Raw genomic sequence first — 56651 nt, forward strand, 5'->3', positions numbered from 1 at the left:
CGTGCGTCGCTGCGGGGCCAGCGACGCACGATCGTCGCCCGCTGCGGGGTCAGCGGGCGACACCTGGTGTCCCACTGAGGGGTCAGTGGGCACCGCGGCGGCGTCCATGGGGGGATGCCGCCACATGCGAGGCCCCGGCCGGAGCAGGAACGTCGCTCCGGCCGGGGCCTTCGTACGTCCACCGGCCCGCAGCCACGGGAGCCTCGCTCCTACTCGGAGGCCTGGCGCTCGGCCCACCACTCCAGCAGCGCGGCCTTGGCCGCCTCGTGCTCCAGGGGTCCCTGGTCGAGCCGTACCTCCAGGAGGTAGGCGTAGGCCTGTCCCACCTCGCGTCCCGGTGCCAGGTCGAGGATCTCCATGATCTGGTTGCCGTCGAGGTCGGGACGGATCGAGGCCAGCTCCTCGGCCTCCGAGAGGTCGGCGATCCGGGTCTCGAGGTCGTCGTAGGTGCGCCGCAACCGCTCGGCCTTGCGCTGGTTGCGCGTCGTGCAGTCAGCCCGGGTCAGCACGTGTAGGCGAGCCAGCTGGGCGCCGGCGTCGCGGACGTAGCGTCGTACGGCGGAGTCGGTCCACTCCCCCGAGCCGTAGCCGTGGAAGCGCAGGTGCAGCTCGACCAGCAGGCAGACCGCCTCGATCTCCTCGCGCGAGAAGCGCAGCGCCTTCATGCGCTTGGCAGTGATCTTGGCCCCGACGACGTCGTGGTGGTGGAAGGTGACCGTGCCGTCCGCGACGAAGCGGCGGGTCTTGGGCTTGCCGACGTCGTGCATCAGCGCGGCGAAGCGGGCCACGAAGTCGGGTCCGCCGCCCGGAAGGCGCGGCTCGAGGTCGATCGCCTGCTCGAGGACGGTGAGGGTGTGCTCGTAGACGTCCTTGTGTCGGTGGTGCTCGTCGCGCTCGAGGCGCAGCGCCGGCAGCTCGGGCAGGACGAGGTCGGCCAGCCCGGTCTCCACGAGCAGGGTGAGGCCCAGGCGCGGGTAGGGCGCACAGATCAGCTTGACCAGCTCGTCGCGCACGCGCTCGGCGGAGATGATGTTGATCCGCTCGGCCATGTCCGTCATCGCCGCGACGACCTCGGGCGCGACGTCGAAGCCGAGCTGGGCGGCGAACCGGGCGGCGCGCAGCATCCGCAACGGGTCGTCGCCGAAGGAGTCCTCGGGACGACCCGGGGTCCGCAGGATCCGGTGGGCCAGGTCGGCGATGCCACCGAAGGGATCCTCGAAGGCGCGGCCGGGCAGGCTCACCGCCATCGCGTTGACGGTGAAGTCGCGGCGACCCAGGTCGCCGGCGAGGTCGTCGCCGAAGGCGACCGTCGGGTTCCGCGAGGCCGGGTCGTAGCTCTCGGAGCGGTACGTCGTCACCTCGACCACCCACTCGCCGCGGCGCGCGCCGATGGTGCCGAAGTCGCGCCCCATGTCCCACAGCCCACCGTCGCCCCAGGCCCGCAGCAGCTTCTCGGTCTCCTCCGGCCGGGCCGAGGTGGTGAAGTCGAGGTCGTGATGGGAACGCCCCAGCATGGCGTCACGCACCGGCCCGCCGACCAGGTGCAGCTCGTGGCCGGCCTCGGCGAAGCGCTGACCCAGCTCGTCGAGCACGGGCGCCAGGCGGTCGAGCTCCCGCTCCACGCGGGCCTGGACCTCCACCATCGAGAGCTCCTCGCCCGGGGCAGGACTGACAGGGGAGACAGGACGTGAGGACGGCTCGGACACGGCGCGGAGTTTACGGCGCACCGGCGGATACCCTCTCTTCGTGGTCCGTCCCCGTCGATTCCTGCCCGCCCTCGTGCGGCGCACGGGTCCGGTGACCGCGGGCCTGGCAGTCGGCCTTCCGCTCTCCCTGGGCCTCGTGGGCGCTCCCGCCCAGGCAACCGCGTCGCCGGTCGGGGTGCCGTCGAGCCCCGCAGCCGCGGCTCCCGCTCCCGACACTGCTCCCCTGCGGGTGCGGATCGCCTCGTTGTCCAAGGCCACGCTGCCCGCCCGCGGCAACATCACGATTCGGGGCACTGTCACCAACCGGAGCGACGAGACCTGGACGACGATCAACCTCTACACGTTCGTCGGTGACGGGCTGGACCCGATGAGCTCCTCGGCCGAGCTGGCCGACGCCATGGACGTGCCCTTCGAAGCCCAGGTCGGCGAGCGCGTGCTCGAGGGTGATCGCGGCCTCGTCGAGACCCTGGAGCCCGGCGAGACCGCGCCGTACGTCGTCACGGTGCCGACCAGCGCCTTCGACTTCACCGGGGTCGCCGAGCGCAACGACGGCGACACCGCGGGCGTCTACTGGTTCGGCGTCCACGCACTGGGCCAGAGCGCCTCGACTCCCCGCGACGACTTCACCGACGGTCGCGCCCGTACCTTCCTGCCGTTCGTCCCACGCCGCACCGACCCCGTCCCCGCCACGCTCGTCGTCCCGCTCGTACGAGGCGTCCTCTACGACGCCGACGGCTCGCTGGCCGACGAGGACGGGTGGGAGCGGGTGCTGCGGCCGGGCGGTCGGCTGCGGGACCTGGTCGACCTCGCGGATCCCGCCGACGAGGCCGGCGTCCCCCTGACCTGGCTCGTCGACCCCGCGCTCCTCGACGCGATCGGACGCCTGGCCGCGGGCAACGCCCCCCGGTCGCTGGAGCCCACCCGTGCGCGTGACGCCGACCCGGCCGCCGAGGCCGTCCCCTCCGACGCCACCACCACCGATCCGGTGCCCGGGGCCACCTCGTCGGGTGACGACGAGTCCGAGCAGCCAGCGCCGTCGGGCGACGAGGACGCCGCCGAGGTGACCCCCGCCGTGCGGGCCGCCAGGTCCTGGCTCGCCGCGGCCGAGGACGCCTTCACCGGCGCGGAGGTGCTCACGCTCCCCTACGGCAACCTCGACGTGGGGGCGGCCCTCAGCGCCAGCCCCGCGCTGCTCGACCTGGCGCGCTCGCAGCAGAGCGCCGTCCTGGAGGCCCTGGGCATCGACGGCCGCCCCACGCTGGCCTCCCCGGACGGGTACGTCGACCCGGCCGAGGTCGGTGCCGCGAAGCCCGGAGACGCACTGCTGGTCAGCGACCGATACCTCCAGGCGCCGGCACCGGCGGTGGTCCGCCTCGACGGCCACGAGCTGGTCGTGACCTCCGACGGCGCGACCCAGGGCAGCCCCGGACCGGGACGCTCGCTGACCGCTGTCGGGCTGCGCCAGCGGCTCCTCGCCGAGGCGGCCGTGCGCGCCCGGCCCGTCCGCGAGGCCGGCAGCCCGCTCTCGCCGGCGGGTCAGCCCCTCACCGTCGTCCTGCCGACCGAGTGGGACCTCGGTACGGCGGACGAGTTCTTCGACGGGATCGAACCGTCCTGGATCTCCTTCACGGGGTTGAGCTCGGCCACCAGCAGCGCCTCCACGGGGGTGATCTCGGCGGCGGACCTCGTCGAGCCGGAGGCCACGAAGCGACGGCTCCAGCCGGAGACCTTCGCGGCCGTCCGCTCGCTGATCGACACCGGCGACACACTGCAGCGGGTGCTGGTCGACAACTCCACGGTCGGCGCCCGCGTGACCGAGGAGGCGCTCAGCGCGATCTCGTACTCGCTGCGCGGGCGACAGAAGGTCGCTCGGACGGCGCTCTCGCTCGCGCGCGGGTGGCTCGACGCCCGCTTGAGCGGCATCGAGATCATCGCCTCCTCGGGAGTCACCCTCTCGGGCGACTCGGGCACGTTCGTGGTCACGCTGAGGAACACCCTCGACGAACGGGTCGCGGTCAGCATCGCTGCCGTGACCGACCAGGGACTGGTCGTCGATCCCGTCGAGGCGCTCGAGCTCGGCCCGCAGAGTCGCACCAGCGTCCTGCTCAACGCGACAACCACCACCAGCCGGGTCCACAACGTGACCCTGATGGTGACCGACGTCGACGGCGCCCCGATCGGAGCCGGCGACCAGCTGCCGATTCGCTCGGTGCTGGTCAGCGACGTCATCTGGGTGATCATCGGCGTGGGCGTCGGCACGCTCTTCCTGGCCATCGCACTCCGGCTGCGTCGACGCATCCTGCGGTCCCGGCGCGCATGAATCGTCCTCCTGAGTCACCGGGCCCCGACGCCGGCTCCGCGACCCCCGGCCCGGCCGCGACCGTGAATGAGCAGTCGAGCGTGCTCTCCTCCAGCGCGGTGATGGCCGCCGGCACGCTGGTGTCACGGCTGAGTGGATTCGTCCGCTCCGCCCTGCTGGCGGCGGCGCTCGGCCTGAGCCTGCACGCCGACATCTTCACGATCGCCAACACGATCCCCAACATGCTCTACATCCTCCTGGCCGGCGGGGTCTTCAACGCGGTGCTCGTCCCCCAGCTCGTGCGGGCGATGCGCAGCGACCCCGACGGTGGCGAGGGGTACACCAACCGGATCGTCACCTTGGCGGGGCTGTTCCTCCTGGCGGTCACCATCGCCCTGGTCGCCTTCGCGCCGGCAGTGATGTCGCTCTACCTCGACAACGACTTCGACGACCCGGCGCTGGCAGAGCAGCTCGACTCGGTCATCGCCTTCGCGCGGCTGTGCCTGCCGCAGGTGTTCTTCTACGGCATGTTCGTCCTCGTCGGGCAGATCCTGAACTCCCGCGGTGTCTTCGGACCGATGATGTGGGCGCCGATCGCCAACAACGTGATCTCGGTGGCGACCCTCGGGATCTACCTCGTGGCGTTCGGCCCGGCCGGCGGCCCCGAGCTGGAGGCGGGCTACACCGGCACCCAGGAGCTCGTCCTCGGCCTGGGCTCGACCCTGGGCATCGCTGCTCAGCTCGCGATCCTGGTGCCCTACCTCAAGCGGGCGGGATTCACGTTTCGCCCTCGCTTCGACTTCCGCGACGCCGGGCTCGGCCAGACCTTCCGCCTGGGCCTGTGGACGGTGCTGTTCGTCATCGTCAACCAGATCGCCTACACCGTCGTCGTCCGTCTCGCCTCCGGTGGCGCCGCGGCGGGCGGGGACGGCACCGGCTACACCGTCTACTCCTCGGCGTTCCTGATCGTGATGGTCCCGCACTCCATCATCACCGTCTCGCTGGCGACCGCCATCCTGCCGCGGCTCTCCGCGCGCGCCGCCGACGGCGACCTCCGGGGTCTGGGCACGACCCTGGCGGCGTCGCTGCGGACCGCCCTGGCAGTCGTGGTGCCGGTGGCCGCGCTGCTCCCGCTGGTCGCCCTCGACGCGGCGCACGTCATCTGGGGGTACGGCGCCGCATCCGACGGCTACGAGCGGTACGCGCCCTCCCTGGCCCTCTTCGCGCCCGGCCTGGTCTTCTTCACCGTCCACTACCTGATGCTCCGCGGGTTCTACGCCCTCGAGCTGACCCGCACGGTCTTCTTCATCCAGTGCGCCGTGGCCGCGGTCAACGTGAGTGCGGCACTGCTGCTCGTCACTCAGGTCAGCCCCGAGGGCACCACCCCCGCCCTCGTCGTGGCCTACGGGACGTCGTACGCCGCCGGCGCCGTGATCTCCTACTCGGTCCTCTCACGGCGGCTCGGCGACCTCGGCGGTCGTCGTACCGTGCGCTTCCTGGCCCGCCTGCTGTGCGTGGTCGTCCTCTCGACGGGCGCGTCGGCCCTGGTCGCGTTCGGCTTCGGTGCCTGGGGCGGGGACTCCTCCTGGGCGGCCTCGCTGGGCCGCGCCGCGCTGGTGAGCGTCTTCGACGTGGTGGCCTTCGTCGGTCTGGCGCGGGCGTTCCGCCTGCGCGAGGTCACCTCGGTGATCTCGCAGGTCTCAGGTCGGCTGTCGTCCAGACGCGGGGCCTGAGCGCGTCCTACGATGGGTCGGAGCGCAATCGTCGCTGACCCGACCGAGCGAGGAGGGAGTCTGGTGCCGCACGCGACCCGGCCCGGGGACGTCCTCGCCGACCGCTACCGGCTCGTGGACCTCCTCAGCGAGAGCGGCGAGGGACGCTTCTGGCGTGCACACGACCGGATGCTGGAGCGGCACGTCGCCATCCACGTGATCCGGGCCGACGACCCTCGAGCCGAGGCGCTGATGGCGGCGGCGCGCCGGTCCGCCACCGTGCTGGACCCGCGCATCCTGCGCGTCCTCGACGCCGACGTCACCGCCAAGGTCTGCTACGTCGTCAACGAGTGGGGGTGGGGCACGTCCCTGGACATCGTCGCCGCCGGGACCGGCCCCCTCGGTCCGCGGCGCTCGGCCTGGCTGGTGGCCGAGGTCGCCGACGCCATCGCCACCGCCCACCGCGCCGGCGTCGCGCACGGCCGGCTCAACCCGGAGAACGTCCTGATCGACAGGACCGGGGGGGTGCGGATCATCGGGCTGTGCGTCGACGCCGCCCTGCACGGCGTCCCCGACGTCGACGTGCGCGACGACCTGACCGACCTCGCCGGTGTCCTCTACTGCGCCCTGACCGCTCGGTGGGGCGGCCAGTCGGGCTCGATCGTGACCCCGGCGCCGCGCGACCACGGCGAGGTGCTGCGCCCGCGCCGGGTCCGCGCCGGGATCCCGCGACCCCTGGACACCTTGTGCGAGGAGCTCCTGCACTCCCACCCCAACGCCCGGCACCGCGAGCCTGCCGGCATCCCCACCGACGCTCGCGGCATCGCCGACTACCTGGCCGACTTCGTGGGTGATCCCACCGGGATGGCGCACGCGTTGCTCTCGAGCACCCCGCCGGTGCTGCCCGACGAGGAGCTCGTGGTGCTCCCCCAGGTGCCCGAGCTGACGCCGCACGAGAGCGCGCGCACGGCCACGCCGTCGCGCGGCACTCCCGCGGCGGCAAGCGAACCCGACGACCCAGCCGACACCGGCGACACCGGCGACACCGACAGCAGCGGGGACACCGAGCGTCCGACCGAGGCGGGCATGCCGATCTTCGGTCCCGACGGCGACGACGTCTCCTGGCTCGAGCGTCGCAGCACCCCGGCTCCACCCCCGCCACCGTTCGAGTCGCCGCCGGAGCGCCCGCTCTTCGCACCCGAGCCCGTCGACGGGTCACCGGCGCGCCAAGCACGTGCTGGGACGCCGACCCCGACCCCGACCAACCCGGTCGCGAGCACTCCGCGCCAGCGCGACGGCTACTGGCCCTGGGACACCAACACCGGCACCAGCACCGGCACCGGCGTGGGGGCCGGGCTGGTCGACGGACGTGGCCTCAGCAGCAGCACCATCCTCCCGGTGGTCGAGGACGACCGGGTGCCCGGCCGTTCGTGGTTCCGCCTGGGCGCCATCCTGTCGGTCGTCGTGCTCCTCGTCGTGGCCGTGCTGGTGGCCATCAGCCTGAGCCAGGGCCCCTCCGAGACCGCCGACCCGGACGAGGCCGACGGGACGACCGTGCCGACCCGGGTCGAGTCCACGCCGGTGGCCGGGGTGACGGCGACGGCATTCGACCCGCTCGGGACCGACGGTCTCGAAAACGACGACGCTGCCGGCAATGCCGTGGACGGTGACACCGCCACCTCGTGGGCCACGCAGAGCTACAACGACCAGCTCGGCCCTCCCCCGGGCCTCAAGACGGGGGTCGGCCTCGTGCTGGACCTCGGCGGTGAGCGAGCCGTCACCGGCATCGACCTGGCCCTGGTCGGGTCCCCGACGGTCGTCTCCCTCTACCTCACCGACTCGCCACCAGACGGCGTCGCGGACCTCGAGCCTGCTGCGAGTGGACGCGCCAAGCGGGTCGCCAAGAAGCTGCGCCTGGACGAGCCGGTCTCGGCGTCGTACGCCGTCGTGTGGCTGACCGAGCTCCCGGCCGACGGCTCCCTCTTTCGCGGACGCGTCGCCGAGGTCGTCGTCCAGGCCGCCACCTCGCCATGAGCGAGACCGCGATCCCCGCCCCTGGGGGCGCGAACGAGCCGCGCACGGACGCTGACCTGCTCGCGGCTCACGTGGCCGGGGATCGCTCTGCGTTCGGCGAGCTCTTCACCCGTCACCGGGACCGACTGTGGGCGGTGGCCCTGCGCACGATGGGCAACCCCGAGGACGCCGCCGACGGACTTCAGGACGGGATGGTGGCCGCCTACCGCCGGGCCGCCTCGTTCCGCGGGGAGGCGCAGGTCACGACCTGGCTCCACCGCGTGGTCGTCAACGCCTGCCTCGATCGCCTGCGGGCCCTGAAGGTCCGCCGAGCCGAGCCGTTGCCCGACGACCTGGAGGAGTACGGCGGCCGGGGATCCCTCGCGTCCGCGGCCGGCAGCGTCGATCCGGCCGAGGAGAGTCTCACCGCCGAGCGCAGCCGGCAGGTGGCGCAGGCGCTCGGCACGCTCCCGCGGGAGCAGCGCGCTGCGCTGGTCCTCGTCGACATGGAGGGCTACCCGGTCGCCGAGGCCGCGGCGATGTTGCAGTGCGCCGTCGGCACGGTCAAGTCGCGCTGCTCGCGGGGGCGGCGCCGACTCGCCGTCCTGCTGGCCGACCTGATCGACGACCCGAGCACCGAGCGGGACCCCGCACCCTCCCCGGGGAACCAGGAGCTCCCGCGGGCCGTCCCATCCCCGAACCCACCGCGCGGTCCGCCGGACGCCTAGCCGCACACCCTGACGCGCCCACGGCAACTCCGGCAGCGGCCGACCCACCGCCCGAGCCCCGGCCCCGCCCGCGCCGCCCCACGATGTAGTTGAGATGGTGACGACCTGATGTCCGACCACGACCCCGAGGTGACCCCCGAGCGGGAGGCGCGTCTGCGCCGGCTGCTCGCGCAGTCGCGCCACGGTGATCCGGTTCCGGTCGACGTCGCCGCTCGGCTGGAGCGGGTGCTCGAGCAGCTGGCCGCTGAGGGCCCCGACCCGGTCGTCCACGGCGTGAGCGACCTCGCCGCTCGCAGGCGTCGCCGGGTCACCGGCCTCCTGGTCGCCGCCGCTGCCGTGGTGGTCGTCGGCGTGGGCGTCGGTGAGCTCCGCGACGGCGCCCGGTCCGAGTCCGACCCCGCCACAGCCAGCATCGCCCAGGACGACGGGTCCGACGCCGGTGGCTCGGCCGAGAGCGCGGACGCCGGGGACACGTCCGCGCGACGGAAGTCCGACCAGGACCTGCTCGCGGACTCGAGCCAAGCGGCGCCGGACGAGCCGGTCGCGCCCCCTGTGGAGTCCGAGGGCCGCTACTCCGGTCGGCTCCTTCCTCCCGTGCGGCTGAGCCAGAGCCGCTTCGCCAAGCAGGCCGTCCGGTTCCGCGAACGACGCGGTGTCGAGTCGGCCGCGCGGTCGGTGATTCCCGGGGAGGCACTGAGCCGCTCGGAGAGCTTCGTGTGCGGCGCTGCCGCCTGGGGTCCCGGGACTCTTCTGGCGGCGCTGTACGACGACGTCCCCACCGTGCTCGCCTACCGGCCGCGGACCGGGGAGACCCAGACCGTCGACCTCCTGCGGTGCGGGACCGGTGAGCTCCTCCGCTCCACGGTGCTGCCGGTCGAGGACTGACCGCCCCGCGATCCACCTGGCGTTCACTGGCGCGACGTGGTCGGGGAATCCTGCTCCCCTAGGATCTGTTGGATTGACGAGGCCGCACGTGCGGCCGCCACCGCCACAGCGACCGGCCCGCGAGGCCGAACCCAGGAGTGCAACGCCTCATGACCGAGACCCGCAACGTGATCATCATCGGCTCCGGCCCCTCCGGCTACACCGCGGCCGTCTACGCCGCCCGCGCCAGCCTGGCCCCGCTCGTCTTCGAGGGCTCGGTCACCGCCGGCGGTGCGTTGATGAACACCACCGAGGTGGAGAACTTCCCCGGTTTCCGAGACGGGATCATGGGTCCCGCGCTGATGGACGAGATGCGCGCCCAGGCTGAGCGCTTCGGCGCCGAGCTCGTTGCCGACGACGTCGTCGAGGTCGACCTCACCGGCGACGTCAAGGTCGTCAAGACCGCGACCGAGACCCACACCGCTCGCGCAGTGATCCTGGCGACCGGTTCGGGGTACCGCAAGCTCGAGCTGCCCAACGAGGACGCCCTGTCCGGGCGCGGTGTCTCCTGGTGCGCCACGTGTGACGGGTTCTTCTTCCGCGAGCAGCACATCGCCGTCGTCGGTGGTGGTGACTCGGCCGTGGAGGAGGCGACCTTCCTGTCCCGCTTCGGCTCGAAGGTCTCCCTGATCGTGCGTCGGGACGAGCTGCGAGCCTCCAAGATCATGCAGGAGCGCGCCGTGGCCGATCCCAAGATCGACATCCTCTGGAACTCCGCCGTGGAGGCGATCAACGGCACCGACAGCCTCGAGTCCCTGACCCTGAAGGACACCGTCACCGGCGAGACGCGCGAGCTGGACGCCACCGGGCTGTTCATCGCGATCGGGCACGACCCCCGCTCGGAGCTGCTCACCGGCCAGGTGGACCTCGACGACAACGGGTACGTCGTGGTCCAGCAGCCCGCGACCGCGACCAACCTGCCCGGCGTCTTCGCCGCCGGCGACCTGGTCGACCACCACTACCGCCAGGCCATCACCGCTGCCGGCACCGGCTGTGCGGCGGCGCTCGACGCCGAGCGCTACATCGCCGACCTCGACCACCAGGCCTCCGCCACGGCGGTCGCGGCGGTCTGAGACCCTCCGTGCGGCGCGACGCCGCGCAGGGAACAAGCCCCGCCACCGGGGTGTTGAGACAGCTACCAGGCCACCACGACCCGTCCAGGAAGGACACACCACCATGGGCAACATCTCAGCCGTGACCGATGCAGAGTTCGACACCGAGGTCCTGAAGTCCGACCTCCCCGTCCTGGTCGACTTCTGGGCGGAGTGGTGCGGCCCGTGCCGCCAGGTCGCTCCGATCCTCGACGAGCTCGCCGGGGCGCACGGCGAGAAGGTCAAGTTCCTCAAGATGAACGTCGACGAGAACCCCGTGACCCCGTCGTCCTACCGGGTCACCGGTATCCCGACGATCAACGTCTACCAGGGTGGCGAGGTCGTGCGCACGATCGTCGGTGCCCGGCCCAAGGCGGCGCTCCTCAAGGAGCTCGACGAGTTCATCTGATCGGGGACGCGCCAGCGGACCCGATCGTCGGTGGTTGAGCAGCGAGGTCGGGTGAGGAACGAACCCGACACCGAGCGTGACGAAACCCGGTGAGTCAACCGACAACCACAAGCACAACCACAGGCACCAACACGAGGGCCCCGCGAGACCGCGGGGCCCTTCGTCGTACCCGGACCTGACAAGATGGCGAGCGTGCGCCAGATCCGACAGAGCAGAAAGCTCCTCGACGTCCGCTACGACGTCCGCGGCCCCATCCTCGTGGAGGCCCAACGACTCGAGGCCGAGGGCCACCGGATCCTCAAGCTCAACATCGGCAACCCGGCGCCCTTCGGCTTCGAGGCCCCCGAGGCGATCCTCAGCGACGTCACCCACCACCTCGCAGAGTCGCAGGGCTACAGCGACTCGCGAGGGATCTACCCCGCGCGCACCGCGGTCGCGCAGTACTACCAGGGCCGCGGGCTGCGGGACGTGTCGGTCGAGGACGTCTTCATCGGCAACGGCGTCTCCGAGCTGATCTCCATGGTGCTGCAGGCGTTCCTCGACGACGGCAACGAGATCCTGGTCCCCGCCCCGGACTACCCGCTCTGGACCGGCGCCGTCACCCTGTCGGGCGGCACGCCGGTGCACTACCTGTGCGACGAGGCCAACGACTGGAACCCCGACCTGGTCGACATCGAGTCGAAGATCACCGAGCACACCCAGGGCATCGTGATCATCAACCCCAACAACCCGACGGGGGCGGTCTACAGCAAGGAGATCGTGGCCGGCCTGGTCGACATCGCCCGTCGCCACGAGCTGGTGGTCTTCGCCGACGAGATCTACGAGAAGATCCTCTTCGACGACGCCGTGCACCACCATGCTGCGGCTGCCGCCGGCAGCGACGTGCTGTGCCTGACGTTCAGCGGCCTCTCCAAGGCCTACCGCGTCTGCGGCTACCGCTCGGGCTGGGTGATGATCTCGGGTCCCAAGGAGATCGCGACCGACTTCCTCGAGGGTCTCACTCTGGTGGCCAACATGCGGATGTGCCCCAACGTCCCGGCCCAGCACGCCATCCAGACGGCGTTGGGGGGCTACCAGTCGGTCGAGGAGCTGATCGCTCCGGGCGGCCGGTTCTACGAGCAGTCGATGCTCGCCCATCGGCTGCTGAACGAGATCCCGGGCGTCTCCTCGGTCAAGCCGAAGGGCGCTCTCTACTGCTTCCCGCGGCTGGACCCCGAGGTCTACCCCGTGGAGGACGACGAGGCGCTGGTCATCGACCTGCTGCGGGCGAAGAAGATCCTGGTCACGCACGGCACCGGGTTCAACTGGCCCGACCCCGACCACTTCCGGCTGGTCACCCTGCCCGACGTCACGGTGCTCGAGGAGGCGATCGGGAGGATCGCCGACTTCCTGGCCACGCAACGCTGATCCGCCACCTGCTCGTCCGTCCCACCCAGCTTCAGGAGTCAGCCATGCGTGACATCACCTACCCGCCGATCATCGTGGCCGCCAAGACCGCCTTCCGGCTCCTGGGGCAGGACTTCCAGATGAGCGGCACCGAGCACGTGCCTCGCGACGGCGGGGTGCTGCTGGCCGTCAACCACATCGGGTACGTCGACTTCATCTACGGGGGGCTGGCTGCCAACCCGTCCGGGCGACTCGTCCGGTTCATGGCCAAGCGGGAGCTCTTCGACCACAAGATCACCGGTCCGCTGATGCGGTCCCTGCACCACATCGAGGTCGACCGGGGGGCGGGCACCGCATCGATGCGCCAGGCGCTGACCTACCTCAAGCGGGGCGAGGCTGTCGGGATCTTCCCGGAGGCCACGATCTCGCGCTCCTTCGAGCTCAAGGAGTTCAAGTCGGGGGCGGTGCGGATCGCGGCCGAGGCGGGCGTCCCACTCGTCCCGGTGATCCTCTGGGGCACCCAGCGGATGATGACCAAGGGTCACGACCGCGACTTCTCGCGTGGCAAGACGATCGCGATCAACGTGGGTGAGCCGCTGTACCCCACCGGCGCCGACCCGGACGCCGAGACCACCGAGCTGCGCACGGTGATGCAGGGACTGCTCGACGAGACCATCCGCTCCTATCCGGCCGACGAGCAACCTCCCGGCTCGTGGTGGCTCCCGGCCTCGTACGGCGGCAGCGCGCCCACGCTGGAGGAGGCCGAGCTGCTCGACGCCGCCGAGAAGCGGGAGCGGGCGGCCAAGCGCGCGGCCAAGCGCAACGCCGAGTAGCCGGCACCAGGATTTAGATCTTTATCGCTTTGTCGACATAGCGCTTTGTAGCTGGCGACGTCAGGACTCGTCCCGGTCGATCAGGTCGACGATCCGGCGCAGGTCTTCCAGCGTCGCGAACTCGACGGTGATCTTGCCCTTGCGCTGCCCCAGGTCGACCTTCACCCGGGTCTCCAGCCGGTCCGACAACCGGTCAGCCAGGTCTGCCAGTCCCGGCGCGGTCGGGCGGCGCCGCTGGGTGCGGGTCTCGGGGCGACCGGTGTCCCCGACCGCGACGATCTCCTCCAGGGCGCGAACGCTGATCCCCTCCGCGACCACCCGGGCGGCGAGCCGATCCTGGATCTCCGCATCCGTGACGCTCAGCAGGGAGCGCGCGTGACCGGCTGAGAGCACCCCGGCCGCGACCCGACGCTGGACGGCGGGACTGAGCTTCAGCAGGCGCAGGGTGTTGCTGATCTGCGGCCGGGATCGCCCGATCCGACCGGCCAGCTCCTCGTGGGTGCAGGCGAAGTCCTCGAGCAGCTGGGCGTAGGCCGACGCCTCCTCGAGCGGGTTCAGCTGGCTGCGGTGCAGGTTCTCCAGGAGAGCGTCACGGAGCATGTCGACGTCGTCGGTCTCCCGCACGATCGCCGGGATCGTGGTCAGGCCGGCCTGCTGGGTCGCGCGCCAGCGCCGCTCCCCCATGATCAGCTCGTAGCGGTCCGGGCCGCTGGGGCGCACCACGATCGGCTGCAGCAGGCCGACCTCGCTGATGGAGTGCACCAGCTCGGCCATGGCGTCCTCGTCGAAGACCTCACGCGGCTGTACTGCGTTGGGCGTGATGGCGGTGACCGGGAGCTCGGCGAAGTGAGCGCCGGCGACCGGGGCCAGCCGTGCCTGGTCCGGGCCCGGTGCACTCGTCGTGCGCGTCGTGCCGTCACCTGGGCCCTCGGGAGCCGCGATCGGCGTGGAGGCGGAGATGCTCTCCTCCGCCGGAGGTCCTGCCGGTGGTGCCGTGGGGATCAGCGAGCCCAGTCCCCGTCCCAGTCCACGGCGCGGTGGCGTCGCGGCGCTCATGAGCGGACCCCCCGCACAGCGATCTCCCGAGCCGCCTCGAAGTAGCTCAGCGCTCCCGGTGATCCGGGGTCGTAGGTCATCACGGTCTGTCCGTACGACGGAGCCTCGGAGACGCGCACGGAGCGCGGGATGGCGGTGCGCAGGACCTGGTCGCCGAAGTGCTCGCGCACCTCCTCGGCCACGCCCGCTGCGAGCCGGGTCCGCGCGTCGTACATGGTGACCAGGATGGTGGAGACCGCGAGCCGAGGGTTGAGGTGGGCTCGCACCATGTCGACGGTCTCGAGCAGCTGACCAAGTCCCTCCAGCGCGTAGTACTCGGCCTGGATCGGGATCATCATCTCGTCGCCGGCGACGAGCGCGTTGAGGGTCAGCAGGCCCAACGACGGTGGACAGTCGATGAAGACGTAGTCGAAACGCTCCTCCCCCGCCTCGGCCGCGCTCCCGACCCACGGGTGCGCGTGAATTGCCTTGCGGAGTCGACCTTCGCGGGCCACGACGCTGACGAGCTCGATCTCGGCACCGGCCAGGTCGATCGTCGCGGGGATGACGTAGAGGCCGTCCAGGTCCGGGCACGGCTGGGCGATGTCGACCAGCGGCTGCCCGTCCACGAGAGCGTCGTAGGTCGAAGGCACCCCGCGCCGGTGCTCAACGCTCAGCGCCGTGGACGCGTTGCCCTGGGGGTCCAGGTCCAAGACCAGCACGCGCTGCCCCAGCTGAGCCAACGCCGCGGCGACGTTGACGGTCGACGTCGTCTTGCCGACCCCGCCCTTCTGGTTGGCGACAACCATGATCCGCGTCGACTCCGGGCGTTGGAACGCCGCTTCTCGCCGCCCCGTCTCCTGGCGCGCCAGGATGCTGTGCTGGGCGGCGCGGGCAAGGGGTGTCGACTCCACGTCGTACCCGTCGTCGTAGGAGGCGAGATCGCCTGCGGTGCGGATGGGCACGTCTGACTCCGTTTCACGTGGAACATCACCGTCGGCCGTCGCGTGGGTTTCACGTGAAACGGCCGCCGGCGCCTGCTGGGGAAAACCAGGCTGGATCTGTGGATAACTACGCTCGGTGAGCGTAGAGCTGCCGGTGGAGAACTCATCGGCCATGTGGTCGCCTCGGCTTCCGTCGGGGGCCCTTCGATCCCGTGCCGGAGCCGGACGAACGACTGGCGGGCAACGATACCGACGATGGCTCCGCCCACGCGATCCGTACGGCCCACGTGGTCTCCGAAACCCGACCCACCCCGAGCTCCGCGACGCGTGGCGCCGTGGCGCCCAGGCGAAGCAGCTCCGGTGTGGCCTCCTCCACCTCGTCCAGGACGGCGCTGCCCTTGAGCGCCACCATCTCGCCGTGGCCCGACACCAGCGGCAGGCACCACCCCGCCAGCTTCGGCAGGGCTGCCACCGCCCGTGACGTGACGACATCGAACTGCTCGACGCCGTGGAGGGCGTCCGCACGCCCGCGGACCACGCGGACGTTCGTCACCCCGAGGCGAGAGACCACCTCGTCAAGGAAAGTCGTACGGCGTAGCAACGGCTCCACGAGGGTGACGTGGACGTCGGGACGCGCGATGGCCAGCACCAACCCGGGAAGCCCCGCACCGGAGCCGATGTCGGCAACTGTTGCTCCCCGGGGGACCGCCTCCTCGAGAACCGCGCTGTTGAGGAGGTGCCGCTCCCACAGACGTGGCGCCTCGCGGGGTCCGATGAGACCCCGCACGACCCCGTCGGTCGCCAGCGCGCGGGCGTACTCCTCGGCTTGTCCCAGACGATCAGCAAACACCCCCCGGGCCGCATCCGGCACGGGGGGTGTCGCTGTTTCACGTGAAACCGAGGGATCCGACATCACGCCACCTGGTCCATCAACGGGGCAGGACCACCACGAAGCGGCGTGGCTCCACGCCCTCGCTCTCCGACGTCAGTCCCTGCTCGGCGACGGCGTCGTGCACGACCTTGCGCTCGAACGGCGACATCGGGTCCAACGACACCGGAGCACCCTCCTCGCGGACCTTCGCCACCGTCTGCTCCGCGAGCTCGACGAGCTCGGTGCGCTTCTGTGCCCGATACCCCGCTACGTCCAGCATCAGCCGGGTGCGCTCGCCGGTCTCCCGGTACACCGCGAGCCGCGTCAGCTCCTGGAGTGCCTCGAGGACCTCACCGTCGCGACCCACCAACATCTGCAGGTCGCCCCCGACGATGGAGACCGCAGCTCGGTCGCCCTCGACGTCGATGTCCAGGTCTCCGTCGAGATCCGCGATGTCGAGAAGCTCCTCGAGGTAGTCGGCTGCGAGGTCACCCTCGGCCTCCAGCTCCTCGACCCTGCTGCCCCCTGCTCCCCCGGACGGCGCAGCCTCGGCTGCCCCCTCCACGTCGTCCTGCTCCAAGGTGACCTCGGACTGAACCTCTGCGTCGGCGCTCATCGCCCGCCTCTCTGCTTCTTCTTGCTCTGGTTCTGGCCGCCGGCAGCACCTGCCTGGCGTTGGGACTTCGACTGCCGCTTCGGCTGCTCGCGCACGGCCGGACGACGGTCCGTCTCCGGCTCGGGCTCGGGCTCCATCTCACCGGAGGCGATGCCCTCCTCGCGCGCCTTCGCCTTGTCGCGCTCCTGCTTGGCGGTGAACGCGGGCGTACCGGGTGCGGGGTTGTTGCGGATCACGTAGAACTGCTGGCTCATCGTCCACAGGTTCGAGGTCGTCCAGTACAGCAGGACGCCGATCGGGAACGCGATGCCACCGAGGCCGAAGACCAACGGCAGGACGTACAAGAGCATCTTCTGCTGCTGAGCGTAGGGCCCCGACATCGCGTCGGCCGGCATGTTCTTGCTCATCAGCTGACGCTGGGTGAAGAAAGTCGTGGCGGTCATCGCGATGACGAGCACCAGAGCCACCATCATCACGCCACCGTCCGGGGTGTCCCCCCAGGTACGCGCGCCCCAGAAGGACTCGTAGATCGGGACGGTGCCGCCGATCTTCGCCTCACCGAACTTCGTGGCCAGGTCGACCGTCAGGAACCCGTGCGGCGTCTGGTTCTTGGCCGCCTGGTCCAGCAACCGGAACAACGCGAAGAAGATCGGCATCTGCAGCAGCAGCGGCAGGCAGGACGCGAACGGGTTGGTCCCGGCGTCCTTGTAGAGCTTCATCGTCTCTTCGCCGAGCTTCTGGCGATCATGGCCGAACTTCTTCTGCAGCTCCTTGACCCTGGGCTGGATCAGCTGCATGTTGCGCTGGGACTTGATCTGCTTGACGAACAGCGGGATCAACGCAGTCCGGATCACCACGGTCAGCCCGACGATCGACAGCGCCCAGGCGGTGCCGCCCTCGGGGCTCAGGAACAGGCTGAAGAACTTGTGGAACCCGATCAGGATCGCCGAGATGACGTAGTACAGCGGCGTCATGATGAAGCTGCCGATTGCTGAGAAGACTCCCACGCGGATCAAGCTCCTTGATGATGGATCGAAGACGACTCGCACACGTCAGGCGAGCACTCGGACGACTCGGGGGACTCGGGCTCGACGGCCCCCTTCTTGGGCGGGACCTTGTCGACGCCCCCCGGCGCCCATGGGTGACAGCGTGCCAGGCGCCGCCCAGCCAACCAGCTGCCCCTGATGCTCCCATGCACCTGAACCGCCTCGAGGGCATAGGCCGAACAGGACGGGTAGTAGCGACAGACCTCGCCGTACAACGGGCTGATCAGCAGCCGGTAGACGCGCAGGAGCCCGATCAGCAAGTACTTCACCGGCCCACCCTCCCGGCCCGAGCGTCCAGCGGTGCATCGAGAGCCCGGTCGAGAGCCCGGTCGAGGTCCGCGCCCAGAGCGGCGGCCTTCGCCGAGCCGGCTGCAGGCAGTGCTCGCACGACGACGCGGGTGCCCGGCGGCAGGAGGCCCAGGCGTGCCCCGACCAGGTGGCGCAGCCGGCGCTTGACGCGGTTGCGCACCACCGAGTTGCCCACGGCCCGACTCACGACGAACCCGATCGAGGGAGCTCCCCCGATCGGGTCGATGTCGACGTGCACCACCAAGGTCCTGGACGCAGAGCGCCGTCCACGACGCGTGACGTCACGAAACGAGGACGCGTCGTTGAGACGATTCGCTGCCGCGAGCACTCAGCGCCACTGCGGTTGCAGGCGCTGCGCCAACGGCGCCATCAGCACCTCGGAGACCCGAGGCTCAGACGGCCAGGCTCTTGCGACCCTTGCGCCGGCGGTCCGACAGGATCGCCCGGCCCGCGCGGGTGCGCATGCGGAGACGGAACCCGTGCACCTTGTGACGGCGACGGTTGTTGGGCTGGTAGGTGCGCTTGCTCACGACTGGAACTTCCTTCTCATGACGACGGGCACAGCACGGAGTGCTGAGTACGTGTTGTTGACGCTGAGCCACTGGGGACCATTGGCTCTGTTCACACCGGTCGAGTGCGTGCGAGCTGACCGTGACACCCACCCGAGCACGCTCGCGGGGCCTCACCGTTCGGCTGGCACCGCCCCCCCACGGTGGTGCTGGCCCGTGGACGTGCGGCACCGGTCGACGCCGGGTGACCCACAAACGGTACGCGCTGGCGAGAAGCACGGTCAAACTCGCCACTGGTCTCTCCCCCCGGCGCAACGGCGTGTCGCGAGGCGGCCACCGGCGCAAGGATTTAGCCTGCGTCCCCCTTGACGCAGCAGCCTGTGGATGACGGGTTGCTCGGGCCGCTCCGCAGGAGTTACGTTCCCCAGATCGCCCCGGCCGGACCCGCACCGCACTCCCGCTCCTCCGCCTCCGGTCCGATGCGCCACAGAACCTGTCCGACAAGCCCCTGACCAGCACAGACGCTGAATCTCGGGTGCGCCGCACTGCCGGAGCAATTGACCTGGGCGAACGACCACCCCCGGACGTGCACAGGTTGTGGACAAACCTGTGGACCAACCACCGCCACCTCGACGAAACCGTGGACTCACCGTGACCCAGCCCACCGACCTCGACCAGGCGTGGCGCACCGTCGTCAACGACCTGCAGCCGCATCAGCAAGCCTGGCTGCGAGCCAGCAAACCCGTCACTCTCCACGAGAGCACGGCCATCATCGCCGTACCCAACGACTTCACCCGCTCCCAGCTGGAGGGCAGGTTGCGAGCCCAGCTCGAGGACGCCCTCAGCCTGAGCCTGGGACTCGAGATCCGGATCGCGGTCACGGTCGATCCGGCCCTCGACCAGGGAGACGTGGACGCGCCGCACGGCCCGGACGAAAACCAACGACTTGTCGACAAAACGACAAGTCTCCACGCGGTTCCGACTCCGCTGCCCGACCACCTCTCCGAGCACGCCAGCACCCCACGTCACGACCCGACTCTCGGGCTCGTCCCCACTCTCCACCCCGGCCACTCCCCCGCCACCGACGTCGCCAAGTCCTCGGCGCTGGAGACCCGGCTCAACCCGAAGTACACCTTCGAGACCTTCGTCATCGGCTCCTCCAACCGCTTCCCGCACGCCGCAGCCGTCGCCGTCGCCGAAGCACCCGGCAAGGCCTACAACCCGCTCCTCGTCTACGGCGACTCCGGCCTGGGCAAGACCCACCTCCTCCACGCCATCGGTCACTACGTCCGCAGCCTCTACACCGGCGCCAAGGTGCGCTACGTGTCGAGCGAGGAGTTCACCAACGAGTTCATCAACGCCATCCGCGACGACCGCCAGGACAGGTTCAAGCGCCGCTACCGCGACGTCGACGTGCTGCTCATCGACGACATCCAGTTCCTCGAGGGCAAGACGCAGACGCAGGAGGAGTTCTTCCACACCTTCAACACCCTCCACAACGCCAACAAGCAGATCGTGCTGACCTCGGACCGTCCCCCCAAGCGCCTCGAGGCGCTGGAGGACCGTCTGCGCAACCGCTTCGAGTGGGGCCTGATCACCGACGTCCAGCCTCCCGACCTCGAGACCCGCATCGCGATCCTTCGCAAGAAGGCAGCGATGGACCGCCTCACCGCTCCCCCGGACGTCCTCGAGTTCATCGCCTCCAAGATCCAGACCAACATCCGCGAGCTCGAGGGCGCCCTGATCCGCGTCACCGCCTTCGCCAACCTCAACAAGCAGGAGGTCGACATGACTCTTGCCGAGATCGTCCTCAAGGACCTGATCCCCGAGGGCGGCGAGCCCGAGATCACCGCGACGCTCATCATCGCCCAGACCGCCTCCTACTTCGGTCTCACCATCGACGAGCTGACCGGCCCCAGCCGTGGACGCCACCTCGTCATGGCGCGTCAGATCGCGATGTACATCTGCCGCGAGCTCACCGACCTCTCGTTGCCCAAGATCGGCGCCCAGTTCGGAAACCGCGACCACACCACGGTCATGTACGCCGATCGCAAGATCAACCAGCTCCTGGCCGAGCGGCGCGCGGTCTTCAACCAGGTCAGTGAGCTCACCAACCGCGTCAAGCTCCAGGCTCGCCAGGGTTGAGCTCGAGCCGCGGCTGTGGAGAGGACCCGCGCCACGGTGCGAACTACACGGGGAGGATCTGGGGATGCCTGTGCACCACCGTCAACACCCCAGTCCCCCGTCCACCGGAGCGCTCGGTCCCTCCACGTTCCCTCCACACCCCCTGTGGATGAGAATCTCCGCGTTGACCTGCAGCAACACGACTCATCCACACGTTCCACAGCTCCTATGACTACGACGGACCTGCACATGGATCGATTCTCCGAAGAACTCCATCCGGCCCACCCCCTGTGGAGAACGACCCCTGCGTGGCAGGATGCGACTCCGCACGCGTCCCGTCTCCCCTCCGGCCGCCACTGCCGATGCGCCCACCCGTGACAGCCCTGACCAGCCCTCACCAGCCCTGACCGAAGGACCCACCGTGAAGTTCCGTGTCGAGCGCGACGTTCTTGCCGATGCCGTCGCCTGGGCTGCACGCAGCCTCCCGGTCCGCCCCAGTGCCCCCGTCCTCGCCGGCCTGCTGATCGATGCCAACGACCAGGGCCTGGTCCTGTCGACCTTCGACTACGAGACGTCGGCGCGCGCGACCCTCAACGCGGAGGTCCACGACGAAGGTCGGGCACTGGTCAGCGGACGGCTCCTCGCCGACATCTGCCGCAGCCTTCCGGCCAAGCCTGTCGACATGGTCCTCGACGGCGCCCGGGTGTCCCTGACATGTGGCTCAGCGCGCTTCAGCCTCCAGACCATGCCCGTGGAGGACTACCCCACGATCCCGACCATGCCCCAGGCCACCGGCACGGTGCAGAGCGACGTCTTCGCCCACGCCGTGGCACAGGCCGTCACCGCCGCGGGTCGCGACGACATGCTGCCCGTGCTGACCGGTGTGCGGCTCGAGATCGACGGCTCCACCATCGCCCTGCTCGCCACCGACCGCTTCCGTCTCTCCCAGTGCGAGCTCGGCTGGGATCCCCGCACGCCCGACGACACGGTGGCCGCGCTGGTGCCGGCCAAGGTGCTGGGTGACACGGCGAAGTCCCTGACCGTCGGCAGCGAGGTCACCATCGCGCTGTCCGCCAGCGGTAGCGGCGAGGGTCTGATCGGCTTCGAGGGGACCGGGCCCGGCGGCGTACGTCGCACCACCACGCGGCTACTCGACGGAGAGTTCCCGAAGGTGCGCAGCCTCTTCCCCGCCGAGAAGCTGACGACGGCGACCGTCGACAAGGCCGCCCTGATCGAGTCGGTCAAGCGAGTGGCTCTGGTGGCCGAGCGCAACACGGCCGTGCAGCTCGCCTTCAGCGAAGGGGTCCTGACCCTCGACGCCGGTTCCGGCGACGAGGCCCAGGCCTCGGAGTCCATCGAGGCGACGATCGTCGGCGAGGACATCACCACGGGGTTCAACCCACAGTTCCTGCTCGACGGACTCGGCGCCATCGACCAGCCCACCGTGGAGCTGTCGTTCACCCAGGCCTCGAAGCCCGTGGTGCTGAGCGGGATCCTCGAGCCGGGAGCAGACGGGTCCGGTCAGGTCGACCCGGGCTTCCGCTACCTGCTGATGCCGCGCCGCCTGCTCTCCTGAGAGGCTGGACCTGCGAGCCGCACCACCGCGGCCGGCCATGCCAACGCACTCCAGGAGGCACCAGATGCACATCGGACTCGTCGGGCTCGGCAAGATGGGTGGCAACATGCGCACCCGGTTGCGCAACGACGGACACACCGTGGTCGGCTACGACCGCGACCCTGACCTCGCAGATGCCGATAGCCTGGCGGCGATGGTCGCCGCGCTCCCCGACGACGGCCCGAAGGTCGTGTGGGTGATGGTCCCGGCCGGCGGACCCACCGCCGCGACCATCGCCGAGCTGGCCGACCTGCTCGGAGAGGGCGACCTGGTCGTCGACGGTGGCAACTCGAAGTACACCGACGACCAGGAGCACGCCGACATGTTGGCCGAGCACGGGATCGGCTTCGTCGACTGCGGTGTGTCCGGGGGAGTGTGGGGCCTGGAGAACGGCTACGCCCTGATGTGCGGCGGCTCGCTCGACGACGTCGCCAAGGTCCAGCCCGTCTTCGACTCGCTCAAGCCCGCCGAGGGTGGCTTCGTGCACGCCGGCACCAAGGTCGGGGCCGGTCACTTCTCGAAGATGGTCCACAACGGCATCGAGTACGCCGTGATGCAGTCCTACGCCGAGGGATGGGAGCTGCTCGAGGCCGTGGACCTGGTCGACAACGTCACTGATGTCTTCGACTCCTGGCGCGACGGCACCGTCATCCGCTCCTGGCTCCTGGACCTGCTGGTGGCGGCGCTGCGTGAGGACACCCACCTCGACGGACTGCGCGGCTACGCCGACGACTCGGGGGAGGGCCGGTGGACCGTCCAGGCGGCGATCGACCACGCCGTACCCATGCACGTGATCGCGGCGTCGCTCTTCGCCCGCTTCACGTCGCGCCAGGACGACAGCCCGGCGATGAAGGCGATCGCCGCGATGCGCAACCAGTTCGGTGGCCACGCGGTCCACACGTCTCCGCCGCCGGGCGGGGACGCTGCTTCGCAGGACTGAGGACCGGCGCGTGCACGTCTCCCACCTCGCGCTGCACAACTTCCGCTCCTACACGCTCGCCGACGTCGAGCTCGGCCCGGGCGTGACGGCGTTCGTCGGTCGCAACGGTCAGGGCAAGACCAACCTCGTCGAGGCCATCGACTACCTGTCACGGCTGTCGTCCCACCGGGTCTCCTCCGACGCGCCCCTGATCAAGGCCGGGGCGCCGCAGGCGATCGTGCGGGCGGCGGTGGTCAAGGACGGGCGGACGGCGGTGCTGGAGGTGGAGCTGAACCCCGGAAAGTCGAACAAGGGACGAATCAACAAGTCGACATTACCGCGGGTGCGCGACCTCGTGGGGCTCGTGCGCACGGTGGTCTTCTCCCCGGAGGACCTCACGCTGGTCAAGGGTGACCCGGGCGACCGGCGACGCTTCCTGGACGACCTGCTGGTGCTCACGTCCCCGCGGTTGAGCGGGATCCTCTCCGACCACGACCGGATCCTGAAGCAGCGCGCGACCTTGCTGAAGACCGCCGGGAACGCCCGCCGGGGGAGCAGCAGCGCGGAGGGCGCGTTGAGCACCCTCGACGTGTGGGACAGCCACCTGGCCCGCGTCGGTGCAGAGCTGCTGGCCGAGAGGATCGCCCTGGTCACCGAGCTCACGCCGTACGTCGGCGCGGCGTACGCCGCCGTCGCTCGTGGAGCCTCACGTGATGATGCCGGTCTCGACTACAAGGCGTCCTTCCAGCTCCCCGACATCGACGCGGTTGCCCCCGAGAGGGGGCTGCTGGAGCAGGCCCTCCTGGACGAGCTGGTCCGTCGACGCCCCGACGAGCTGGACCGCGGCGTTTGTCTCGTGGGCCCCCACCGTGACGACCTCGTGCTCAGCCTCGGGCTGACCGAGCCCGGCGGCGAGCAGACGGCCGTCGAGGGAGCTCGACTCCCGGTCAAGGGCTACGCCTCGCACGGCGAGAGCTGGTCGTTCGCCCTGGCGTTGCGGCTGGCGTCGTACGACCTCTTGCGCTCTGACGGAGACGACCCGATCCTGATCCTGGACGACGTCTTCGCCGAGCTCGACACCGAGCGCCGCACCCAGCTCGCGGCCCTGGTCGCCGATGCGGAGCAGGTGCTGGTCACCGCAGCAGTGCCCGCCGACGTCCCGGAGGTGTTGGCGGGCGTGCGCTACACGGTGGCGGGGGGAGAGGTGAGTCGTGACGGAGGAGACCCCACCGCGTGACGCCTCCGCCCCTGGCGCCGGCGAGGACGCGACGGCTCGAGCGGACGATCCCGTCGAGGACGACGGACCGCACCGCGACGACGGACTCGACCTCGCCCGCTCGTTGACGCAGGCGACGGCCGGCACCACGCCGGCCGCCCGACGGCGCGCCCGGCCGCGAACGCGGCCCGGGAGCGAGACCCGCCGCGGCCGCCTCTCGGGAGCCCACCCCGACGACCGCGATCCCCAGCTGCTCGAGGGGGAGATGGACCGCCTGGTGGGGGAGCGGGGCTGGGCCCTGCCGCTGCGGATGCGCGCAGTCTTCGCCCGGTGGCCCGAGCTCGTCGGCGGTGAGGTCGCCGAGCACTGCTCGCCCGAGTCGTTCACCGACGGCACGCTCGTCGTGCGCACCGACTCCACCGCGTGGGCCACCCAGCTCAAGTTGCTCACCCCGACCATCGTGCGCCGGCTCAACGAGGAGCTGGGGCACGGCACCGTCCTGGTCATCGAGGTGCTCGGGCCCCACCTGCCCACCTGGAAGAAGGGACCCCGCTCGGTGCGCGACGGGCGCGGTCCCCGCGACACCTACGGGTGATCCAGGGTGAGCGCACCACAGCCGATCTGCGGGCCGCGCCGACGTACAGGGCCCTGGATGACACCCCCGGAGGCCGCTGAATCGGCTCGCAGGACCCGTCCCCGGCCGATTTCATCCACAGATGTGCGCATCCGTGAGGCGCAGTGCGTGATTCCCGGCCCTGTGAGGGGTATCATGGCGATCGTTGGTCGCAGCCGTGCGCACTCGTGAGCGGCGCGACCTTCGCCATGTTCCCCTCCAGGCGAAGAGGTCTCCGCGTGACCGAGCAGTCCAGCCCCGACGACACTCCCCAGGACACCACCGAGGAGGCGAGCAGCGCGGCCCCGACGGGGGAGTCCCTGCCGGCGGACGCGCCCGCTGACCTCCCGGCAGGACTGCGCAGCAACGCCGTCGACAGCGACTACGACGCCTCGGCCATCCAGGTGCTCGAGGGCCTCGAGGCCGTGCGCAAGCGTCCCGGCATGTACATCGGCTCCACGGGCGAGCGCGGTCTGCACCACCTCATCTGGGAGGTCGTCGACAACGCGGTCGACGAGTCGCTGGCCGGGCACTGCGACCGCATCGTGCTGACCCTCCTGGCCGACGGAGGCATCCGCGTGGAGGACAACGGCCGCGGCATCCCGACCGACACCGCCGCCGGCCAGGAGCTGCCCGCGCTCACCATGGCGCTCACGCTGCTGCACGCGGGCGGCAAGTTCGGGGGTGGCGGCTACAAGGTCTCCGGTGGACTGCACGGAGTCGGCATCTCGGTCGTCAACGCCCTGTCGAGCAGGGTCGTCGCCGAGGTGAAGAACCGCGGCCACCAGTGGCGCCAGAGCTTCTCGATCGGCGTGCCCGAAGGCGACCTCGAGCAGATCCGTCCGATGGAGCCGGGCGAGCGGACGGGCACGACCATCACGTACTACGCCTCGCCCGAGATCTTCGAGACGGTCACCTACAACCTCGAGACCATCACCAGCCGGATCCGCGAGATGGCGTTCCTCAACAAGGGCCTGGAGATCGTGGTCCGCGACGAACGACCCCAGGCCGCCGAGGTCGTCGACGCGATCGAGGACGACACGGTCGACCCGGACGACGAGGGCGGCATCGACGACGCCGGCCACGACGCGATCCAGCGCGGGGCGAGCGGCGGCATCGAGCAGGTCTTCAAGTACGACCGTGGCCTGGTCGACTACGTCGAGCACCTCAACCGCCGCAAGACGGTCGCCAACCCCTCGGTGATCGCCTTCGAGGCCGAGACCCCGGAGAACGCTCCCGGTGACCACATGAGCCTCGAGGTCGCCATGCAGTGGAACACGACGTTCTCGGAGTCGGTGCACACCTTCGCCAACACCATCAACACCCACGAGGGCGGCACCCACGAGGAGGGCTTCCGCACCGCGCTGACCACGTTGGTCAACGACTGGGGCTTCGAGTGGGGGCTGATGAAGAAGCCCGAGGACCGGGTCAAGGGCGACGACATCCGCGAGGGCCTGACGGCGATCATCTCGGTCAAGCTCGGCGAGCCCCAGTTCGAGGGCCAGACGAAGACCAAGCTCGGCAACACCGAGGCCAAGGGCTTCACGCAGCGCATCACCAACGACCAGCTCGGCGACTGGTTCCAGCGCAACCCGGCCGAGGGACGCGACATCGTGCGCAAGGCGCAGGCCGCGGCGCACGCCCGGATCGCTGCTCGCAAGGCCCGCGACCTGGCCCGCTCGCGCAAGGGTCTGCTGGGCGGCGGAGGACTGCCCGGCAAGCTGTCGGACTGCCAGTCGACCAACCCCGAGGAGTGCGAGGTCTTCATCGTCGAGGGCGACTCGGCCGGCGGCTCGGCCCGCCAGGGCCGCGACTCCCGCGTCCAGGCGATCCTGCCGATCCGCGGCAAGATCCTCAACGTCGAGAAGGCACGCATCGACAAGGTCCTGGCCAACACCGAGGTGCAGGCGATCATCTCCGCCCTCGGGACCGGCATCCACGAGGAGTTCAGCCTCGACAAGCTGCGCTACCACAAGGTCGTGCTGATGGCCGACGCCGACGTCGACGGCCACCACATCAACACGCTCCTGCTCACCTTGCTGTTCCGGTTCATGAAGCCGCTCATCGAGCACGGCTACGTCTACATGGCCCAGCCCCCGCTCTACCGGATCCGCTGGACCGGGCCGCCGGCCGACCACGAGTTCGTCTACTCCGACGCCGAGCGGGACACGATGATGGCCCACGGCCTCGAGCAGGGTCGCAAGCTCCCCAAGGAGAACCCGGTCCAGCGCTACAAGGGTCTCGGTGAGATGAATGCCGACGAGCTGTGGGAGACCACGATGAACCCCGACCAGCGACTGATGCTGCAGGTCACCCTGGACGACGCCGCCCACGCCGACGAGATCTTCTCGATCCTGATGGGCGAGGACGTCGAGCAGCGCCGCTCCTTCATCCAGCGCAACGCCAAAGACGTCCGCTTCCTCGACATCTAATCAGTCGCCGCGATGCACGCGCCCCGGCGGCGTTGTCGTCGCTCGGCGGCCAGACCCGGACCGCCTTCGCTCCTCCGCCTTCCCAGGCCACGCGCCTCACGACGCTGATCAACAGGAATGAGTAGACAATGACGCAGACGCCTACCGATGGAGCTCCCCCCGAGGGACCCGGCGGCCGGATCGAGCCGATCGAGCTGCAGACCTCGATGCAGCGCGCCTACATCGACTACGCGATGGCCGTCATCGTCGGTCGGGCGCTGCCCGACGTACGCGACGGTCTCAAGCCGGTGCACCGCCGCGTGCTCTACGCCATGTACGACGGCGGGTACCGCCCCGACCGCGGGTTCTCCAAGTGCTCGCGCGTGGTCGGCGACGTCATGGGTCAGTACCACCCGCACGGCGACTCGGCGATCTACGACACCCTCGTGCGCCTGGCGCAGCCCTGGGTGATGCGGGCGCCGCTGGTCAACGGACAGGGCAACTTCGGCTCGCCGGGCAACGACGCCGCGGCCGCGATGCGGTACACCGAGTGCCGGATGGCGCCGCTGGCGCTCGAGATGGTGCGCGACATCGGCGAGGACACCGTCGACTTCGGACCCAACTACGACGGTCGCTCGCAGGAGCCCGCCGTCCTGCCGGCGCGCTACCCCAACCTGCTGGTCAACGGCTCGGCGGGAATCGCGGTCGGCATGGCGACCAACATCCCGCCGCACAACCTGCGCGAGGTCGCCGAGGGAGCCCAGTGGGCGCTCGAGCACCCCGACGCCTCTCGTGAGGAGCTCCAGGACGCACTGATCGAGCGGATCAAGGGGCCCGACTTCCCCAACGGCGCCCTGATCGTGGGTCGCGAGGGCATCGAGCAGGCCTACCGCACCGGCCGCGGCTCGGTGACGCAGCGGGCCGTGATCGAGATCGACGAGGACGCCAAGGGCCGTACCTGCCTGTCGATCACCGAGCTGCCCTACATGGTCAACCCCGACAACCTGGCGCTGAAGATCGCCGAGCTGGCCGACTCCGGCAAGGTCCAGGGCATCTCCGACGTACGTGACGACTCCTCGGGGCGCACGGGTCAGCGGCTCGTCGTCGTCCTCAAGCGCGACGCCGTGGCGCGGGTGGTGCTGAACAACCTGCTCAAGCACACCGAGCTGCAGACCAACTTCAGTGCCAACATGCTGGCACTGGTCGACGGGGTGCCGCGCACGCTGTCCATCGACCAGTTCGTCAGCAACTGGGTCGCCCACCAGGTCGACGTCATCCAGCGCCGCACACGCTACCGGTTGGCCGAGGCAGAGCGCCGGGCCCACATCTTCCGGGGACTCGTCAAGGCGCTCGACGCGCTCGACGAGGTGATTGCGCTGATCCGCCGCTCTCCCGAGGTGGACGACGCCCGCCAGGGCCTGATCGACCTCCTGGACATCGACGACGTCCAGGCCGAGGCGATCCTCAGCATGCAGCTGCGCCGCCTCGCGGCGCTGGAGCGCCAGAAGATCATCGACGACCTGGCAAAGATCGAGCTCGAGATCGCCGACCTCGAGGACATCCTCGCCAACGAGGCACGCCAGCGTCGGATCATCGGCGAGGAGCTCGCCGAGATCGTCGAGAAGTACGGCAACGACCGCCGTACCCAGATCATCGCCGCCGACGGCGACCTCTCGATGGAGGACCTGATCCCCGACGAGGACCTCGTCGTCTCGATCACCCGCGGCGGCTATGCCAAGCGGACCCGCGCCGACCAGTACCGCACCCAGAAGCGGGGCGGCAAGGGTGTGCGCGGGGCGTCGCTGCGCGGCGACGACGTGGTGGAGCACTTCATCGCCACCACCAACCACCACTGGCTGCTGTTCTTCACGACCGCCGGGCGTGTCTACCGGACCAAGGCCTACAACCTCCCGGAGGCCTCGCGTGACGCCAAGGGCGGGCACGTCGCCGGGTTGCTGAGCTTCCAGCCGGACGAGTCGATCGCCCAGGTGCTCGCCATCCGCGACTACGACCAGATGCCCTACCTGGTGCTGGCCACGCGCAGCGGGCTGGTGAAGAAGACCCGGCTGGGCGACTACAACAGTCCGCGCCAGGCCGGGGTCATCGCGATCAACTTCCGCGAGGCCGACGACGAGCTGATCGGCGCCGAGCTCGTCGACGCCGAGGACGACATCCTGCTGGTCTCCCGCAAGGGGTCGGCGATCCGGTTCAAGGCCGAGGACAGCCAGCTGCGACCGATGGGTCGCGCCACCTCCGGGGTCTCGGGGATGAAGTTCCGCACGCCCGACGACGCCGTGCTGTCGATGTCGGTGATCCGTGCCGCGCAGATCGCCGTCGAGGACGCCTCCGAGGACGCGATGGAGGAGGCCGACCTCAAGGTCCAGTACGTCTTCACCATCACCGACGGGGGCTTCGCGAAGCGTTCTCGGATCAGTGAGTACCGCGTCACCAACCGCGGCGGGCTCGGGATCAAGGCGATGGCGCTGGCCAACGAGGACCGCGGCGGCCTCGTGGGTGGCTTCATCGTCGAGGACGGGGACGAGATCCTGTCCATCACCGCGAGCGGGCAGGTCGTGCGCAGCCCGATCAACGAGGACTTCCGGGTGACCGGTCGATCCACGATGGGTGTGAAGTTCGTGAGCCCCAAGAAGGGCGACTCGGTGGCCGTCGTGGCCCGCTCGGTCGAGGCGAAGGTGGTCGAGGAGGTCGCCGGCGAGGCGGAGGACGACGCGGCCGTCGGGGACCCCGCCGAGGACGACGCGGTGGGCGGTGTTTCCGTCGATCAGGGCGCGGATGCCACAATCGAGCCCGAAACCGCCGTACCCGACGCAGACGCACCCGACGCGGATGCCCACGAAGCAGGGGAGGATGAAGGCTGATGACCGAGAGGTCCGCTCCGCCCCCACCGCCGCAGGCGCCCGCCTCGGGCTCGTCGTCAGACACGAGGACCTCCACGTCCCAGGACGGGACTCCCGACGACGCCACCGCCGTACGACCCGGCTTCGCCGAGCGGCTGCAGGCCAAGCTCGCGGCGGGCCTCGGCTCCGCCTCGGACGACTCCCAGGGCTCGTCGGCGCCGGTCGCGGCGCCGAAGAAGCCGCGCGGGCCGCGGCGTGCTCGGCTGCGGTTGACCCGGGTGGACCCCTGGTCGGTGATGAAGACGTCGTTCCTGCTCTCGATCGCCTTCGGCATCGTGACCGTCGTGGCGGTCGCGATGATCTGGAACGTCCTCGACTCCGCCGGTGTCTTCGACTCCGTCAACCAGACCGTGCGCGACGTCGTCGACGACCAGTCGACCGCGACCTTCGATGTGCGCGACTACGTCGGCACCGACCGCGTGGTCGGCTTCACGATGCTGGTGGCCGCGGTGGACGTCGTCCTGCTCACCGCGATCGCCACGCTGGGCGCCTTCCTCTACAACATGTCCGCCGCCCTGCTGGGTGGCGTCGAGGTCACCCTCGCCGAGGACAACTGAGCGGCTCGTCGACCGGACGCGGACCTGTCGGGAGACCGCAGGTCAGCCCCATTTTGGGCGCCTCCGCGTGCGTGGGGTAACGTTCACTCGCCGCCGGATCCGGCGTGCTCACGGGCCTATAGCTCAGGCGGTTAGAGCGCTTCCCTGATAAGGAAGAGGTCGCAGGTTCAAGTCCTGCTAGGCCCACCCGACAACCCTGTCCCCGCGTGTACGGAGCCCGACCATGAAGAAGATCGTGTTGCTCGCCCTGGCCGCCGCCGGCGCCGCGGTCGCCCGCAAGAAAATCTCCGAGGGCCGCGCCGAGCAGGCGTTGTGGGCCGAGGCCACCGACGCGGTCACCAGCAACCACAACTGAAGCTCACCCGCACCATCCAGGGGCCTTGGCGCAATTGGTAGCGCACCTGCTTTGCAAGCAGGGGGTTAGGGGTTCGAGTCCCCTAGGCTCCACCGAGAGAAACCGCAGGTCAGCCTGCGGGTTTCGTTTCCTGAAATCCTCTACGTTAGTTCGCATTTGACGCTGTGGGGGACTGGTGGGGGAAGTGGTCGACTCTACTGTCTGATGCCGCTTCGAATTGTTAGTACACGCGACGCGCGCACCGCTGCGACAAGGTTTGTCCCCACGCTCCCGTACCTTGAGAGTGCGTGTCCATCGTTCGACGCGCGCACACGCTGTGGAGGTTGAGATGAGTGGTGGCGGAGGCGCTGGGGATACCCAGTTCACCCGGGACTCGTTCGCGTCAGTCCCGGCGGGGAGCGAGGGGCTCGGTGCTGCCGGCGGTGGCAGCTCGCTGAACTGTGACGCATTGGTGTTCGTGGCGCGCCTGCGGAACGTGGACCCGGGCGAAGCGGACGAGATAGCGGTCGGTGACGTGTTGTCGGTCGTCTACGACCCGAGCCCGATTCCGGTCATTGCCGTCTTTCGTCGCCTCCCCGGAGGCAGGCATCCGACCACAGCGGTCGGTGCGCTGCTGGATCGGCTCGGTGAGCTCCTTCAATGCCTAAAGTCATCGCGGGAGTTCGAGGCGGAGGTGCAGAGCATCAGCGGGGGGGACATCCGAGTGCTGGTTGGTCCCGCCTGACCGTATCGAGCACGGGCTCGCATGCCTAACTGGTAGGCGGCAGGATGGGTTCTGGACCTGGATGTGGACGGATGGGAGCGGTGCGTTGAAGATTGTGGGCGGTACGTACACCGAGAAGTGCGTGAATCCGGAGTACCACACCCTTGCTGGCTCAGGTCTTCGAGCAGCGGCAACTCTGGCCGATTCCGGAACCGACGTGCACCTCTACTCCGCCACGCACCGGCGTGAGCGGGAAGTCGCCCAGATTACGGCCGCTACCCTCGGTGTCGCGGCCGACTGGACCGACCGCACCCGTTCCGTAGGGTTCTCCTACTTCACGCCCTTGGGCGCCCCGCTCATCAACGGCGCCGGAACTGCCATCGCTGACGAGATCTCAGTTGAAGACGACACCGTACTGGTGTTTGGAATGATTGAGGCCGGTCGCGTCTCGGCGAAGGGGCGCCGCGTCGTAGTGGACCCACAGCGTCCGCGTGGATTGAACGACGACGACCTTCCGTTCGTGACTGCGGATGAAGTTGCCTGGACGCTGAACGAACGTGAAACCAAGCAGCTGGCCGAAGAATCCGACGTGAAGGTTGGCGCAAAGGCCCTGCTGGACAAGTTCGGCCTGACGGCTGTCATCACCAAACGCGGCCCGCGCGGTGCGTTGGTGACGACCGCCAACTACCAGGAAGAGGTCGGCGCCTACCAGACCAGCAGTGTGTTCCCGATTGGGTCCGGAGACGTCTTCGCCGCCGCGTTCGCGTTTGCGTGGGGCCACGCCAAGCACGATCCGGTCGCAGCAGCACGGATTGCCTCCGCGGCAGCGGCGCACTGGTGCGAGACGACTGACTACCCGACGCCACGCCAGGTGCTCGGAGGTGCCGCGGCGCGTAGGGTGGTTCCGCCGGACACCACCTCGAAGGTCTACCTCGCTGGCCCCTTCTTCAACTTGCAGCAACGGTGGCTGGTCGACGTCGCCCGGGACTCGCTGGCACCCGGGGTCTGGTCGCCGTTTCACGAGGTCGGGCCTGGCGGCATCGAAGTCGCGCAGAAGGACCTCGACGGACTGAACCAGTGCGACGCACTGCTCGCACTCATCGACGACGACGACCCCGGGACCATCTTCGAAGCCGGGTACGCAACCAATATGGGAATCCCCATCGTCGGATACGGCGAGCAGGGCAACGCAGATGGCCGCAAGATGCTTCTCGGGTCAGGTGCGAGTCTCTACACCGACCTCTCCACCGCGGTGTACCAGGCCGTCTGGGCCGCAGCGAGAAATGCCGATGAGCGCCGCAGTACGGGTCGCCGCAGCGGATGAGTGACGCTGGCTCGACGCTGCTCCTGCTGTCGGGCGGGCACGACTCAATTGCTCTGGCCGCCTGGCTGCGCCCAGACGCGTGCCTGACCATCGACTACGGACAGCGGCCCGTGGCAGGAGAGATACGAGCCTCGAAGGCCGCGACCGCAGCACTCGGGCTCAACTGGCACCATCTGCGGGCTGACCTCTCCGCGGTCGGCTCCGGGTTGATGCACGACACCGGCGACGATGACGAGGTGGCCGGGGCCGTCACTCCCGGCTCCCCCAGCCCCGAGTGGTGGCCCTACCGCAACCAGTTACTAGTTTCCCTCGCGGCCTCGTGGGCGCTGCCGCGTGGCTTCACCGAACTCGTAGTCGGATCCGTCGCGCCCGACGGCGCCCGCCACCGTGACGGCACAGCGGACTTCTACGAGCGGCTCGACGCTGTTGTCTCGTTTCAAGAAGGTGGACTGCGCGTTAACGCTCCGGCAGTCGGGATGACGACCGTCGAGCTTCTCGAAACCTCCGGCGTGCCCGACGCAGTGCTGGCGTACGCACACTCCTGCCACTTGGCGGAGTACCCGTGCGGGCTGTGTCCCGGATGCCGCAAGCACGCTGAGGTACTGGCCCAGGCCGGCAGGCTGCAGTGACCGCCGAGGTGCCAGACGCGGAAGACGAGTCGGGTCCCGTCGAGCCCGTCGACCGGGCCGCGGGGTTGGAGTTCGCGCAGCTCGTGCTTGCGGAGGCAGCCCTGGTCCAGCCTGTGCCCGACGCCCGGTTCGGTACAGGATCAACCGACCTGCTCGCACCAGAGCAGCCGCTGCGTACTATCGACGTGGCAGCACTCTTCGCAGGCCCGATCGTACCGGCACGAGACCGGTCGGTGGCCGAGGCTCTCGAGGTGCGTCGCAGTCGGCGGACCTTCGACGCGCTACCGGCCGACGAGTTGGTAGCCGCGCTTCGACAGGTCTTCACTCTTCAGGGCTTCGCGCCCGCCGATGACGGTGGCGTCCGACGGTTCCGGCCCGTTCCCTCGGCCGGTGGAAGGCATCCGCTGGTTCCTCTTGTCCTCGTCGAGGATGTTCCTGGCCTAGATCGCGGCCTGTGGCGGTTCGACACAGACGCCGACCTCCTCCACCTCGTGGCACCGGACGACGATGCGGGCTTGGCTCGGGCATGGGCTGGGGCCTGTACCGCAGGGGCGTTCGATCGACGTCCGCCAGCCGTCATCGTCCTCGCCGCACGTTTTGACGCGACCCTGGCCAGGTATCCGCACGGGTCGTCGTTGGTGTGGCGAGACGCCGGCGTCGCGCTCGGCTACCTCCACCTTTCAGCCACCAGCCACGGGCTGAGTTCTTGCATCCTCGGGACCAGTGGCCTTCTGAGCGGGGCGCTCCTGGCCGCGTGTGGAATCACCGGCCAACTCGTCGGCGACGTTGGAGGCTTGGCGGTCGGCCGCAGTTGTCCAGGTGACTGCTATGGAATGGCAGTGGAAGCACTGGAACGCGGCGACCCCTGCTTCAGTGGGTTGCCGGCATGCGGTAATTGCCTGCAGCGCGGGCACGGCATCAACGCGTAGCCGTCGTCGTCGTCGCCGCGAGCGATCACACCGAACGTGTCACTGGTGGGGTTCCGCGGCTGATGAGGCGGTCGCGTCTGAAATGTGCTGGTGCCGTGTTAGGCGTAGGTCATCGAAGGCCTGACACGCGGCAGCGACAAGGTCGTCGATGGAAAGATGTTCGTGTTCGATCCACACGGCACGGATGGTTCGACGTATTCGCAGATACTCCCGAATGCCCGCCGGGTGTGCTGTCGCTTCGAATCTGGCCCCGACAGGAACTGGAGCCCAACCGGAGTAGCCCCACTCCAGGCCGCTCAGGGTCGGGCCTCTGGCAGCGATCGCGGCCTGATCGGCTATGCACATGAGCGCATACACTCGCGGAGAGGACAGCGGAGAATGCCCTGCGAGCTTCCGCAGGCGCCGTTCAACCGAGACTGCGCGCGCTTGAGTACGGATCGGTAGGTCGGTGCGCCGCTGTGTGGCGTCCGGGTACCGCGGAACTGTCTTCCAGACGAGAAGTGCGGTCGTCATGTCTGCGGACCGCCCTTGCGGTCGGTAGTTTGGCCAGGGCCCTCCGGGGCGGTGTGTTCGAGTTCCCTCTCCACGGCGGCGAGCGCGACAGCCAGGTCCCGCTCGCGTTGAGACATCGAGTTCTTGAGTTTCGCTTGGGACGGCGTTCCGTTGGCCTTTGCGAACTCGACGACCAGCATGCCGATGGTGCGGCCCTGGGCCGGGTCCTGGATGGGGGCGAACATGTAGAAGTAGGTCTCCATGCGTAGGTCAGCGGCCACGGCTGGGGTGACGAAGCCGTGGGTGACCATCCAGTTCTCCCAGGCCGGGCGTGTGCCGCCAGGCACTCGAGGTGTGGACACTGTGTAGATCGAAACCCGCTGCTTGGTGAGAGCTTCACCGACGAGGCCGGTGTCGTCAGGGATCGTCGCGCGGCCGTCACGGACATCCTCGAAGGCGTGGTTGCTGGAGAATCGGGCGCGGCGCACCAGCTGACGCCTTGTCGTACTGTGCGAGTACAGGCTGATGCGGAACTCGGTACCGGGTGCGATTTCGAGGTCGTCCCGGGTGTGCAGAAGGCGGGAGCGCAGGCCCTCCTGAAGCGCTCGTTGAAGCGCGGCGACTCGCTCCTCGGCGTTCGCGGCGCGAGTTTCAGCGTTGAGGAGACTTTCCTCGAGCTTGGTGCGCTGACGTTCGCGATTCCCGTGGGTGAAAGTCGCGAAGACGAGGAAGACGAAACCGCCACCAACCAGGGACCAGCCCCAGATGAGGGCCTTCTTGGTCAAGGCGGTGTAGTCGTCACTACCGAGCAGGATGGCGCCGACGGTAAGGCCGGCGGTGCCGAGGAGGGACGCTGCGTGGGGCGCCCAACGCCAGATGAACTTGCCCGCACGTTTGAACCAGCCGTCCTGGTTCGAGGTGCTGTCTTCGTTGCTCATCGCCTACAGGTTGAACAGGGTTTCGGAGACGGGCTCTGCTGTGGACGGGGTGCGGTCGAGCCGCTCCATGAAGGTGCGGCCGTGACGGCCCAGCGCCGCCAGGAGTCGCCATATGGCAGCGTCCAAGTCTGCTGCGGACACGAAGCCGCTGCGGGCCCAGTCCAGGAAGGCGTCCTCGTAGCGGTGGTAGTCGCGTTGCAGCGTCCAGTTCGCACAGAATGCCCCGGCGGTCAGCCCTGCGCGGTGGATGTGGATATCGATGATGGCGACGGCGTCGCTGTCGCGGTGGTTGCGCACGATCCATGACGCGGTCTTCGGGCCGATACCGGTCAACTGCATGAGGCTGTCACGCAGCGCGACGTCGCTGAGGTCGTCGACTCGGTTCTCCCATTTGGAGAGCTGAGTCAGGGCCGCGGCGAGTCGGCGGGGCCGCTGCTGATGGAACCGGTAGCGGGCGGCGCGGTCCGGACCTACGGTGAGCGGCTGCGCGAGTATGTCGATCATCCGGGCTGCGGCGACTTCCTCGTCGAGCGGGTCGGCAAACAGTCCGGCATCGCGCAGCACGCGGAAGGCGGCGTTGCCGACCGCGGCGGGTACGCCGTATCCGCCGAGCATGCACACCGCAACCTCTTCGCGCAGGGTGCGTCCAAGTTGGTGGCGCCCGCGCCCGGGTGCGAACTCGGCGGCCTGCTGAACCCAGAACGCGGCGGTGCCGAGCTCCCAAGGTTGCCCCCACGCCGCCGGGCTGCAGCACTCGCAGCCAGCGGCCACGGGTTGCCGTGGATGTTGCTCGGAGTGTTGGTCGGGGTGGGAGGTCCCGAGGTGTGCGGTAACTGGGCGTGCTGTCGCGCTCATCGAAGCCACACTTCATCCTTGCACGAAAATTATTGTAACGTTGTTATTTATGGTGTCGCCGCCGCGTCGTCGAGCCGCGTCGCTGGGTACCCGGACGCGGCTGATGGAAGCTGCCAAGGTGCTGCTTCTCGCGCAGGGGTATGAGGCGACGTCGGTGCGCCACATTGCGAAGGAAGCCTCGGTGACGATCGGCGCGTTCTACGGCCACTTCGAGTCGAAGCGAACGATGCTGTTCGAAGTCGTTCGCGCAATCAACGTCGCGCCGAAGGGTCGAGGGCGCAGCTTCGGAGGCGCATCAGAACGGTCGCTGCTGCTTACAGTCGCATCGTTTGCGCACAGCGATGACGAGGCAGCGGCCGTGCTAGGCGAGGTCTTGGGAGTAGCTGACGACGCTGGGTGCAGCGAAGCAGGAGCGTTGACCGTCCTACAGGTGGGGGAGCTGATCACGAGCTTGGCTCGGTAGCCCTATGAGCAGGCAGGAGGATCTCGATCATCGAGTGGCTGGCGCGTCGGCTCGGCACCACGTATGGAGGGCGACAGACGGCACAATGACGGCATGGGAGTAGATAACCTCACCGACCGTCATGAACCCGGCCGCATGTTCAACACGTCGGTAAGCCGGTCGTTCACGTTCGAGGCCTCCCACCAGCTCACCTGGCACACTGGAAAGTGCGCCAAACTGCATGGCCACAGCTACCGCCTCGAAGTCACCGTCGCCTCTCCGCTGAAGCCCGACGGCGTCGTCATCGACTTCGGTGATATCAAGGCCACGGTCACCAAGCACGTTCTCACCGAGTACGACCACGCCCACCTCAACGATTTCCTGCCCAACCCGACGGCCGAACTCGTCGCAGCCGACATTGCCGAGCGACTACTCGGTGCCGGCCTCCAGGTGTCGGCGGTTACGGTACACGAGACTGCGGCCTGCTCTGCGACTGTCCATGTCCGCGACACCTGATCCAACCCACGCAGCGACCGGCGTCCCGGCGACCGCAGGGGAACAAGTCCTCCGTGTGATCGAGACGTTCGGACCGACCGTCCAGGGCGAAGGCGCGTTGGTGGGGCGAGCCGCGTACTTTCTGCGGCTGGCCGGCTGCAACCTGACCTGCGTCTGGTGCGACACCCCCTTCGCCTGGGACGCAACGCGATCCGACCACAGGCGACCCGAAACCGCCGTAACGGTCGAAAGGGTCCTCGAGGACTTCACCACACGCTCAGCCGCCGTAGACACGTGTGTGCGGCACCTGGTCATCACTGGTGGCGAACCGCTTCTCCAACGCGAGGCACTAGCACTGTTGTGCGTACGGTTGCGCGACCGCGGCTGGACCGTCGAGGTCGAGACCTCAGGGACCGTCTCGCCTGGCCGGCTCACTGAGCTTGTCGACCAGTTCAACGTGTCCCCGAAACTCACCCATAGCGGCGTCGATGAGCGAGCTCGCATTCGTCTTGCCGTGCTGGACGAGTTCGCTGCGAACCCGCGCGCTGTGTTCAAGTTCGTAGTTCAGCAGGCACCCGACATTCTTGAAACAGCCGCACTACTAGACAGGCTTAGTCGGATTGTCGAACCTAGCCGAGTCTTCGTTATGGCCGAGGGTATCGACGCCCAGACTGTCTTGGAGCGCAGCAGGGCGCTTGTAGACGACGTGGTGGCGCGAGGCTGGGGGCTGACTCCAAGATGGCACACCCTGTTGTGGGGTGACGAGCGGGGAAGGTGAACTCCCTACGCCAGCCTTCGTTCGGCAACCTCGTGTTTGGCAGTTCCCTGTCGAACGAGTGTTGTGTGCTCTCGGATTCCCCGCAGATTCGCGCCTACGGCCCGCACCAATCTGGGGCTGACCTTACGCAGGAGCGAGTCGCTGTCGGTGACTCTGTGCGACCAGGCGGCGCGAACGCTGCCATCCAGCGCGAGATCATCGAGTCGGGTCTTCAGCACCAGGACCAAACCGGTGACAACCAACCACTGCCTTGCACCAGGACTCGGCATCCAAGGCACAGCATCGGACTGTCATCCCCACGCCCAGCGCCGATATTTGGCAACGACTGATGACTTCGGAACCCGCCCTCCTATCCGTCCATCTAAGCCTCCAAACCGAGCGGCACGCATGCTACGAAGGTTCGTAGATCGGACTGCCCCTCGGGGTGGGCCGAGCGTCAATTCAAGGCTAGGTGACGAGTACTGACGGGCGGTGACGAGGCCGATGCACGGTGGAGTGAAGTTCTACCGCGGCTCTGCGGCTGCCGCGCGCTCCTACGTCGAGGCCGACCACTCACGTGCCGACGACTACTACCTGGCCGAAGGCAGTGGCCTAGCCGAGCACTACATCGCTGGCCGCGGATCTGTGCAGCGCGTCGGCGACCTCGACGGCCCGACGTACGAGCGCTGGGTCGGCGGGTACGACGTGCTGACCGGCGCGGCCAAGGGACGGTTGCGCGACGACGCACGCGCGCTGCGGTTCGTCGAGGTCGTCGTCAACGGACCGAAGTCCTGGTCGCTCGCCGCCGCACTTCACCCCGACATCGCGACGGCGTACGACGCGGCGATGGATCGGGCCGCTGGCGAGGTGATCGGGTGGGTGACCGAGCACGCCACCACCCGGGTCGGACCGCGCGGGCGGCAGGTGCAGGTGCCGGTGGAGATGGTCGAGGCGGCCGTCGTACGTCACTACACCTCGCGAGCCGGCGACCCGCACCGTCACCTCCACGTGCAGATCAACGTACGCGTCGTCGCGCGCGGCGGCTGGCGTGGACTGCACTCGGTCGGCGTCGTTGACAGCATCGAGGCGGTCAACGGGATCGGTCACGCCGCCGTGATGTGCGACCCCGAGTTCCGGGCCGCGCTCGCGGGCCGCGGCTACAGCCTCGAAGACGACGGCGAGATCCAGCAGCTCGCGCCGTACGCCGGCGGGTTCAGCCAGCGCGCTGCCCAGATCAACCGCAACGTCGACCAGTACGAGGCCGCGTGGCGAGCCGAGCACGCCGACCAGGAGCCCGGACCGCGACTACGCCAAACCTGGGACCGCCGCGCCTGGGCCGACGCGCGACCCGACAAGGTCGTGCCCCGTAGCGGCGCCGACCTCGTCGCCGCATGGAACAGCGAACTGCGCGACCTCGGCTTCACACCACCGACGAGTCCCGCGACAGAGCCTGGTCTACAGATCGGCCGGATCAACCGCGACGTCGCCGCCGACCTGGTGCTCACCCGACTCGGCGCCAAGCGGTCGGCATGGAACACAGCTGACATTCGCGGCGAGAGCGAGCGACTGATCGCCTCCCTCGACGTGGTCGCCGAACCACCGGTCCGTCATGAGCTAGTCGAGGACATCGTCGAACGTGCCCGGACGCGGTGCGTGCCGCTGCTGGAACGCGATGACGTCCCCGAGCACGTCCGCAGCCTGACGTCCGAACATGTCCGCGCCGTCGAAGCTGACCTCGTCGACAGCATCGCTGCCCGCTCCGCACGGCCGGCCACTGACGCGGTCCGTCTCCGCGGCGTCGACCACCTCGACCCCGCGCAGCGGCAGGTGGTCGCGGCCCTCGCCGGCGACGCCGGCCTGCTCGTGATCGAAGGCGCAGCCGGCACCGGCAAGACCACCACCCTGGCCGCCGCACGCGACGCACTCGACGACGCCGATCGTCGACTCGTGGTCGTCACGCCCACGCTCAAGGCAGCCCAAGCAGCGCAGCAACAGGTCGGCACCGCCGCCTTCTCCGCCGCCTGGCTCATCCACCAGCACGGCTACCGCTGGGACGAGGACGGGCACTGGTCGCAGACCGACGCCGCGCCCGAGGCCCGCGCACGCCTACTCCCCGGCGACGTCCTGCTCGTCGACGAGGCCGGCATGCTCGACCAGGACACCGCCCGCGCGCTGTTCGCCATCGCGGACCGAGCGCACGCAGTCGTCGCGCTCCTCGGCGACCGCCACCAGCTCCCGGCCGTCGGCCGCGGCGGGGTCCTCGACCTCGCCGCACGCTGGGTGCGACCCGAAGCGCACCACGAGCTCGAGTCGGTCCACCGGTTCAGCGACCCTGCGTACGCCGACCTCAGCCTGCTCATGCGGACCGGTGAGCGGTCTGGTGAGGTCTTCGACGCCCTTCTCGAACGCGGTGAGGTCGTCGTCCATGCCAGCGAGGTCGAACGCACCGCGGTGCTGGCCGCGATCGGGGCCGACGGCGACCAGCTCGTCATCACTGACACCCGCGACCAGGTCGGTGCGCTCAACGCGACGATCCGCGACCGCCGACACTCCGTTGGTGAGCAGTCTGGCGGACTCACCACGCGTTGTGGTGAGCGGATCGGTCTCGGCGACCGGGTCGCCACCCGACGCAATGACCGCGACCTCGCAGTGGCCAACCGTGACACCTGGACCGTGGCCGGGGTCGGCGATGACGGCAGCCTGCTCGTCACCGGCCGCGCCGGTCGACGCACCCTCCCCGCCGCGTACGTCAACGATCACGTCGAGCTCGCCTTCACGACCACCGCCTACGGAGCGCAGGGAGAGACCGTCGCCTCCGCCCACCTCGCACTCCGCGAGGCCAGTGGCGCTGCTTCGGCGTACGTCGGCATGACCCGCGGCAGCCACCGCAACATCGCCCACCTCGTCGCCGAGTCGAACGACGCCGCCGCGAGAGCCGCGGACGACATCGATCGCTACGGACCGAACGCGCAACCGCCCAACGCGGGACTCCAGGCTGAGGCGTTGCGCGACGGCCCACGACGGCCACCCCAGCCGATCACGGCTCGTCTGCCGACCTCCCGCGGGATCGGCCGCTGACCAACTTCCTCACGTCCCGTGATCGCCCGGAGAAGCCAAGACGACATAGGTGACCAGGAGAGGCTCGGGTCTCGACAGCTGCGGCCACCAGGTGTCCGATTCGTTGGACCCGATGTTGCTTCTCCAGGCAGGAGTCGCCGAACCCGTCGGCGGCCACGGCGAGAGGCGACGTGATGGTGACACCCATCGGCATCCCGGACGACTGGGATGACGACAACCTGATCCTGTTCGAGGAGTTCTGCGAGCTCATCCGTACGCCGCAGCGCACTGTCCGCGACTGGCGTCGACGCGGCGTCGGCCCACGCTGGACCCGCTTCCAAGGCGTCGGCCGGCTCTACATCACCGTCGCCGAGGCCCGACGCCTCCTCGCCTCGGCCACCATCACGCGGGCGGAGGTGCGTTCCGATGGCTGAGCGACGCTCTATCCCGGTCTACCTCAGCCTCGAGGAGGCAGCCGAGGCCATGTCGGTCTCGGTCAAGACGATCCGGCGCTGGATCGCCGCCGGCACCCTCCCGGCATACCGCTGCGGCAAGCGGGCCATCCGCATCAAGGTCGAGGACCTAGAGGCTGCGCCCCGACAGATCCCGTCTGCTCGGTGGTGACTTTGTTGTGGCTCGGTGGGGGCCACAACGCAGTGTGCCGCGCAGCGGCTTGGCCCAGTTCGGTTGACGTCCTTCGCACTGCGCGTGATGGCCCGGGCACGGACAGCCTCAGATGCGCGGACCGTGCCCTGTCGTCAGGGGAACTCGGTAGCCCACTCGCGAGTGTCTTCGAGCGCCCACGCGACGCGCGTCGTTTAGCGTCTCCGTATGAATGACGTTGCAGCGGGGCCGCCGGATGGACTCGTTCGCGCTCATGAAGAGCGGATCAACGCTTTGGCCGAAGGACTCCTGCGTCCTTACCTGGATGCGTTGAGCACGCGTCCGGCGTCGAAGCAAGCGAAGGAGTTCAACGACCCGATCTGGGGGACTTTGTACCTGCACGCGGAGGAGGTTGTCGTTCTCGACAGTCCCGTCCTGCAACGTCTTCGTCGCATCCGGCAGTTGGGAGTGGGGCACTACGTGTATCCAGCGGCCACGCACACGCGTCTAGAGCACAGCTTGGGTGTGGTGCATCAGGTCCAGCGGATGGCATCGAGTATCAACGACCGCGGCGCGATTAGTGGGGAGAGCGGCCAGACGACCACGGGGGACGTGATCGACGAGGATCTGCTGCGCGTCCTCCGCATGGCCGCGCTGTGCCACGACGTCGGGCACGGGTTCATGTCGCACGTCAGCGAATACGCACTGGACGCAAACCGCGATTGCGAGGATCTGCGGCTGCAATTTCAGCAGTCCATCCAACGGCCGCAGAAGAGCCAACTCTCCGAGATGACCGCTCACTTCCTGGTCCAGAGCCCAGCGTTCGCGGAATTGATCGAGGCGGCCTATTCCACAACTCCAAACCGCCCACCGGCTCGTATGACAGAGCGCATGGGGCAGCTCATCCTCGGCCGGCCGATTGACGACAAAGTCCTACTTCTTCACGAGTTCATCAGCGGCCCATTCGACGCCGACAAGTTGGACTATCTGGCGCGCGACGCAATGATGTGCGGCGTTCCAAATATTACGGATATCCCTCGCTTGGTGCAGAAGCTACGCGCCACCGAACGTAGTAAGGAGCAGCTTCCCGAGGGGCTGCGGCGAGCGGTGAAGGTTGATCGCGCCGCATACGTCGTGACGGGGGTGGCAGCTTCCGGCGGTCGGACGTTGGATGAGATTGCGCTGGCACGGACACTGTTGTTCGACAAGGTCTACCGGCACCAGAAGGTACGTGCGGTGGAGGCGATGGTGACGCAGATCGTCACTCTCTTGGCCAAGCACGGGGCCGGTCACCCCTCCGACATCCCCTTCCGGCTTTCCGACGACCAGCTTCTGGAGCTGAACGACGATGCCCTCGAGCAGGCACTCGGACGTGAGCTCATCGATGACGATGCAACGTGGGTGCCGGTCGTTCAAGACCTATCGCGTTGCCTCCGTGAACGCGACCTCTTTGTACGCGGCTTCGCGTTTGCATCGGTGATGACCGGCGACGACTATCGCGATGATCCGGCTCAGAAGGATGCGCTTAGAGCTTTCCTGGATGCGTGCAGTATCCCCGCGGACGCAGCAGCGTTCATGGGCGAGGTCATCGATCTGCTCGTCGGCATCGCGGACACGCTCGACGAGCCGCTGCCGGTCGATGCTTCGCAGCTTGGTCACTATGTGTGCCTGTCGCGGCCGAAGCCCGCGCCCCGGCTTGACGGGTCGGATACGGGCAGGGCGCACCTGATCGAAGCGGATGGGAACGCAACGCAGGCCTCAGTCGACGCCGCAGAGACAAGCCCGTGGGCCGACGCGTACATCGCGACCCGGGACCTGGGTCACATCTTCTGCCCGCGGCAGCTTGGCCACCTTGTCTACGTCGCAGCCGAGAACGCGGTATTCAACCGGTTCGGGCTTCGGCTCCCGACTTCGATGCAGCATTACGCGAAACAGGTGCCGTCCGAGGTGGACACAGTGCGTCGCAGGCTGCAAGAGGCTGGCTGGTACGACGGCCGTCCGTTGGAGCTGCGTCCTATCCCCGATGCGTTGCGTGCAGGTGACGTCGAGGACCGGCTCCAGAAGGTTGTCGACGCGCTGACCAACTATCAGGGGCCGGCGCGAGCCGATGACGCTGGGTCGAAAGCCGGCGGGGCCGGCAGCGTGGGTCGGGCCCAGGTACTTTCCTATGTACGGCAGTTCGCTGAGGGTGGGGACGACGTGGTGAACGCGGCCCTCGATGTCTTGGCACAACTTCGGGTTATCGACCGGGACGCCGTCGTGTCGTCTTTGCGGGCATTCCTCGACTCGAACGAGAACTTTCGCGGTGCTTCGATCGCCCCGTTCGGGTCCCCGAGAGACTCCAGTGCAGTCCTGACGTACTTCGTGGGGGACCTCGCCGAGGAGTACGACCTCAACATACGGTCTTTGGACCAAGCGCTGATCTACCCAGCGCCGATTGTTCTGGTTGACGACTTCATCGGCACGGGTCGGCAAGCTGTCGACATCCTCCAGGTCTACCTGGGCGTGGAACGCGACGATCCGCTAGACGAGGAGCGGGAGACGCTCCCTGACTCCGGACGAGACCTGTTGAAGACGCGACCGGTGGCGTTCGTATTCGCCACAGGGACAGAGAAGGGCCGGAAGAAGCTAGAGATGAGGGCAGTCGAGCTCGGGATCGATGCGACCGCGTACGTCCATACAACTGAGGTCCCGACTCTGGATAGTGTGCTGAACGGCCACCCGGGTCGTGAAGCGTTCATCGAGTTCGCGCGCGCGAAGGGATACGAGACGACGGCGATGCTCAACGGCAAAGAGCGCAAGGACGAGTGGCGCATCGAGCGGTCGCTGGGGTACGGCAACCGCGGCCTCTTGCTGACGAGTGCGTTCAACACCCCTACCGCTGCGACAACCATCTTGTGGGCTGATGGCGCGGGCTGGGTGCCGCTGACGCCCAGGCGGACGAAGCGATGAAATCTAGCGTGGCGGGGGGCTCTGGTGGTGTGATGGGTCGTACAGTCTGGCGTGGGAACCCACAACGCTCGCCTAAGGTTGCAACTGGAGGCGGGATGTATCAAATCCTGTGCAGACTGTCGGAGCTAGGAGGCAGGATGATCACTCATGAGCACTGATATTACGGTAGACGACTTCATGACCGGGGTGATCGCGGCTTGCAAGGCCAAGGGCTACCAGTCGATTTCGATGCGCGATGAGCGCTTCTACCGCGGCATGAAGGCCAGCTTCGACGAGTTGCAGCGTGGAGCAACCGAGCACGACCTCGACGTTCGCTTCTGGGTGTTCCTCGACCAGTTCCACCACGACAGCCCGGTCATCAGCGAGGCCGTTCGTGGTGCGGTCGTCCGCAACCTCGTGAGTTTGGACAACCCAGAGTTTGTGAACATGAGAATCAAGGTCGACGTCCCAACCGCGGCGTCCATGCTGGACCGACTTCCCGGAGGCGCCGACTTCTATCTTCACTTGGCGGACGTCTTCCTGTCGTCAGCATCAGCTCCAGTCGGTGCTGACGCCTAACAACGGGCATCATGAGTCCGTCCCGGTTTAAGGTGACTCCCTGATCGAGGCCTAAGTGCGGCCTTGCCAGGCCTCATACGTTGCGCCGATCTTCTCCGCAAGCGACCTGTCGCGATCGAGTGTGGCGTGTTGATAGATCGCCATCGCGGCCTGAGAGGCGTGGCCGGCACGCGCCTGTAGCTCGGCTGCGGTCGCGCCGTGCTGACCTGCGAGCGTCAGTGCGGTGTGGCGCAGGTGGTGGATCGTCAGGTCCGGGCGATCGGCGGCCTCGCGCGCAGGCCGGTAGCGGTCCATCAGATATCGCACGCTCATGTGGTCGGTCCGGTCGCCGGCGAAGAGCAGTCCAGCCGGGCCGGGAGCGGTGTGCTCGAGCAGGTGCTTCTGCAGCATCGGAAGGAATGGCGGCGGGACGTGCACGGTACGGACTCCGCTGGCCGTCTTCGGCGGGCTGATGACGCGGCCGCAGTTGGGACAGGCGTCCTTCGTTCCGGGGATCACGTCCTTGTCGACCTTGCGGGTGACGCCGATCCGACCGGTGACGCCGTCGATGTCGGAGCGGCGCAGCTCGAGCAACTCGCCTTCGCGGAGGCCAACGAACGCGGCCAGCACGATGAGCAGTCGCAACCGCTCGGGCATCGCGTCGATGATGACCGCGAGCTCGTCGAGTGTCGCCGGGACGGCGACCCTCTTCACGCGAGCTGATCCGGCGCCGCGGATGTTGGGTGGTGCTCGGAGGATCAGTTCCTCCTCCTCGGCCGCTTGGAGGATCGATCGCACGAGTCTGTACGCCGCAGCGTTGCTCGACTGGGTGGCTGGATCCAGCGAGGCGCGCCACTGCTTGATCTCCGACAGGGTGACCTCGGTCAATGGCATCTCGCCGAAGTAGGGAAGGATCCGCGATCGCAGCAGCTGCCGGTAGTTCCGTTGTGTGGTCGGTCGCAGGCCGCGCTCCAGCAAGAAGCGCTCGGCGAAGGAGCCGACCGTGTTCCAGGCCGCGGCAGACTGCCGCCTGGACTCCGCCACCTGGCGCGCCCTGGGCGGCGTCCACTCCTCCCGGTCCACCAACGACCGCTCGGCAGCGAGCCAAGCCTCAGCGTCCATCTTGGTGGCGAGGGTGCGCGAGTAGCGGGTGCCGTCGGGCATGGCATAGCGCGCTCGGTGGCTCACCTTCCCGGTCGCGCTGACCCGCCGCTCGACCTCGCCGAAGCCCCGTCGCCTGGCCATCCAAGAGTCGCCCTTCGATCCCGAGTCCTAACCCCCTGCCTGGTTGGCAGCAGGAGTCCCTGTGGGGGACTGGTGGGGGAAAGAATGTCCCAAATAGGGGAATCTTGTCCACTGATGTCCAACATCTCCCCAGGTCAGAGGTATTCTGCGCCTGTTCGAGGTAGATTTGCAAGCAGGGGGTTAGGGGTTCGAGTCCCCTAGGCTCCACGAGCAAACACCGCACCTCAGGCCGGCGCTGGAGGCCGACGCCTTCCGGATTCTCTCGGCCGAGGTGGAGGTCCTCGAGGACGAGGACGAGGACGATCGCGGGGAGCTGCGCTGGACGGTGACGGTCCAGCTGCGCGAGGTCGATGCACTCCGACGCCTGGCGATCGACTCGTGTCCCCAGCACACGGAGTCGATCAACGACAACTTGGCCGCAGCATGGCAGCGAGCTGTCGACCCCTTCGCGCCGATCCGGGAGGTTCCGGGGATCGACTGGCAATCCGGCACCGTCGAGGGAGCGCACGTCCCTGCGCGCGCGTCACGACAGTCCTGACTGCCGAAGCGCAGCGCCCCGTCAGCGGTGATTGACTGTGCGTCATGACCGGACAGTTCGACCCCCCCGATCTGCAGATGCTTGCCAAGCAGTTGATGGCCGGGGCCGGCCCGGCGGAGACCAAGGCCCTCCTCGATGCGCTGATGAGCGGCCAGGTGACCAGCATCTTCGAGCGCCTGAACGCCAGGGCCGAGCCGACCCTGCGCCCGGTGCCTGAGGAGGTCCGCGGCTTCCGGGTGCGCCTGGACCTGCGCGGAGCGAAGCCCCCGGTCTGGCGGCGACTCGAACTGCCCGGTGACCTGCCGCTGCCGCGGCTGCACGACGTGATCCAGGCAGCGATGGGTTGGCACGACTACCATCTTCACCGGTTCCGGACCGGCCGCGACCACCGTTCGCCGTACTTCGTCACCGCCTTCGACCTCGAGGAGGGTGAGGAAGGTCTGCTCGAGGACGACGTCCGGCTCGACCAGCTCCTCGTCGATAAGGGCGACGAGCTCTGGTACGAGTACGACTTCGGTGACGGGTGGGACCACAGGCTGGTGGTGGAGAAGGTGCTCGACGCGCCACCGGAGGTGGTGCGGTGCACGGCCGGCCGAATGGCCTGTCCCCCCGAGGACTGCGGCGGTCTTGGGGGCTACGAGGAGATCGTGACGTGGGTCCGCAGCGGGTACGACGACGACCTGCTCCCGCAAGGATTCGAGGACGCCGAGCACGGCCGGGGCTGGCTGCCGTTCGAGTGGCACCCCGATGACTTCGACATCGCCGAGACCAACCCCGCCCTGGCGGTCGTGACCGCCGAGCCGATCGCGGTGACCGGCGAGTTGGCCGAGTTGGTCGACCAGCTCGAGCGCCGGGGCGTTCGAGCGCTGCGACAGCTCCTCGCGGAGCCGGCCGCCCACGGCCCGGCGGAGGTCAGCGACGTGGAGGCCGCCCGGCTGACCGAGACCTACCGGGTCTTCCTCGACCTGATCGGTGACGGGGTCTCGCTCACCGCCGCTGGCTACCTCAAGCCCGCGCTGGTCGAGCAGATCGCCGAGCACACCGGGATCGGCGCCTGGTGGATCGGCAAGGCGAACCGCGAGGACCTGACCTTTCCCGTCGCCGACGTCCGCGGCACGGCTCGGGCGCTCGGCCTGGTCGGCGTTCGCAAGGGTCGGCTCGCCCCGACCGCCGCCGCGCGTCGGTGCGGACAGGAGCCGCAGGCGCTGTGGCGACACATCGTCCAACGACTCCCGCTGGGCACCAAGGACGCCGAGCGCCAGTCGGGGTGGATCGCGCTCGCCGTCATCGGAGGTGAGTCGTCGCCCGAGGAGTGGCGCGGCCGGATCAGCGAGCTGCTCTACGACCTCGGCTGGCGCAGCGGCCGCGACTCCTTCTCGCCTCCGCCGCCCAACAGCGACACCCTGACGGTGCTCAGCCTGCTGGCCGGCGCCGCTCGCGCGCGGTGGGGCGAGATCGCCAGCCACGATCCCGCCGTCGCGGCGACGGCGCGCGCGGTCATCCGCGCCTGACAACGGTCACCCTCGCCCGTCGGATCGTCCGCCCGATCCGCAGCGGCCTGGCAGAATGGCCCGGTGAGATCGGGAGTCGTGGGGATGGCGCTGGCGAGCGCACTGTTGCTCGCCGCCTGCAGTGACGACCCCGAGCCGATCCCCCAGACGCCGCTCGACGAGCCCCTCGCCGCTCCCGTGTACGACGCCAGCCTGGAGCCAGCCGAGGCGGCGATGGCCCTGATCCCCGAGGCGGCCACGGTCCTGGTGGTGATGGACTTCGACGAGCTGCGCCTCCAGCTCGAGCAGAGTGGACTGACGAGCGAGTCGCAGGCCAAGGCGCGTAAGAAGTTCTGGCGCACTGCCGAGCGGGAGAGCGTGCTCTTCAGTCCGGGACTGCTGCGCTCCGAGGACAAGCGGCTGCGCAAGAAGTACGGCTTCTCCCAGGACGACGTGTCCTGGGAGGCCCGGTTCGCGCTGCCCACGAGCTCGCTGAGCACCGCAGGCGAGGGCTGGGTGCTCAAGCTGCGCGACGACCTGGACCTGGACGGCGTCCAACGCGCCGTCGAGGCGGGGGAGGGGCCGCTGGCCGGTGCCGCCGTCGACCCGAGCACCTTCCTGGTGACCCAGGGTTCGGCCGCCGACCCAGGCGCGAGCTGGGCGGCCGACCCGGAGCGGATAGCGCTGGTCGGGCCGGCGGCGAGCGCGACGTACGTCGACACCGCGTGCGTCCCCTACGACGTCGCCTTCGCCGACGGTGACGAGGCCGACCTGGCCCCGGCCCCGGCCGGTGACCTGAGTGATCTCGACGAGCTGGGTCCCTTCTCGGTCAGCTACGGCACCGAACTCGTCACCGTGCGGCTCGGTCTGGCCCGCAACGACGTCTTCGACCGGGCACGGCTGCCCGACGTCCTGCCCCGCACGGACCCCGACTTCGCCCTCGGCTACCTCGACCCCGTCGCCGATCCCGGCGGGGGGCGGATCGGCTATCGGCTCGGCGACCCCGACGTCGCCGAGCGTCTGGCTCAGCAGCGGCGGCTGCCCTTCGCCGTGTGCGGGTCAGGATCCTCCTGAGCTGTCGGGCCGTGACGATCCGTACTCTGGTGGGGTGCGCCGCTATCTGACCCTCAGGATGCTGGGCGCGCACGCCCTCGCGGTCGTGTGCACCGGCGCCGCCGCGGGTCTCGGCGTGTGGCAGTACGACGCCTGGCAGGCCACGCGAGCCGCCGAGGCGGTCGACCTGACGCAGGGCGACCCCGTCCCGCTCCTCGACGTGCTGGGTCCCGACGACCCCTTCCCCGGTGACAGGGTCGGACAGCCGGTGACCCTCGCCGGTACGTGGGTGCCTGAAGGCACCGTGTTCGTCTCGGGCCGGGAGTACGACGGTCGCGACGGGTTCTGGGTGGTCACGCCGCTCACGACCGGGGGACCGGACGACCCGGCCGTCCCCGTGGTGCGGGGCTGGACCGACGTACCCGACGACGCTCCGCCGTCGCCGAGCGGTCCCGCCGAGGTCCAGGCGATCCTGCAACCCTCCGAGGGCACCGGCGCCTTCGACGAGGACCCCCTCGACGACGTCTTCCCGCAGCTGCGGATCGCCGACCAGGTGCAGCGGATCGACCCCGACCTCTTCAGCGCCTACGCCGTCCTGGACTCCGCGGCCCCCGGGAGCAACACCGGCGCCGACGGCCTTGCGGAGGCCAGCGTCGAGCAGCTCCCGGCGCCGGGCCAGTTCACCGCGCTGCGCAATCTGCTCTACGCCGTGGAGTGGTGGTTCTTCGGGGCCTTCGCGCTCTTCATCTGGTGGCGTTTCGTGACCGAGGAGGCCGAGTCCCACGCGCCCCAGGAGTCGGACCCCGCCGCCCCACCGAGGGTCAGTACGATCAAGACGTGACCCTGTTCAACAGCTACCGGTGGCTCGCTCTCGTCGTCGGCGTCCTCCTGGCCGTGTGCGCGCTGGTCGCGGCGCCGGCCAAGTACCTCGCGGCCGACGGCTCGAGTCTGCAGAGCTTCGGCGAGGACCTCAGCGTGCTGTGGCTGGTCCACGGCTGGATCTTCATGGTCTACGTCGTCGTCGCCTTCCTGCTCTCGCGCCGGGCCGACTGGAGCCTGACCTTCACCCTCGTCGCGCTCGCGGCCGGTCTGGTGCCGCTGCTGATCTTCTACGTCGAGCGCCAGGTCGTGGCCAAGATTCGTGCTGAGGCGCCGGACCTGACCGAGCCCCAGCCCTACGAGGCTCCTTCCTAGAGCCTTCCCAGCCCTTCCGGCACCCCGGGCTCGGCTGAGGCGGGCGGGCACAGCAACGCCCCGGGCACCGAGGTGCTCCGGGGCGGCTGCGTGTGGCGCTGAGACCTACTTCTTGTCGGCCTCGGGGTCGATCTCGACGACCTCGGCGGGCTCGTCCGGCGTGGTCACCGGGTGCGGAGCCTCGGCCTCGTCGGCCAGGGCCTCGTCGGGGCCCGCGCCGCCGGCATCCTCCACCGGCTCGGCGGGCGCCGTGGACGCCGGCGCCGGGGTCGGCACGTAGGAGGACTGCCAGTTGTCCGAGGACGCCTCGCCCTGCAGCTTCTTGGCGGCGAAGGCGACTCCGCCGGCCACGAGCCCGAGGAGGACGAACCGCTTGACCTTGCTCTTCTTCTTCGGCGCCTCGCCCTTGAGCTCGGCGACCTTGGCGTCGGCCAGCACGCGAGCGGCCGTGGCCTTCTCGCCTGCTGCGGCAGCACCAGCGGCGACCGCCGGGGCGGCCTTCTCGCGCGCCTCGACGAGCTGTTCGGCAGCGCGCTGGCGAGCCTCGGCGACGACCGGGGCGGCCTTCTCGCGGGCGTCGGCGAGCTGGGCAGCTGCCTTCACCCGAGCCTCGGCGACCACGGGGGCGGCCTTGTCGCGGGCGTCGGCGATGGCCGGGCCGGCCTTCTCCTTGGCGTCGTTCAGCGCCGGGATAGCGGTGTCCTGGACGAAGTCACGTGTGGACTCCATGGCGGACTCGAGCGCTGCCTGGACGTGCGGCCGGACGCTGTCGACGTACCCCTCGACGACGTCGGTGGCCTGGTCGAGGCGCGACTTCTTCGAGCGAAGTCCCATCGGGAGCCTTCCTTTCCAAAGTGGTGCATTTGGTAGTGGTGGTGGGTTGCTGGTGGGCCGGACAACCCAGGTCCCCCCATCCCACCACGCTGCTGTCTACGCCGACCACCCCAGGGCGGGTGAGTGCCGCCGGCATGTGCCGGGCCGCGCCGCCCGGGGCTCGGCCCCTGACCGGGGCGATGTGGGGCTGCGTGGGAGGATCGCGGTGATCTGATCTGACAGACATCTCGCCCGCAGCGGGCACGGAAAGGCAGACACGACTCTCATGGCGGACCAGCAGGCCATCTTCAAGACCAACAAGGGCGACATCACGATCACCCTCTTCCCGAACCACGCGCCCGAGACGGTCGCCAACTTCACCGGTCTCGCGACCGGCACGAAGGAGGCGAACGGCGAGTCCAAGCGCTTCTACGACGGCCTGGGCTTCCACCGCGTGATCGAGGGCTTCATGATCCAGGGCGGGTGCCCGCAGGGCACCGGCACCGGCGGCCCCGGCTACACGTTCAAGGACGAGATCCACCCCGAGCTCGTCTTCGACAAGCCCTACCTCCTGGCCATGGCCAACGCCGGCCCGGGCACCAACGGCTCGCAGTTCTTCATCACCGTCGGCGCGACGCCGTGGCTCAACCGCAAGCACACCATCTTCGGCGAGGTCGCCGACCAGGCGAGCCGTGACGTCGTCGACGCCATCGCCACCTCTGCCACCGGCGCCGGCGACCGTCCCGTCGAGCCGATCGTGATGGACTCCGTCGAGATCGTCGGCGGCTGAGGCACCTCCTTGTCCCAGACGCCGCAGCCCGGATCCGGGGCGCCCGGGGTGGTGGAGTGCTACCGCCACCCCGGACGCGAGGCCAACATCCGGTGCCAGCGCTGTGGGCGCCCGATCTGTCCGGACTGCATGCGTGATGCGGCAGTGGGCTTTCAGTGCCCCGACTGCGTCAAGGAGGGTGCCAAGACGACCCGCAGCGGTCGCACGACGTACGGCGGCACCCGGTCGGCCAACCCGGCGCTGACCTCCCAGGTCCTGGTCGCGATCAACGCCGCCGTCTGGGTCGCGGTCCTCGCCACGGGGTGGACCAGCAGTCGGCTCGTCGACCTGCTCGGTCTCACGCCCAACGGCGGGTGCGTGCAGGGCGACTTCATCTTCGACGTCTCACGGTCCCTGTGCGAGACCAGGTCGGGCACCTGGGTGCCCGGGGTGGTCGACGGTGCCTACTGGCAGCTGATCACCAGCACGTTCCTGCACGTGCAGATCTGGCACATCGCGGCCAACATGCTCGCCCTGTACGTGCTGGGCCCCCAGATCGAGGCGGCGCTGGGGCGGGTGCGCTTCCTCGCGCTCTACCTCGCCTCGGGACTGACCGGGTCGGCGACCGTCTACTGGCTCTCGGCCGAGTACGGCACCACCTTGGGGGCCTCGGGGGCCATCTACGGCCTCTTCGCCGCCCTGGGCGTCATCGTCTACAAGGTCGGCGGCGACCTGCGCAGCATCGGTGGTCTGCTGCTGATCAACCTGGTGATCACCTTCGCGGTCCCCAACATCTCCTGGCAGGGCCACCTGGGTGGCTTCGTCGGCGGAGCCCTGATCACCGCCGTCCTCGTCTTCGCCCCCAAGGGATCGCGACGCTCGACAGTGCAGTGGTCGGCGATCGCGGGCGTGGTCGCGCTCACCGTGCTGGCGATCATCGTGCGCACGGCCGTCCTGGCCTGACCGCTCGTTTCTCCACAGTTGTGGAGAACCCGGTGGAGAACTACACGCGTGGGATTCGTTCCACAGCTGTGGAGGAGTCTGTGGATAACTCCGAGCGGGGACGGAACGACAGCTTCTCCGCCTCAGCGGGGAGCCTCCCGCTTCTGACAGGTTGGTTCACGGCGGAAGCGGGAGTTTCGTCAGTCTGGGTGGGCAACCGGGCGTCGCCTCGGCTCCGACCACTGGAGCCACCGGACGACGTACGGCGGCTCACGGATCGCGCGAGGGCACGTTGGTGACCCGAATCCGGGCTGTGCACAACTCTGGCGCCGGCTCAGCGCACGCCAAGCCGGCGGGGACTCATTCCCAGCGGGTGGCGTAGGTGAAGCCGACCGCCATGAAGGCGATCCCGACGATGAGGTTCTTCTGACCCAGGTCGTTGAAGATCGGCACCCCGGAGGTGTCCTGGGCGATCGCGTAGAAGACGCAGATCCAGGCCAGACCCAGCAAGAAGCAGCCCAGCATCCCGACGACGACCCCGCGGCCGCGACCCAGCGGCGTGGTGGGGTGGGCGGCGATGATCAGGCCGAGGAAGAACGCGCCGAAACCGATCAGGTAGTTCCAGTCACCCAGGTCCTGGAGGAAGCCGGGCCCCTTGGCCGAGAGCACCTCGCCCGCGTCGCTGAACTCACCCTCGGGGCGCACACCGACGTAGTAGTAGACGATCCAGGCGATCCCCAACACGATCAGGGTCAGCGCGATGCCGAAGCGCACGCTCAGCGTCGGTCCCCGGTCGGGGTCGAAGCTGCTCTGGGTCGACTCGGTCTTGGCCACGGGTGGGTCCTATCTGGTGTGTCTGCGCGCCAGCCCGGAGCACGGGCGCAAGGTTGGGGCCACGGTACGGGCCGCTGGGCGGTTCCGACGACTCAGAAGCCATGGGTCCGCGGGTTACCTTAGTGCCCATGACCGGATCTCACGCGCAGACCCCGGGGCAGGCGCCCGACGCCGGCCCCGAGGAGTCGCGCGGCGGTCGGGCGCGCAGCCTGTGGAAGTTCGGTACGCCGGTCATGGTGCTGCTCTGCGGAGCCCTCTTCGTCGTCAGCGCGACCAGCTCGGAGGGCACCGACCTGCGACCCGGTCGCTACACCGACCTCGCGTCGCTGGTGCAGAACGAGTCCGACGAGTACGAGCGCCTCCAGGAGCGCGCGGGGCAGCTCAAGGCGCAGGTCGACACCCTCGCCGGTGGCGTCAACGACCGCCAGGTCAAGCGCAAGCAGCGCCAGGCCGAGCAGCTGCGGGGTCTCGCCGGCCTCGACACCGTCACCGGGACCGGGATCACCGTCGTGCTCGACGACGCGCCCGCGGACGTCCTGGAGCGCGCGGTCGCCGACACGAACCTCGACCTCGACCGCTACATCGTCCACCAGCAGGACATCCAGGCCGTGGTGAACGCCATGTGGGCCGGGGGCGCGGCAGCGATCACCATCCAGGGCCAGCGGATCGTGACGACGACCGGGATCAAGTGCATCGGCAGCTCGGTGCAGCTGCAAGGGGTGCCCTACCCGCCGCCGTACGTCATCTCCGCGGTGGGCGACCCGGTGGCGATGACCAGCGCGATAGACCGGAGCCTGCGAGTGGGCCAGTTCCGCGCCGACGCGCTGAACCCCGACATCGGCGTGGGTTGGGAGCTGAGCCCCCAGGAGACGGTCGAGGCCCCGGCCTACACGGGTCTGCTCGACATCACCTACGCCGAGCCCGTCGGCACCACCTGACCCGCACCACCTGATCGGCGACCAGATCGGCCACCGGATCGACGCCTGCGGGTCCCGTCAGCGCTCGCGCGCGAACAGGCGTCGCGGGTTGGCCGGTGGCGACGTGGTCTCCCCGTCCGTCGGTTGGTCGGTGGGCTCGTCGGTGGGTTGGTCGGTCGGCTCGTCGGTGGGGTCGTCCGTCGGCTCCTCGGTCGGCTCCTCCGTGGGCTCCTCGTAGACGGAGACGAAGATCGTGACGTCGCTGCCCTGGTCGAGGGGCGTGCCGGCCGCAGGGATCTGATCGGTCACCGTGCCCTTGGGCTCCTCACTGACCAGGTCCTCACGCACCACCGGCTGGAACCCTTGCGCGAAGATCGCCTGCTCGGCTGCCTGCTGCTTCAGGCCGACGACGTCGGGGACGTTCTTGGGGCCCTGCGAGTAGGTGAGCGTCACGGTCGTGCCGTCCGCCACCTCGGTGTTGGCTGCCGGGGACTGCTCGAGCACCTGGTTCTTGTCCTCGTCGGACTCGACCGGGGTCTGCTGGATGTCGGTGAAGCCCGCCTGCTCGAGCTGGTTGACGGCGTCCTTGCGCTGCAGATTTGCCACCGACGGCACGGTGAGCATCGGCTTGCCGAGCGATACCACCAGGTCGACGACGGTGTCGAGGTCGACGAAGTCGTCCGGGGCCGGGTTCTGCTCGATGACGTTGCCCTCGGGGATCTCCTCGTCGGTGCGGTTCTCGATGTTTCCGACGGTCAGCCCCGCGCTGGCGATCGCCAACCGAGCGGCGTCCTGGTCGGTGTTGATCACCGACGGCACCTGCACCTGCTCCGGCGACTCCGGGAAGAGGCTGTCCTGCACGAGCAGGTAGCCGGCGACGAGCAGGGCGATCACGAGGAGCCCGAGCAGCACCCACAGCCCGGTGCGGGGGGGCGGCTCGTCGTCGACCGAGGGCAGTACGGCGGGCTCAGGGCGCCGCGGGGA

At 69.0% G+C, this 56651-nt stretch carries 53 protein-coding genes and 2 tRNA genes; 40 read left to right on the top strand and 15 right to left on the bottom strand.

Annotation, left to right across the window (positions count from 1 at the left end; translation table 11 throughout):
• Nucleotides 1-209: 209 nt before the first annotated feature.
• Nucleotides 210-1643, bottom strand: a complete 1434-nt coding sequence (locus Q1K33_RS02660; protein WP_300400395.1) for a CCA tRNA nucleotidyltransferase — start codon at nucleotides 1641-1643, stop codon at nucleotides 210-212.
• Between the two features lie 103 nt (nucleotides 1644-1746).
• Between Q1K33_RS02660 and Q1K33_RS02665 the strand changes: the two genes are divergently transcribed.
• The 9 genes from Q1K33_RS02665 to Q1K33_RS02705 all read left to right on the top strand — a co-directional run bounded on the left by Q1K33_RS02665 (nucleotide 1747) and on the right by Q1K33_RS02705 (nucleotide 13101).
• On the top strand, nucleotides 1747-4026 hold the full coding sequence (locus Q1K33_RS02665; protein WP_300400284.1) for a DUF6049 family protein: 2280 nt from the start codon (nucleotides 1747-1749) through the stop codon (nucleotides 4024-4026).
• A gap of 80 nt (nucleotides 4027-4106) precedes the next feature.
• Nucleotides 4107-5738, top strand: a complete 1632-nt coding sequence (gene murJ, locus Q1K33_RS02670) for a murein biosynthesis integral membrane protein MurJ (protein ID WP_300400285.1) — start codon at nucleotides 4107-4109, stop codon at nucleotides 5736-5738.
• A 63-nt stretch (nucleotides 5739-5801) separates the two neighbouring features.
• Complete coding sequence (locus Q1K33_RS02675) at nucleotides 5802-7751, top strand: hypothetical protein (protein WP_300400286.1); 1950 nt, start codon at nucleotides 5802-5804, stop codon at nucleotides 7749-7751.
• Nucleotides 7748-8458, top strand: a complete 711-nt coding sequence (gene sigM / locus Q1K33_RS02680; protein ID WP_300400288.1) for an RNA polymerase sigma factor SigM — start codon at nucleotides 7748-7750, stop codon at nucleotides 8456-8458. Before Q1K33_RS02675 ends, sigM begins: the two co-directional genes overlap by 4 nt.
• Nucleotides 8459-8566: 108 nt before the next feature.
• Nucleotides 8567-9343: a hypothetical protein gene (locus Q1K33_RS02685; RefSeq protein ID WP_300400290.1), complete on the top strand. Its 777-nt coding sequence runs from the start codon at nucleotides 8567-8569 to the stop codon at nucleotides 9341-9343.
• A gap of 149 nt (nucleotides 9344-9492) precedes the next feature.
• Nucleotides 9493-10455: a thioredoxin-disulfide reductase gene (trxB, locus tag Q1K33_RS02690; RefSeq protein WP_300400292.1), complete on the top strand. Its 963-nt coding sequence runs from the start codon at nucleotides 9493-9495 to the stop codon at nucleotides 10453-10455.
• A gap of 103 nt (nucleotides 10456-10558) precedes the next feature.
• Nucleotides 10559-10882, top strand: a complete 324-nt coding sequence (trxA, locus tag Q1K33_RS02695) for a thioredoxin (RefSeq protein ID WP_300400294.1) — start codon at nucleotides 10559-10561, stop codon at nucleotides 10880-10882.
• A gap of 192 nt (nucleotides 10883-11074) precedes the next feature.
• Nucleotides 11075-12289 (top strand): pyridoxal phosphate-dependent aminotransferase, encoded by a 1215-nt coding sequence (locus tag Q1K33_RS02700; RefSeq protein ID WP_300400296.1) that lies wholly within the window; start codon nucleotides 11075-11077, stop codon nucleotides 12287-12289.
• Between the two features lie 44 nt (nucleotides 12290-12333).
• Nucleotides 12334-13101: a lysophospholipid acyltransferase family protein gene (locus Q1K33_RS02705; protein ID WP_300400298.1), complete on the top strand. Its 768-nt coding sequence runs from the start codon at nucleotides 12334-12336 to the stop codon at nucleotides 13099-13101.
• A gap of 60 nt (nucleotides 13102-13161) precedes the next feature.
• Here the strand turns inward: Q1K33_RS02705 and Q1K33_RS02710 are convergent, their stop codons facing one another.
• The 8 genes from Q1K33_RS02710 to rpmH form a co-directional block, all read right to left on the bottom strand.
• Nucleotides 13162-14157 carry a ParB/RepB/Spo0J family partition protein gene (locus Q1K33_RS02710; protein ID WP_300400300.1) on the bottom strand — a complete coding sequence of 332 codons (996 nt, stop codon included), beginning with the start codon at nucleotides 14155-14157 and terminating at the stop codon, nucleotides 13162-13164.
• Nucleotides 14154-15095: a ParA family protein gene (locus Q1K33_RS02715; protein ID WP_300400398.1), complete on the bottom strand. Its 942-nt coding sequence runs from the start codon at nucleotides 15093-15095 to the stop codon at nucleotides 14154-14156. The genes Q1K33_RS02710 and Q1K33_RS02715 overlap by 4 nt, the downstream gene beginning before the upstream one ends.
• 148 nt (nucleotides 15096-15243) lie before the next feature.
• A complete protein-coding gene (gene rsmG / locus Q1K33_RS02720; RefSeq protein ID WP_300400302.1) occupies nucleotides 15244-15930 on the bottom strand; it encodes a 16S rRNA (guanine(527)-N(7))-methyltransferase RsmG in 687 nt (228 codons plus the stop codon).
• A 79-nt stretch (nucleotides 15931-16009) separates the two neighbouring features.
• Nucleotides 16010-16567: a R3H domain-containing nucleic acid-binding protein gene (locus tag Q1K33_RS02725; protein WP_300400304.1), complete on the bottom strand. Its 558-nt coding sequence runs from the start codon at nucleotides 16565-16567 to the stop codon at nucleotides 16010-16012.
• Nucleotides 16564-17574 carry a membrane protein insertase YidC gene (gene yidC / locus Q1K33_RS02730; RefSeq protein ID WP_300400307.1) on the bottom strand — a complete coding sequence of 337 codons (1011 nt, stop codon included), beginning with the start codon at nucleotides 17572-17574 and terminating at the stop codon, nucleotides 16564-16566. The genes Q1K33_RS02725 and yidC overlap by 4 nt, the downstream gene beginning before the upstream one ends.
• Before the next feature lie 5 nt (nucleotides 17575-17579).
• Complete coding sequence (gene yidD, locus Q1K33_RS02735; RefSeq protein ID WP_300400309.1) at nucleotides 17580-17882, bottom strand: membrane protein insertion efficiency factor YidD; 303 nt, start codon at nucleotides 17880-17882, stop codon at nucleotides 17580-17582.
• The gene (gene rnpA, locus Q1K33_RS02740; protein ID WP_300400311.1) at nucleotides 17879-18250 is read right to left on the bottom strand and encodes a ribonuclease P protein component; all 372 of its coding nucleotides are present in this window, start codon (nucleotides 18248-18250) and stop codon (nucleotides 17879-17881) included. The genes yidD and rnpA overlap by 4 nt, the downstream gene beginning before the upstream one ends.
• A 64-nt stretch (nucleotides 18251-18314) precedes the next feature.
• Nucleotides 18315-18452, bottom strand: coding sequence for a 50S ribosomal protein L34 (rpmH, locus tag Q1K33_RS02745; RefSeq protein ID WP_134765807.1), 138 nt, complete (start codon nucleotides 18450-18452; stop codon nucleotides 18315-18317).
• A gap of 630 nt (nucleotides 18453-19082) precedes the next feature.
• Between rpmH and dnaA the strand changes: the two genes are divergently transcribed.
• From dnaA to Q1K33_RS02820, 15 genes are all read left to right on the top strand, one after another.
• Entirely contained in the window at nucleotides 19083-20576 is a 1494-nt protein-coding gene (gene dnaA / locus Q1K33_RS02750; RefSeq protein ID WP_300400317.1) for a chromosomal replication initiator protein DnaA, read from the top strand.
• Nucleotides 20577-20976: 400 nt separating this feature from the next.
• Nucleotides 20977-22131 carry a DNA polymerase III subunit beta gene (gene dnaN, locus Q1K33_RS02755; protein WP_300400319.1) on the top strand — a complete coding sequence of 385 codons (1155 nt, stop codon included), beginning with the start codon at nucleotides 20977-20979 and terminating at the stop codon, nucleotides 22129-22131.
• A gap of 64 nt (nucleotides 22132-22195) precedes the next feature.
• Nucleotides 22196-23110 (top strand): phosphogluconate dehydrogenase (NAD(+)-dependent, decarboxylating), encoded by a 915-nt coding sequence (gene gnd / locus Q1K33_RS02760; RefSeq protein WP_300400322.1) that lies wholly within the window; start codon nucleotides 22196-22198, stop codon nucleotides 23108-23110.
• Between the two features lie 10 nt (nucleotides 23111-23120).
• Nucleotides 23121-24326 carry a DNA replication/repair protein RecF gene (gene recF / locus Q1K33_RS02765; protein ID WP_300400325.1) on the top strand — a complete coding sequence of 402 codons (1206 nt, stop codon included), beginning with the start codon at nucleotides 23121-23123 and terminating at the stop codon, nucleotides 24324-24326.
• On the top strand, nucleotides 24301-24900 hold the full coding sequence (locus Q1K33_RS02770) for a DciA family protein (protein WP_300400327.1): 600 nt from the start codon (nucleotides 24301-24303) through the stop codon (nucleotides 24898-24900). The genes recF and Q1K33_RS02770 overlap by 26 nt, the downstream gene beginning before the upstream one ends.
• Before the next feature lie 338 nt (nucleotides 24901-25238).
• Nucleotides 25239-27350, top strand: coding sequence for a DNA topoisomerase subunit B (locus tag Q1K33_RS02775; protein ID WP_300400400.1), 2112 nt, complete (start codon nucleotides 25239-25241; stop codon nucleotides 27348-27350).
• A gap of 128 nt (nucleotides 27351-27478) precedes the next feature.
• A complete protein-coding gene (gene gyrA, locus Q1K33_RS02780; RefSeq protein WP_300400330.1) occupies nucleotides 27479-30208 on the top strand; it encodes a DNA gyrase subunit A in 2730 nt (909 codons plus the stop codon).
• The gene (locus tag Q1K33_RS02785; protein ID WP_300400332.1) at nucleotides 30208-30804 is read left to right on the top strand and encodes a DUF3566 domain-containing protein; all 597 of its coding nucleotides are present in this window, start codon (nucleotides 30208-30210) and stop codon (nucleotides 30802-30804) included. Before gyrA ends, Q1K33_RS02785 begins: the two co-directional genes overlap by 1 nt.
• 112 nt (nucleotides 30805-30916) lie before the next feature.
• Nucleotides 30917-30990: transfer RNA gene (locus Q1K33_RS02790), tRNA-Ile, on the top strand.
• 37 nt (nucleotides 30991-31027) lie between these two features.
• Nucleotides 31028-31159 (top strand): DLW-39 family protein, encoded by a 132-nt coding sequence (locus Q1K33_RS02795; protein ID WP_300400334.1) that lies wholly within the window; start codon nucleotides 31028-31030, stop codon nucleotides 31157-31159.
• Between the two features lie 19 nt (nucleotides 31160-31178).
• Nucleotides 31179-31251, top strand: a tRNA-Ala gene (locus tag Q1K33_RS02800).
• 224 nt (nucleotides 31252-31475) lie between these two features.
• On the top strand, nucleotides 31476-31883 hold the full coding sequence (locus Q1K33_RS02805; protein ID WP_300400336.1) for a hypothetical protein: 408 nt from the start codon (nucleotides 31476-31478) through the stop codon (nucleotides 31881-31883).
• Between the two features lie 121 nt (nucleotides 31884-32004).
• Entirely contained in the window at nucleotides 32005-33186 is a 1182-nt protein-coding gene (locus tag Q1K33_RS02810) for a PfkB family carbohydrate kinase (RefSeq protein WP_300400338.1), read from the top strand.
• Entirely contained in the window at nucleotides 33183-33815 is a 633-nt protein-coding gene (locus Q1K33_RS02815) for a 7-cyano-7-deazaguanine synthase (protein ID WP_300400341.1), read from the top strand. The genes Q1K33_RS02810 and Q1K33_RS02815 overlap by 4 nt, the downstream gene beginning before the upstream one ends.
• The gene (locus Q1K33_RS02820; RefSeq protein WP_300400343.1) at nucleotides 33812-34744 is read left to right on the top strand and encodes a nitroreductase family protein; all 933 of its coding nucleotides are present in this window, start codon (nucleotides 33812-33814) and stop codon (nucleotides 34742-34744) included. The genes Q1K33_RS02815 and Q1K33_RS02820 overlap by 4 nt, the downstream gene beginning before the upstream one ends.
• Nucleotides 34745-35253: 509 nt before the next feature.
• Here the strand turns inward: Q1K33_RS02820 and Q1K33_RS02825 are convergent.
• Both Q1K33_RS02825 and Q1K33_RS02830 read right to left on the bottom strand, forming a co-directional pair.
• Complete coding sequence (locus tag Q1K33_RS02825; RefSeq protein WP_300400345.1) at nucleotides 35254-36174, bottom strand: hypothetical protein; 921 nt, start codon at nucleotides 36172-36174, stop codon at nucleotides 35254-35256.
• Nucleotides 36175-36177: 3 nt separating this feature from the next.
• Nucleotides 36178-36789 carry a hypothetical protein gene (locus Q1K33_RS02830; RefSeq protein ID WP_300400347.1) on the bottom strand — a complete coding sequence of 204 codons (612 nt, stop codon included), beginning with the start codon at nucleotides 36787-36789 and terminating at the stop codon, nucleotides 36178-36180.
• Nucleotides 36790-37132: 343 nt separating this feature from the next.
• Between Q1K33_RS02830 and Q1K33_RS02835 the strand changes: the two genes are divergently transcribed.
• The 8 genes from Q1K33_RS02835 to Q1K33_RS02870 all read left to right on the top strand — a co-directional run bounded on the left by Q1K33_RS02835 (nucleotide 37133) and on the right by Q1K33_RS02870 (nucleotide 45893).
• Nucleotides 37133-37492 (top strand): helix-turn-helix domain-containing protein, encoded by a 360-nt coding sequence (locus tag Q1K33_RS02835; RefSeq protein ID WP_300400349.1) that lies wholly within the window; start codon nucleotides 37133-37135, stop codon nucleotides 37490-37492.
• A gap of 93 nt (nucleotides 37493-37585) precedes the next feature.
• Entirely contained in the window at nucleotides 37586-37987 is a 402-nt protein-coding gene (locus Q1K33_RS02840) for a 6-carboxytetrahydropterin synthase (RefSeq protein WP_300400351.1), read from the top strand.
• Nucleotides 37988-38042: 55 nt separating this feature from the next.
• Nucleotides 38043-38744 carry a 7-carboxy-7-deazaguanine synthase QueE gene (locus tag Q1K33_RS02845; RefSeq protein ID WP_300400353.1) on the top strand — a complete coding sequence of 234 codons (702 nt, stop codon included), beginning with the start codon at nucleotides 38043-38045 and terminating at the stop codon, nucleotides 38742-38744.
• A gap of 471 nt (nucleotides 38745-39215) precedes the next feature.
• Nucleotides 39216-41801, top strand: coding sequence for a MobF family relaxase (mobF, locus tag Q1K33_RS02850; RefSeq protein ID WP_300400356.1), 2586 nt, complete (start codon nucleotides 39216-39218; stop codon nucleotides 41799-41801).
• A gap of 173 nt (nucleotides 41802-41974) precedes the next feature.
• A complete protein-coding gene (locus Q1K33_RS02855) occupies nucleotides 41975-42214 on the top strand; it encodes a hypothetical protein (protein WP_300400359.1) in 240 nt (79 codons plus the stop codon).
• Nucleotides 42207-42404 carry a helix-turn-helix domain-containing protein gene (locus tag Q1K33_RS02860; RefSeq protein ID WP_300400361.1) on the top strand — a complete coding sequence of 66 codons (198 nt, stop codon included), beginning with the start codon at nucleotides 42207-42209 and terminating at the stop codon, nucleotides 42402-42404. The genes Q1K33_RS02855 and Q1K33_RS02860 overlap by 8 nt, the downstream gene beginning before the upstream one ends.
• 207 nt (nucleotides 42405-42611) lie before the next feature.
• On the top strand, nucleotides 42612-45335 hold the full coding sequence (locus Q1K33_RS02865; RefSeq protein ID WP_300400363.1) for an HD domain-containing protein: 2724 nt from the start codon (nucleotides 42612-42614) through the stop codon (nucleotides 45333-45335).
• A gap of 147 nt (nucleotides 45336-45482) precedes the next feature.
• Nucleotides 45483-45893 carry a hypothetical protein gene (locus Q1K33_RS02870; protein WP_300400365.1) on the top strand — a complete coding sequence of 137 codons (411 nt, stop codon included), beginning with the start codon at nucleotides 45483-45485 and terminating at the stop codon, nucleotides 45891-45893.
• Between the two features lie 51 nt (nucleotides 45894-45944).
• Here the strand turns inward: Q1K33_RS02870 and Q1K33_RS02875 are convergent, their stop codons facing one another.
• A complete protein-coding gene (locus Q1K33_RS02875) occupies nucleotides 45945-46955 on the bottom strand; it encodes a site-specific integrase (RefSeq protein WP_300400368.1) in 1011 nt (336 codons plus the stop codon).
• Between the two features lie 433 nt (nucleotides 46956-47388).
• On the opposite strand from Q1K33_RS02875, the gene Q1K33_RS02880 reads away from it, so the two are divergent.
• The 5 genes from Q1K33_RS02880 (at nucleotide 47389) to Q1K33_RS02900 (ending at nucleotide 51392) form a co-directional block, all read left to right on the top strand.
• Nucleotides 47389-47655, top strand: a complete 267-nt coding sequence (locus tag Q1K33_RS02880; protein ID WP_300400370.1) for a hypothetical protein — start codon at nucleotides 47389-47391, stop codon at nucleotides 47653-47655.
• 44 nt (nucleotides 47656-47699) lie between these two features.
• The gene (locus Q1K33_RS02885) at nucleotides 47700-49166 is read left to right on the top strand and encodes a plasmid pRiA4b ORF-3 family protein (protein WP_300400373.1); all 1467 of its coding nucleotides are present in this window, start codon (nucleotides 47700-47702) and stop codon (nucleotides 49164-49166) included.
• 63 nt (nucleotides 49167-49229) lie between these two features.
• A complete protein-coding gene (locus Q1K33_RS02890; RefSeq protein WP_300400375.1) occupies nucleotides 49230-50219 on the top strand; it encodes a hypothetical protein in 990 nt (329 codons plus the stop codon).
• 34 nt (nucleotides 50220-50253) lie between these two features.
• The gene (locus Q1K33_RS02895) at nucleotides 50254-51039 is read left to right on the top strand and encodes an SURF1 family protein (protein ID WP_300400377.1); all 786 of its coding nucleotides are present in this window, start codon (nucleotides 50254-50256) and stop codon (nucleotides 51037-51039) included.
• A complete protein-coding gene (locus Q1K33_RS02900; protein ID WP_300400379.1) occupies nucleotides 51036-51392 on the top strand; it encodes a DUF3817 domain-containing protein in 357 nt (118 codons plus the stop codon). Before Q1K33_RS02895 ends, Q1K33_RS02900 begins: the two co-directional genes overlap by 4 nt.
• A gap of 105 nt (nucleotides 51393-51497) precedes the next feature.
• On the opposite strand, the gene Q1K33_RS02905 is transcribed toward Q1K33_RS02900, so the two are convergent.
• The gene (locus tag Q1K33_RS02905; protein WP_300400380.1) at nucleotides 51498-52226 is read right to left on the bottom strand and encodes a hypothetical protein; all 729 of its coding nucleotides are present in this window, start codon (nucleotides 52224-52226) and stop codon (nucleotides 51498-51500) included.
• 265 nt (nucleotides 52227-52491) lie between these two features.
• Here Q1K33_RS02905 and Q1K33_RS02910 point away from each other — a divergent pair, with 265 nt between their 5' ends.
• Both Q1K33_RS02910 and Q1K33_RS02915 read left to right on the top strand, forming a co-directional pair.
• The gene (locus tag Q1K33_RS02910) at nucleotides 52492-52995 is read left to right on the top strand and encodes a peptidylprolyl isomerase (protein ID WP_300400382.1); all 504 of its coding nucleotides are present in this window, start codon (nucleotides 52492-52494) and stop codon (nucleotides 52993-52995) included.
• A 51-nt stretch (nucleotides 52996-53046) separates the two neighbouring features.
• Nucleotides 53047-53937 carry a rhomboid family intramembrane serine protease gene (locus Q1K33_RS02915; RefSeq protein ID WP_363319618.1) on the top strand — a complete coding sequence of 297 codons (891 nt, stop codon included), beginning with the start codon at nucleotides 53047-53049 and terminating at the stop codon, nucleotides 53935-53937.
• 339 nt (nucleotides 53938-54276) lie between these two features.
• On the opposite strand, the gene Q1K33_RS02920 is transcribed toward Q1K33_RS02915, so the two are convergent.
• On the bottom strand, nucleotides 54277-54750 hold the full coding sequence (locus Q1K33_RS02920; RefSeq protein ID WP_300400386.1) for a cell division protein CrgA: 474 nt from the start codon (nucleotides 54748-54750) through the stop codon (nucleotides 54277-54279).
• 128 nt (nucleotides 54751-54878) lie between these two features.
• Between Q1K33_RS02920 and Q1K33_RS02925 the strand changes: the two genes are divergently transcribed.
• Nucleotides 54879-55688, top strand: a complete 810-nt coding sequence (locus Q1K33_RS02925) for a DUF881 domain-containing protein (RefSeq protein ID WP_300400388.1) — start codon at nucleotides 54879-54881, stop codon at nucleotides 55686-55688.
• Nucleotides 55689-55745: 57 nt separating this feature from the next.
• Here Q1K33_RS02925 and Q1K33_RS02930 read toward each other — a convergent pair.
• Nucleotides 55746-56651: PASTA domain-containing protein (locus Q1K33_RS02930; protein ID WP_300400391.1), on the bottom strand; the 906-nt coding region annotated here is incomplete at its 5' end.

Origin of the sequence: Nocardioides sp. (assembly GCF_029937575.1) — a bacterium.
Classification (GTDB): Bacteria; Actinomycetota; Actinomycetes; order Propionibacteriales; family Nocardioidaceae; genus Nocardioides.

What these genes read in the sequence shown, in the direction of transcription:
- Q1K33_RS02865 (WP_300400363.1), top strand. Translation starts at nt 42,612, where the DNA reads ATGAATGACGTTGCAGCGGGGCCGCCGGATGGACTCGTTCGCGCTCAT.
- gyrA (WP_300400330.1), top strand. Translation starts at nt 27,479, where the DNA reads ATGACGCAGACGCCTACCGATGGAGCTCCCCCCGAGGGACCCGGCGGC.
- Q1K33_RS02705 (WP_300400298.1), top strand. Translation starts at nt 12,334, where the DNA reads ATGCGTGACATCACCTACCCGCCGATCATCGTGGCCGCCAAGACCGCC.
- Q1K33_RS02710 (WP_300400300.1), bottom strand. Translation starts at nt 14,157, where the DNA reads ATGAGCGCCGCGACGCCACCGCGCCGTGGACTGGGACGGGGACTGGGC.
- Q1K33_RS02660 (WP_300400395.1), bottom strand. Translation starts at nt 1,643, where the DNA reads ATGGTGGAGGTCCAGGCCCGCGTGGAGCGGGAGCTCGACCGCCTGGCG.
- Q1K33_RS02785 (WP_300400332.1), top strand. Translation starts at nt 30,208, where the DNA reads ATGACCGAGAGGTCCGCTCCGCCCCCACCGCCGCAGGCGCCCGCCTCG.
- Q1K33_RS02725 (WP_300400304.1), bottom strand. Translation starts at nt 16,567, where the DNA reads ATGAGCGCCGACGCAGAGGTTCAGTCCGAGGTCACCTTGGAGCAGGAC.
- Q1K33_RS02870 (WP_300400365.1), top strand. Translation starts at nt 45,483, where the DNA reads ATGAGCACTGATATTACGGTAGACGACTTCATGACCGGGGTGATCGCG.
- trxB (WP_300400292.1), top strand. Translation starts at nt 9,493, where the DNA reads ATGACCGAGACCCGCAACGTGATCATCATCGGCTCCGGCCCCTCCGGC.
- Q1K33_RS02885 (WP_300400373.1), top strand. Translation starts at nt 47,700, where the DNA reads ATGACCGGACAGTTCGACCCCCCCGATCTGCAGATGCTTGCCAAGCAG.
- gnd (WP_300400322.1), top strand. Translation starts at nt 22,196, where the DNA reads ATGCACATCGGACTCGTCGGGCTCGGCAAGATGGGTGGCAACATGCGC.
- trxA (WP_300400294.1), top strand. Translation starts at nt 10,559, where the DNA reads ATGGGCAACATCTCAGCCGTGACCGATGCAGAGTTCGACACCGAGGTC.
- sigM (WP_300400288.1), top strand. Translation starts at nt 7,748, where the DNA reads ATGAGCGAGACCGCGATCCCCGCCCCTGGGGGCGCGAACGAGCCGCGC.
- Q1K33_RS02835 (WP_300400349.1), top strand. Translation starts at nt 37,133, where the DNA reads ATGGAAGCTGCCAAGGTGCTGCTTCTCGCGCAGGGGTATGAGGCGACG.
- Q1K33_RS02910 (WP_300400382.1), top strand. Translation starts at nt 52,492, where the DNA reads ATGGCGGACCAGCAGGCCATCTTCAAGACCAACAAGGGCGACATCACG.
- Q1K33_RS02905 (WP_300400380.1), bottom strand. Translation starts at nt 52,226, where the DNA reads ATGGGACTTCGCTCGAAGAAGTCGCGCCTCGACCAGGCCACCGACGTC.
- Q1K33_RS02840 (WP_300400351.1), top strand. Translation starts at nt 37,586, where the DNA reads ATGGGAGTAGATAACCTCACCGACCGTCATGAACCCGGCCGCATGTTC.
- Q1K33_RS02860 (WP_300400361.1), top strand. Translation starts at nt 42,207, where the DNA reads ATGGCTGAGCGACGCTCTATCCCGGTCTACCTCAGCCTCGAGGAGGCA.
- Q1K33_RS02685 (WP_300400290.1), top strand. Translation starts at nt 8,567, where the DNA reads ATGTCCGACCACGACCCCGAGGTGACCCCCGAGCGGGAGGCGCGTCTG.
- Q1K33_RS02795 (WP_300400334.1), top strand. Translation starts at nt 31,028, where the DNA reads ATGAAGAAGATCGTGTTGCTCGCCCTGGCCGCCGCCGGCGCCGCGGTC.
- Q1K33_RS02855 (WP_300400359.1), top strand. Translation starts at nt 41,975, where the DNA reads ATGGTGACACCCATCGGCATCCCGGACGACTGGGATGACGACAACCTG.
- Q1K33_RS02825 (WP_300400345.1), bottom strand. Translation starts at nt 36,174, where the DNA reads ATGAGCAACGAAGACAGCACCTCGAACCAGGACGGCTGGTTCAAACGT.
- Q1K33_RS02815 (WP_300400341.1), top strand. Translation starts at nt 33,183, where the DNA reads ATGAGTGACGCTGGCTCGACGCTGCTCCTGCTGTCGGGCGGGCACGAC.
- Q1K33_RS02925 (WP_300400388.1), top strand. Translation starts at nt 54,879, where the DNA reads ATGACCGGATCTCACGCGCAGACCCCGGGGCAGGCGCCCGACGCCGGC.
- Q1K33_RS02830 (WP_300400347.1), bottom strand. Translation starts at nt 36,789, where the DNA reads ATGCTCGGCGGATACGGCGTACCCGCCGCGGTCGGCAACGCCGCCTTC.